The organism is Muriicola sp. SD30, from assembly GCF_041205185.1.
GTDB lineage: Bacteria > Bacteroidota > Bacteroidia > Flavobacteriales > Flavobacteriaceae > Muriicola.
In genome coordinates this window covers 1-41972 of the sequence record NZ_JBGEWB010000005.1, presented here as the reverse complement: position 1 = coordinate 41972, position 41972 = coordinate 1, and the positions used below count along the sequence as shown (strand labels likewise).

Sequence of the window (41972 nt, the reverse complement as noted above, 5' to 3'; positions counted from 1 at the left end):
AATGGGGATAGATCGTATTTGGAGACATCAATATCCTTCAATGAATTATTGATCATTTTAGCTCGGAAACGTCCAGTCTTACCCTCACAGTTAAGTATAAAACGGATAGTTAATAATCCAGTTTCTGGAAGCAATATATTTGAAAATTGATTTTGAAGTTTTTCTTTTATGGCCCGTTTGCCTCCTTCATAATGAGTATTTATTGAGTAGTATTGATAAATATTTTCGTCATTACAAAGTTTAAATTCAGTAGAATCCTGGTTTCTATCAAACGTTATATCCCCGACATGATGAGTGAGCTTTCCATGAATCCAAAACGTCAACAATGCAGCGCATATGAAACTACATATAAGCCAAAGATTCAATTTAGTTTTCAATGAAGATTAAGTTTTGATAATTGTGTACAACGGTCTTGGCTATGATCTCGGCGCGGCGTTAAGGGCGAAGCTCAGCGTTGGGTTTTCTGCATTGCAGGAAAAATTAGCGCCGGAAAAAGCGAGCCCTGACCGTTTCACATTTTAGCCAGTTCCTTGTTTTATTTAAATGTAGGAAATTTCAAATTATTGAGAAAGCAGCGCTGGATTATAGCCGTTGTTGGCAAACGTTAATTCTTTATAATGGGAGGCAATGGTGGTGGTGGAATATCCCAAACCCCTTTACTCTGAGATTTATTTTCCTTAACGACTTTTTGAGTTAAACGCCAATCGTCGATATGAATAATATTTGCTATTGTATCTTTTTCTGCAAATTCAACAAAAATACTTGAGTGAGGCGTATCGTCATTGTAAACAAATCGTATTGCATGCGTCCCTCCTTCAGTAAAAGAGGGTTGTAAGTAGTACTCCACAGAATCCTTTGATCTTTGAAGATCTAGTCGAAACGAATTCAATTTTTGGGATATGCTATCCTTGTCTTTCTTAACATACCAAGGAAGAATATCAGTAGCAAGATTAGAGATGCTTAACTCCTCTGCCAGTGTTTTTAATTTAGACAAATTGTCAATCAAAATTTCATTTTCAGTTGATTTAGTTTGAGCTGAAACGCTATGACTAATGAGGAGAAATAAAATAGAAAGAAGATGTTTTATCATAATGTTTGCCAACAATTGAATATAGTGCATTATGCACTATATATCACTTATAGCTAAGATAGCAAATCATCTATATCCTTGAAGGAATTTTCTGCAACATGTGTATAAATCTCGGTTGTTTTACTTGAGTTATGACCTAAAAGAACCTGGATCTTTCGCAAATCTGTTCCTTTATCTAACAAATGAGTTGCAAAGCTATGACGTAGCATATGGGGAGTCACTCTCCTTGTAATTCCTGCCCTTAAAGCCGCACGACTTACAATGTTGACCACACTTGTAGGAGAATACGCTTTTCCATTAGGGCTTTCAAAAAGAAAGGTCTTAGGTTGATATCTTTTGTAATAGATACGTAATTCTTTTAATAATGTAGCACTTAAAATGGTGTACCTATCTTTTTTGCCCTTTCCCTGGTTGACCCTAACAAGCATGCGCTTACTATCTATGTCCTCTGGTCTTAAAGCCAGTACTTCTGATCGTCGTAAACCTGAACTATAGAGTAAACCAACGATGCATCGGTGTTTTACATTACTGATTTCAGCCAGTAAGCTTTGAACCTCTATAATGGAAAGTACCTCTGGTAGCTTTTTGGATTTTCTCGGGCGTTCAATAGAATAAAACCGATTTGGCATACCACGAACAATCTCATAGTAGAATTTGATACTGTTTATGGCTTGATTGACATAGGAATCTGAGCAACCTTTTCGAATCAAAAATAGCAGGTATTTACGAATATCGTTTTCGTCTATGTTATCCAATGGAACATCTGGATAAAAGCGCATGAATGCCTCAAAACAAGAGATATAAATTCTTGCCGTATTAGGAGCATATTTCTTAAGCTCTAACTTTTCCAGATAATCATCAGGGCAAAGTCGAGCTTGGCTGCTAAATTTTGAATGGTCTTCTCGATTAAAATTGGTGTTGCCTGTTTTGTTAGCAAGTGGTTTATTATGAAAAAAGTAGTTCCCATTGATCCAAGCTACACCTTTGAACACTTTATATATCAATTGGATTTTCTCTTTTGTGTTGGGCACAAAATACATTTGATAATTCTCAGACCATTTAACGTTGGGCAATAGATTGACCTTTTCATGCAAATCACGATTCGCACGAAATTGAAGACCAATGCAAGGTTGATTATCAATAGATAAGTGTTTGAGGGTAATACTCTTTCCAAACATTTTGTGCAGAATTGCAGAAAGTTAGGTTTCAAATCTGCATTTTCCTTGCAGCTAAAATGACCTATTGAATTTTCAGATGCCATGAAAAAAGCAAGTTTTCAAAACGAAGAGGGAATAGCAAGAGGGCAACACGCTTGCGCGGTGTTGCAGTATTTCATTTACGTATAAAACGTTGTTTACCAGTATTTTAAAAGGTAGGGTGTTGAAATATTTATTTTTAGGGAAAACAATTTTTGCGGCAAATGGCTTCTAAACCCCTAGAAACAGGCAAAAATTTGCGGCAAATTTGTTTTTCCCCTCACAGAGTACTTTTCGAATTCAATGAGCAAAACAAACAAAACTTAAAAAGTATAATTTTCCCCATCAAAACACCCCATCCTTTTATGGGGGGTGATTTTGAGGGAAAAATAATGGCGAGTTGGGGGGATCAAAAATTGTAATAGCCCTACCTAATTCATCTTTGGAATCCCTACGTGCCAATTTATGTTATCCAAAAAATTGTGGAGTACCTAAATCATTTTTATGTTCCAATTTCTCCCGCAACATTTGCATATCGTCATATACTTTTCTTTCTACCACTTTGGCGTAAATTTGTGTGGTGGCTAACCTTGTATGCCCTAGCATCTTGGAAATGGTTTCAATGGGCACGCCATTCGTCAGGGTAACCGTGGTTGCAAAGGTATGTCTTGCCATATGAAAGGTAAGGTTCTTTTGAATCTCTGCCAGTGGTGCTATTTCTTTTAAATAGGCATTCATTTTTTGGTTGGAAATCCTGGGAAACAAGGTATTGTTGACCAAAGATCGTTTATCGGTCATGTAGCGTTTTATCAAATCCAGTGCTTTTTTTAGCAACGGAATTTTGACCGGATTTCCGTTCTTTTGTCTTTTGATAACGATCCAATACGTATCCATACCCAATACCAAACTTTCTTTGGTCAATAACATTATATCAGTATAGCTGATTCCTGTGTAGCAGCTAAATACGAACAAATCCCTCACTGTATTTAACCGCCTTGAATTAATAGCCAATTCTTCTAGTCTTTCCAGTTCTTTGGCCGTCAGATACCCTCTATGGGTTGGGATTAATTTTTGTTTGAATTTACGAAAGGGATCGTTGTTAATCCATTCCATATGGTAAGCAAGGGTGATCATCTTGCGCAATCGCTGTATATGTTTCATTACAGCATTGTTACCTATTTGCTTCTGATAGTGCCTGGGTTTAAGGCTCCGAAGAAAATTTTCAAAACTCAGGATAAAACGGTAGTCGAGTTCCACAAGTTCCATGTCCTCCCTCTTGTATTCTTTTTTTACAAATAGTAGGATATAGTTTTGACTGGTCAGGTACAGTCGGGATGTATTCCGGTGCAGTTTTTGGAATATTTTGGTGTTGTGGTACGCTATGATATCCCGTAAGGTGTAAATTCTCACATTGTCGTCCCCAAGGAATTTTGATTTTATAGCTTGTGGGGTGATACGTCTATCATCGGCCCTTAATTCATGGTAACATTGAAATAATTCGGAATGTACTTCATTGAGGTACTGATTAAGATCCCTGGCCGTTTGGCTGTTACCTTTTATTCTTTGCTTGTTGGCGTTCCAAAGTCTCGTATCGATTCTTCGCTTAAGGCTGATATTGAGTTTTTTTCCATCTACGGTTATCCTTGCGTAAAGGGGAGCTTGGTTGTTCTTAATTCTTTTGAGGTATACCCAAAAAAGGATAGAAAATGTGGAAGTAGTGCGCATGACATTCATCTTTAAGTTGAACTTAGTTAAGGACGAAAGTCAAATCACTAGTAAATCGTTTATCCTAAAGCTTGAAGTAAACAGCATTAAGATACAAAACATTAATAACAAAAATGTTGACGATTTGTGAACTCTTATAAACGATATTATATGAGTTCATTTTAAATCAAAAAAATATAAATCGCTGTAAATCAATTAGTTTTGTACTAATATAATTTCATTTGAACTTGAAAAAGTAGCCTCACCAGGAATCGAACCTGGATCTAAAGTTTAGGAAACTTCTATTCTATCCGTTGAACTATGAGGCCAAATTGGGAGGGCAAATTTAAGAATACTTTTCTAATGATATGGCATCTTTTTTAACGCAGGCTGTACACCAGCATAAGTCCGCCACGATACGGGATCCACTCCCCGCTTTTGTTGAAATTGCGGTCCTCATCCAAAGGGATGTCAATCCGCATCCGGGTCTCCTGGCTATAAGCCCTGTAGGTGGCCTGGGAAGTACCTCCGCCCAGGAAGAGCTCCAGGGCCCAACGGCCTGATAACCGCTTCTTATACCCTATGGATGCCCCGATATAGTAATTACGCCCACTCTGGTATACGTCTTCATCATAACCGTACTTGGTAAGGTTAAACATTCCAAAGCCCACATTACCCCCAAAGAAAAATCCGCTGGTGTCATTTTTTCCATAGTAGCGAACCTCCCCGAAAGCCTGGGTAAACTGCAGGGGCTTACCGTCAAAAGAGTCCCAGAATGATCCTGACAGGTCCATCTGAAAACTAAAGCGCTCCGAAATCGGAACTTCTATCCCTACATTAGGGATCAACAGCAAAGCCGAGGCGGCATTGAATTTTAGTTCAGTTTGTCCATAATTTGAATTACTTATGCCCAGTAAAAGCAGTAAGAATAAAAGAGCAGTATAAACTTTACCATTTTTCATCTCGTTCTCCTTTTCAGAAATTTAAATGTATCGATTTCCATCAAGAACAGCCTACAAAATCGATGTATTGTTTTCAATTTAAGTTCCTTTCACTTCAGTCTTTATTCTTCCTTTAAATCCTTCAGGAAAGTTCCATAATTGTTGTATTTTGTACATCCTCTTTAATAATAACTCAAACACTATATCCATGAAAAAAGGACTACTTATTACACTCGTATTTCTGCTCATCTCCTCCCTGGCCTATTCACAAAGGAATCGCGGCGGTTCGGCGGATGCGGATTCTAAAGAAGATAAACTTTCCCTGGCCGGACTCAAGCTCCGGAATGTTGGACCCGCTTTTCTCTCGGGTCGTATCGCCGATATTGCCCTCCATCCCGATGATCCCAGCATCTGGTACGTAGCTGTAGGCTCAGGTGGGGTATGGAAAACTGTTAATTCTGGTACTACCTGGACACCCATCTTCGACAAGGAAGTATCCTATTCTATAGGTTGCCTAACCATCGACCCTAATAACCCTTCCACCATCTGGGTAGGAACCGGAGAGAATGTTGGAGGTAGACACGTGGCCTATGGAGATGGAGTCTATAAAAGTGAAGACGGAGGGAGTAGCTGGAAAAACATGGGCCTGAAAGCCTCGGAGCATATTTCTGAAATCATTGTACACCCGGATAATCCGGATGTGATCTGGGTAGCTTCCCAGGGACCGTTATGGAGCAAAGGCGGAGAAAGAGGTCTTTTTAAATCCACAGATGGAGGTGAATCCTGGAAGAAGGTGTTAGGCGGAAATGAATGGACCGGAGTTACCGATATCATGATGGACCCCCGCAATCCCGACAGGCTTTACGCCGCCACATGGCAAAGGCACCGTACCGTGGCTGCCCTGATGGGTGGAGGGCCCGATTCAGGCCTGCACCGCTCTGAAGACGGAGGCGAAACCTGGGAAAAACTAAGCTCCGGATTGCCAAAATCAAATCTTGGAAAAATAGGGATCGCAATCTCCCCCCAGCAACCCGATGTGCTCTACGCGGCCATCGAACTGGATAGAACCCAGGGGGCAGTATACCGCTCTGAAGACAGGGGTTCTTCCTGGAAAAAAATGTCGAATACCGTTTCCGGAGGAACCGGACCGCATTACTACCAGGAACTATATGCCAGTCCGCATGCCTTTGACAGATTGTATTTAATGAATGTAAGAATCCTGACCTCCGATGATGGAGGTAAAACCTTTGTACAGTTGCAGGAAAGCGACAAGCATTCCGATAACCATTCAATCACCTTCAGGGCCGATGACCCCGATTACCTGCTCGTAGGTACGGATGCCGGGATCTATGAAAGTTTCGACCTGGCCAAAACATGGCGGTATATCAAAAACCTGCCACTTACACAGTTTTACAAAGTTGCCGTAAATAACCAGAAGCCTTTCTACCATATTTTTGGGGGTACACAGGACAACGGCTCCGCCGGAGGGCCATCGAGAACAGACGAGCCACAAGGGATCCGAAATGCTCATTGGTACAAGACCCTGGGTGCAGACGGGCACCAGTCGGCTACCGATCCCGAATACAACCACATCATCTACGCAGAAACCCAGCAGGGCGGATTGCACCGGATAGATCTTATTACGGGCGACCGCGTGTTTATCCAACCTCAACCCAGGGCTGGGGAACCACACGAACGCTTCAACTGGGATGCGCCAATACTGGTGAGTCCGCATAAACCTTCACGTCTTTATTTTGCCTCCTACCGGGTCTGGAAATCGGAAGACAGGGGAAACAGCTGGACGCCCATTTCAGGCGACCTTACCCGCAATGAAGAACGGATTACCTTACCCATCATGGGGAAACAGCAAAGCTGGGACAATGCATGGGATGTTGGGGCTATGTCTAATTACAATACTATCACCTCCCTCTCAGAATCTCCTGTAACTGCAGGGGTTATCTATGCGGGAACAGATGACGGGTTTATCCAGGTTACAACAGATGGAGGCGGCAATTGGAACGGTATTCCCGTAACCAGACTGGGACTTCCTTCGCGTTCATTTGTGAATGATATTAAGGCCGACCTGTTTGATGAAAGCACGGTATACGTGGCGCTTGATAATCACAAAGAAGGGGATTTCTCTACCTATCTATACAAGAGTACCGATAAAGGGGCAAGCTGGAGATCCATCAAAGGAGACCTCCCGCAGAATACCATGATATGGCGCCTAGTTCAGGATCATGTGAATAAGAACCTGCTGTTTATTGGAACGGAAAACGGGATCTACACCTCAATGAACGGGGGGGTGAACTGGCATAAAGTACCGGGATCCCCTACAATTTCCTTCCGCGATCTGGTGATACAGAAGGAAATGAATGACCTGGTAGGCGCGTCCTTCGGGCGTGGCTTTTTTGTGCTGGACGATTACAGTGCCTTGCGTGAAATAACCGACGCATCCCTCAAAAAGGAAGGGGCGCTTTATTCAACAAGAACGGCCCCCTGGTATGTGCCTAAAAATGTGATAGGGAACACAGGTGCCGACTATTACTTTGCAGAGAATCCCGATTTTGGGGCCTGGTTTACCTATTCTCTGGCAGAAGGATTTACTTCAAAATCTAAAGCGCGTAAGGACAAGGAAAAAGACCTGGAAAAAAGAAATGCTTCCATTCCCTTTCCGGGATGGGATGCATTGGAAGCGGAACGACGAGAGCAGGATCCAAAGATCTGGATCACGATTAAGGATGCCAATAACAACGTAATCAGAAATGTGGAAGGAAGCAGTAGTAAAGGCATAAATCGAGTTGCATGGGATCTAAGGCACCCCAGCTCCAGGGCGATCAGACCCGGGCAGTCTTCAGGCGGGGGCAGATCCTGGTGGAACTCAGGTCCGCTGGCTATGCCGGGAACCTACACCGCAACGCTGTCTAAGGAAGTAGATGGAGTCGTTACACAATTGGATGGTCCCATCACCTTTCAGGTTGAACCCTTGTTTGAAGGTACTTTGAAAGGCGTTTCTTATGAAGAATACAATGCATACATCTCTGCATACAACGAAGTTGCAACCCAGGAAAGTAAGATCTCCGATGTTTTAAACAGTAGCATGGACAAAGTGAAGGCCATGGAGCTGGCTTTGAGCAGGGCTCCGGCTGCACCGGGCAATACAGCGAAAAGGCTCCACGATTTGCAGCAGCAATTGTTTGCCTTTGAAGAAAAACTGGAAGGCAATAAGTCCAGGGACGAGATCGGGGAACGCAATCCGCCCAATGCAGGCGATCATCTGAACGTGGCCAGACGTGGTTTATCAACCACATACGGCCCCACTCCCCTGCATAAGCAGAATCTCGAGCTGGCCAAGACCATGATGGCCTCTTTATATACGGAGATCCGGACCATTGCCAACACCACAATTACACAATTGGAAAAAGAATTGCAGCGTATGGGTGCACCTTATATTTTAGGGCAGGGGATAGATGATTAATGGTATTGAACCAAAACAAAAAGCGCTGCCTTCTGGCAGCGCTTTTTTATTGAGTTAGCTTAATTTTAAAATATGGCCCCGGTATGGTAGTGGGTTATCCAGGCGATCCAGGCAATTCCGACACAAATCATAAACCTGGCAATTTCCAATGCATTAATCTTATTGTTCATTTTCAAAAATTTATTAAGATTTAGATTGCCAATATAAATTGGTAAATCACCTTTTGTGAAGAATTTGGATCAAGTCTATGTTTTACAAGTCAAAATGACCGCGCTACACAGTTAATAGAGGGAATTGATATTTCATCGAATTGCTGATAATAATATCTACTGGTTGAGTTCACTATTAACTCCGTTGATCTGATCTTTGAATTTCAGCCTCCTGAATATTGAAGAACTTTTTTAAATTATTGTATCTTCGCCTGAGAACAAAGTTCCATGGGCCTACTGCTCTTATACGCATTCTTAGCCATTTTTTTCTCTTTCCTCTGCTCCATTCTGGAAGCTGTGTTGCTAAGTGTTACACCTACTTTTGTCAACCTAAAAAAAAGGGCAAAGAAAAGCTATGCCCTCACTCTTGAGGAACTTAAAAAAGACATCGACAAGCCTCTTATAGCAATACTAACCTTAAATACGGTTGCCCACACAGTGGGGGCGATCCTGGTAGGGGTTCAGGCTAAAGTAGCTTATGCAGACCTTTACGGTGAACAGACACGTACGGTTTTTGGAATACAATTTACTGAAGACCTTATGGTAGGATTGGTCTCAACCCTCATGACTATCCTCGTCCTTGTCGCCTCGGAAATTATCCCTAAAACCATAGGCGCCAATTACTGGAAAGAACTCGCAGGTATTTCTACCCAAATCCTGAGGGGTATGGTTTGGATCATGCAGATTACAGGGCTGATGTGGGCTCTACAGCTGTTTACCCGACTCATTGGAAAAGAACATAAAGGCAGTGTTCTGAGCAGGGAGGATTTTACGGTAATGGCCGACCTTGCTGAAGAGGAAGGCGTATTTGAAAAATCGGAATCCAAAGTGATTAAAAATCTGCTTCAATTTGATGAGATCATGGCCAAGGATATCATGACACCCAGGGCAGTGATAAAAATAGCTCCTGAGACACAGACTATCGAGGAGTTTTTTGAGCAAAATCCACGTCTTCGTTTTTCAAGGATTCCCATTCACGGGGAAACTGTGGATACTATCACCGGATTTGTATTGAAGGACAACGTAATGGAGGAGATCATCAACGATAATGGCAAGCTCACGCTAGTTGATATCAGAAGGGACATTTTGGTGACTAAGAGAAATACGCCAATCCCACAATTATTTGAGAATTTTATCAGAAAAAGGGAACACATTGCTCTGGTTGTAGATGAATACGGTTCAGTAAGTGGCTTGGTGACCATGGAGGACGTCATCGAAACCCTGCTCGGGCTAGAGATTATGGATGAGAGCGACAACGTTGAAGACCTTCAGCTCATGGCCCGAAGAAATTGGGAAGAGAGGGCAAAAAAGACAGGGATCATTGAATAGCTTTCTGAATTAAGCAATCATACTCGGATTTTATCAATATAAAAGAGCTGTATTTCTACAGCTCTTTTATAATTTATATCGTTTGGATATTCTCTATTGAGTTAACTCTTAATCCACAGATTAAAAATCTGCGTCCATGTTGCCTTCACCTATAGGTTCTTTCCCTGTCCTGACATAACCAAGTTTCAGTTCAATATTATAGCTGAAGTAAATAGGTTTCTCATTCCTTAACAAATCGATCACATTAGGATACATAGAGATAGGATACCTCATATACACCAATTTGTTACGCTTGTCGTAGTGGTTTTCAGGTACCTTCCCATCGGGATAAAAATTCACCTGAACCACAAAGTCGTCATCGTGATAACACTTGACAAGGGCTCTGGGATATACTTTACTTTTATCACTTCCTCCTGACTGAAAGTGGACCCAATATTGGTTTACTTCGCTAGTGATCGTTTTCATGCTTCTTTCGGTTTAAATTATTTAGAAAGATACCAAGTTAAATAATATTTCCCAAGATAGAAATAGAATTGGGAAAAAGCACGGATTATTATCCCTTGTATCTATGAATAATTTGAAAATAGATGGCAAACCTTTACCGATAGGTTTCTGGCCCGGAACATTCTATTAAAAAACTACTCATTTTTTGTGTATGGCTGCAGTATTTCAAAAAAGAGGGCAAAACGATTATTACCTTTAAGTATGTAGTTGGACTATAGATTTCCCTTAGTCTCAAAGATTTTAACCTGACCAATTATTTTAATCTGTGAGCCACAGTATCATAATAATCCTGACTTAATACTTCAGTCCAGGTTGTTGGCTCAGTACCTCCGTAAATGGCCAAATATGTAACATCCTTTTCCTTTGAAGACGAATGCCAATGTTCGGTTTCTTTTTCACATCTGATAACATCCCCTTCCTTCATTCTAATTGGGTCCTTTCCTCTTTCCTGGTAGTACCCTTCTCCTTCTACAATTATCAAAACCTGTGGAGAGGAGTGTTTATGCCAGTCTAATGTTGAATTTGCTTTAAACATAGCCTTGGTGATGTTATAATTAAAACTTTCATCAGCACGTAGAAGACTGTTTAACCATGCCTCGCCAATATAATGCGTATTTGGGGCTTTATTTCCAGGCTCCAGATAAGAAGTTACACTGTAATCCATATTTTGAGAAAAAAGGAAAATGGGCAAAGTCACCAACAGAGCAAAACAAGTATTTTTCATAACGTTAGATTTAATATGCAATATAATAAACGCTTACCCTAGTTTGGCAATATCAGCTTCTTATTAATAACCAGGCACTTTTATACTTATTAATTTAACTCTGTAAACTTAGTCTGAAAGAATTTTCATCAGGGATATTCAATTAAGCTCTCTAGGTATATTGGATAAATAGCAGGTGATCAATTAGGGTTTCCTATTTCAATAAATGTTTTTCTGAGCATTAATTTCAACATCCTTTTCCCCTGAGTGGTCTTAAAGTACTTTTCTCTGCGATGTGATTTAATAGTTGTTTTTCCAGATTTGTAGTAAAACAAGGTTATAATAGTTGGTCTTTTTTAACTGATTTAATACCAACTATTCATGTTCAAATTTTTATCTATCTTTAAATTATACAGGCGAATTTAAGCCTGAGTATGGATACCTGAAGAAACCGAAAGAATAATTCAATACCTATTTTTATCCGGTTGAGTCACTTTCAAAAAAACACTTCTATCGTCATTGGCCAATCAGAAGAAAAAATATACTGGCCCAAAAGAAACTTCCTGGTTTGGAATTTTATATGGTAGAGTAGTATTCAAAAAAAACTATTTAAAACACAATAGATGGAAACTAAAAAAATAACAACATTATTACTCTGTTGTATCATTTTATTAACCTTTGGCTGTAAAGAAGAGCTTAAGTATTCCGAAGAAGCCAGAGGAGACTTTAGGCTGGTAAGAAATGAAGAGGGACCAACCTTAGGGTACAACCCGAATTCGGGCGTAACCCTTTTAACGGTCGACGGTTTGGCGTTCAAAGATCTGAACAAAAACAATACCCTTGATTCCTATGAAGATTGGCGTTTGTCTTCTGATGAGCGGGCAAAAGACCTGGCCTCGAAAATGACTGTTGAACAAATTGCAGGATTGATGCTTTATAGTGCACACCAATCCATTCCTGCAAGACCGGACGGCTATTTTGCAGGAACTTATAATGGGAAACGATATACCGAAGGAGAAACCGATGCCTCGGATCTGACCGACCAACAACAGAAATTTTTGGAAACAGACAACCTTCGACATGTTCTGCTTACCTCCGTGCAATCCCCAGAAATTGCTGCTAAATGGAACAATAAGTTACAGGCCTTCTGCGAAGGAACAGGATTGGGAATTCCTGCCAACAACAGTTCTGATCCACGACATGGCACAAGGGCCAAGGCAGAATATGATGCCGCTGCGGGCGGGGAAATTTCCATGTGGCCCAGTTCATTGGGTATGGCCGCTACTTTTAGTCCTGAATTGGTTAGACAGTTTAGTGCTATCGCCTCAACAGAGTATCGGGCCTTAGGCATTACCACGGCACTATCGCCACAGGTAGATATTGCCACCGAACCCAGATGGGCGCGGTTTAGCGGTACATTTGGAGAAAGCCCAAAACTATCGGCTGCCATGGCACAGGCCTATTGTGATGGTTTCCAGACTTCCGATGAGGATAGTGAAATCGCAAATGGTTGGGGCTTTCATAGCGTGAACGCCATGGTAAAGCATTGGCCTGGCGGTGGAAGCGGAGAGGCCGGAAGGGATGCCCACTACGGCGCGGGAAAATTTGCCGTATATCCCGGAAACAACTTTGATGCGCATCTGATTCCGTTTACCGAAGGTGCCTTTAAACTGGATGGCAAAACAAAAATGGCTGCTGCGGTAATGCCCTATTATACCATTTCCTGGAACCAGGACACAAAGAACGGAGAAAACGTGGGCAACGCTTATAACAAATATCTGATTACAGATCTGCTCCGCGAAAAATACAATTACGATGGCGTGGTCTGCACCGATTGGGGTGTCACGGGCGACCATAAAGTAATGGATGTCTTTGTAGATGGAAAATCTTGGGGCGTAGAAAATTTGAGCATTGCAGAACGTCATTATAAACTTTTGATGGCAGGCGTAGACCAATTTGGTGGAAACAACGATGCCAAGCCCGTATTGGAAGCCTATGCAATGGGCGTAAAGGAACATGGTGAAGACAAAATGCGGGCCAGGATGGAGAAATCCGCCGTACGCCTTTTGAAGAATATTTTTAGGGTCGGGGCTTTTGAAAATCCATATCAAGATCCTTCTGAAACCAAGACCATCGTCGGCAAGCCGGAATTTATGAAGGTGGGTTACGAGACGCAATTGAAATCCATCGTTTTATTGAAGAATGCTGATAATGTAATGCCGCTAGCGGAAAAGAAAACGGTATATATTCCGAAACGTTTTGTTCCAGCCAGCCGTAATTTTTTGGGGATGGAAAGTCCGGCCTCTACCGATTATCCCATAAATATCGAACTGGCAAAAAAATATTTTAATGTCACCGACAACCCCGGGGAAGCTGATATGGCCCTGGTATTTATCCAAAACCCGGCCGCCACTATCGGGTATGACAAGGCTGATGTTGAAAAAGGTGGCAACGGATACATTCCCATAAGTCTGCAATATGGAGATTACAAAGCGACGCAGGCCAGGGAACAAAGCATTGCGGGCGGAGACCCTTTGGAAAATTTTACGGACAGGGGTTACAAGAACAAATCGACCTCAACGGCCAATAAAACGGATGCCCAATTGGTTTGGGAAACCAAAATGAAAATGAAAGGGAAGCCCGTTCTGGTTTCAATAACAACAAGCAACCCTATGGTATTCTCGGAAATCGAAAAAGATGCCTCGGCAATACTTTTGAATTTTGGGGTGCAAGATCAGGCACTATTTGATATCATTTCCGGTAAGGCCGAACCTTCGGCGCTTTTGCCCATGCAGATGCCCGAAAATATGGGAGAGGTAGAGAAACAGGCCGAAGATGTACCCTTTGATATGAAACCCTATAAAGATTCAGAAGGGAATATTTACGATTTTGCCTTTGGTATGGATTGGAAGGGTGTTATTGATGATAGCCGAGTAAACAAGTACAAATAAAAACAAGTCCAGTGGTAAAGCGAACTTTCCATAATAAACTTACAATTCACTTGGAAATGGACCTTATAATCTGTAAAATCAAGAGTTTCTAAGTTTTATAAACAAAAAAGCCACCCACTGTGTGGATGGCTTAAGTGTAGCGATGAAGCGAGCTCTGCTCTGCTTCTTGGCTCCCCCTCTTGGGCTCGAACCAAGGACCCTCTGATTAACAGCCTCAAAAGTGGTGTTTTCATGTAGCATCATTTGTCTTCTTATAGTCTGATTATCAATATTTTATGATTTTTTATTTTGCATTTGGTTTTACAATTTTTACATTTAATAGCCTATTTGTTGTCCCTATGTTGTCCCCAAAACGAACTATATGCCATAGCAAAATAAAGGTTTTTTAAAATTTAATCCCCCAAAATCTGCCACATATGATTAATCTTAAGATTGTACTAAAAAAGAAACAACTTTCTGATGGAACATATCCTGTCTGTTTACGTGTTACAAAAGAGAGACAATGTAGACATTATAAAACTCCGTTCAGCGCAAAATTGAGTGAGTGGATAGAACCCACCGGAAATTTCAACAAAAGAAATTCAAACCACATCCAATACAATAGGCTGCTTGTAAAGATCAAGGAAAGAGCCTACAAAATCATAACAGATTTAGAAATTGAAAATCCTGATTATTCTTTACAGGATTTCGACAGAAACTACAGAATCACCTTCAACCCTGTCAAGAACGATGTATTTGCCTTTTTTGATGAGATCATTGAAGAAATGACCTATGCAGGACGTATTGGAAATGCGAAGTCTTATAAGGATGCAAAAACTTCAATTCAAATTTTTCATAAAATCAAGAAATTATATTTTAGAGAGATAAACTCTGCTTTTTTAAGTAAGTATGATGCCTTTCTCCGCTCACGTGGAGGCACGGATGGTGGCGTTGGTGTAAAAATGCGGGCGATACGGGCGCTGTTTAATAAAGCTATAGAGCGTGGTGTAATCAAGGAAAATCTATATCCATTTAAAACCTATAAAATATCAAGGCTAAGAGGTAAAGGTTTTAAACGTGCATTGGATTATGAAGAAATAATCCGCATCATCAATTTAGATTTGTCTGACCACCCACATTTAATCAACACCAGAAATTACTTCGTTTTCAGCTTCTATACCAGGGGTATGAATTTTGCGGATATGATGTGCTTGGAATGGAAAGATGTTGAAGCTAATGTCATTTACTACACTCGAGCAAAAACCAAAGGAAATTTCTCTATTGCTATAATGCCTCCGGTTCAAAAAATACTGAACTATTATCGCATCCATGGTTACAGAAACAAATATGTTTTTCCGTTGCTGTTTCGCGAAGACTATACCCCTACCCAACTAGCCGATCGGAAACATAAAATGTTGGGTATTTATAATAAAGAACTTAAGGAAGTAGCCAAACTTTGCAGGATTACCAAGAACATTAGTAGCTATGTTGCCCGGCATAGTTTTGCCAATTGCCTCAAACAAAAAGGTGTCGCTACGGATGTGATCAGTGAATCTTTGGGCCACCAGAATCTGGGTGTTACCCAAGCCTATCTTAAAGAATTGGATACTGAAATTGTAAATAAAGCGCTCGAAGTGCTGCTACAGCCATCAAGGCAAATAATCAGAATAGTTTCCTAAAATTGGATCATCATGTGCTATTAAAGGGTCAACCCAATCGGCCTTTTTCTATTTGATAGGTATCTTTTTGATAACTCATTTCATTAATTTTTTTTAGAAGGTTGCAGATAGCTTTTTTGTACTAAAAAAGATTACTCGGACATTGGCCTAATCATACTTTCTATAAACGCAATTTCCTCTTCACTTAGCTTGTACTTTTTGTAAAGCTGCTGGTCAATCTCGGGGATGGATTTATTCCAATCAATATCTGAATTAGCGGTGAAGTTTTGAAGTGGTATATTTTTCCAAACTGCTTTTTTATTATCCTGAGTTACTTTAAGAGTTCCTAGCAACAACCTTAGAAATTTTGAATTTATATACTTCAATAGATTTTCTGCTTCCAATTCATTTGAGAATGAGCCGATACTAATGAAGGTCTGATTATGTCCAATTTTAGGATTTGCAGTAAGTGGAGTTGATAACCTTTCTCCCAAGCTACCTGTGCCATTGGACTTAGGCAGAATTACCTTAAAGCTGTCTAAATTGTCATGTGGATCTACATAATCTCTCCTAATCCATTTGTAGGCACGTTCATTATTTATCCTTCCTAGAATTTGAATGTACTCATTCTTGTCATCCGGTTTATCGTGATAGAAAAGGTCATCTAGTTTTTCAAAAATATTTGTCGTAAAATCATATAAGTGTCCCTTACTAAGTCTACTTTTTACCTCTTCATTTTCTAAGTGAAGCTTTTTGCTTACACGGTAACTTTCTGGCGCAAAAACGTATTTGCTCAATGAGTCGAACTTGCCACTTTTGACTTTCCTCAAAATTGACGAAACTTCTTGGTGCGGAGAGAAATCACCAATTACTCCAAAGTCTTTGTTAGCATCCCGAAATGTCACCGCAACCCCACCTTTTATATCGACGTTTGGGAACACATTTGTACTATCACTTTCATACCAAATTACCTTAAAGTGCTTATCATTAAGCATCTTTTTATTCCAATCTTTTGGTGTTTTACCCGCATTAAATAGAAATCTACCTGGGGTAATGAAGGTTACTTTATCAGAAATACGGCATGAAATATCATAAAAGTGATTGTAGATAGGTGTATCACTGGTTTTCTCATTTGTATCTTGATAAGGAGGGTTTCCTACAATTGCGTTGAATTTCATATTGTTATTTTTATTAGTCTTCCAATAAGACTGTCCTTTTCTGATTTTTGCGATGAATTTATCGGGGCGTTGGGTAATTTGGCGCACCATGTCCTCAAAATAGTGGGTGTTCACCTTAGCATCACGAAAACCAACCAAGGTACGTTTAGTAATGCTCTTTGCCATTGGTGTTTTGCAAAGCACAAATACATTTTCGGCCACGGATTTATCCCATAATTTTTGCTGCTGCTCAATGCTCAGTGTATTCGGTTCTTTGCTTGGGTATTTTTCTTTGATGCGGTTGCGGAAAATAGAATAGGTAACATAAAGCGGATACAAACCCGATTTGGAGTTGATTTCTAGAATGTACGAATCCGTTTCGAAAACTTCTTCGGTTACTTTCCCTTGTGAGACAAAATGAGGTTGGGAGATGGTTTTTTCTCGCTTTTCATCCAAAAAACAGTAACCTCCAAGGCAATCGCCCAAGTGCATATTCACCACCCGCCAAGGCGTTAAGACGGTTTCCTTATCGGGATTTCTAAAGGTGCCAAAAATATGGGTAATGCGCTCAATACGTTCTTCAACGGTTTGATGATCGGCAGCTCTGGCTAATGCTCGGATGCGCTTGCTAGCTGCTCTAAATACATCACGCTCATAATACTTCTTGAATTTCTGAAAAGTCTTCTTCGTAACGCCCTTTGGCATAAATTCCTCCCACGATTGGTTGTCTACCAATTCGGTAAAATTGTCTAGCGTCAGTTCTTTTTCTTCATTGGAAACATCCGCTCCATAAATCAGAAGTGGCATACGAATGGAAATACCACGCAAAATAGAAATTGCGGTGTTGCGCATTTTCTTTTGCTCCTTGTATTTGTCAAGAAGCTCTTTTTCTTCATGTGATAGTTCTTTTTTCTTCTTCTTTTGCGCTTGTTCTATCTTTTCGTAATCTTCTTCGGTAAAGCCTTGTTTATTGACTTCAATTTCCTTGCTTTTGGGCATGGCTTTGGTACTGCCAATCACCTTTTTTAGACCATTGAATTCTTCGACCTCCACATCGTCCAATTGCATCAATTGGTCGCGATTATACAAATACCCGTCCTCAAAGCCATTGTTAACCACACGCTCGATGTAGACCTTTTTTAGCTGTTCGAGCATGCCGTTTACGTCATAATCCTTCATGCGCGAGCCATCAAAAGCAATAATGGGGCAGAAGTTCAGAAACTCGCCCATAACATTTCGGTCAGAGTCGCTCGTTTTACCTGCCTTTGCTGAAACCTTGGCCGTTTCGGCTATGACCTTCAAAGTGCGATCTGGAGCAAAGTCAAAAACAAAACACTCTTCTTTTACCTTTCCGTTAATGGTTGCGGGAGTTTGTACCCTGAAAATGGTTTGCATATAAGCAGAAGCTGAAGTGTTATGAGAGCCTGAAAGCATAAATACAGCAGTCCATGCTTTAACGGAAACACCTGTAGTCAATCGACCGCAGGAAAGAGTTATGGTGTACGTTTCATGAGGTTTATCACTAATTGCTTTCTCTACCTTTTTGAGAGCTTCTTCATTGGCTTCTTCTTCGTCTCCATCACCTGCAACATTTACAATTTTAAACTGGCCGAAAACAGAGTGCGATTGCAACAAAGTGCTTAACGCCCGCGCTTCTCTTACACCTGGCACCATCCAAAGAGAGTGACGGAAGTTGTCTCGGTATTCTTCAGTAGAATAGGGATAATTACTTTTATCGTCAGATTTACAGATTAGATTCAAAAAGGACAGCACATCCTTTTTGTGCAGGAATTCACCCGATTCATCCACCCTAAAAAATTCACGAAAATTGAAAGCTACTTCTTCATCGATATATCCATGAAGCAGTTTGCCCAAGTCGTACGTGAAGATATTGAGTTTTGGAAGGGATGCATAAGGGTTTGGATCTCCAAAGTGAATTTTATCCCATTCTGCTTTGGCTTTTTGCTCCATGACATAATCCCAAGTGAAAATTTCATCCTCTTTGTAGTTATCCAAAAGGTTGAATGGTGTACCTGAAAGAAGTAGAACCTTTGTTTCCTCTTTTCTAAGCTCTGCAAGTACGTTTTTCCCTAATTCTGTCTGCGTTCCTTCATGGGCTTCATCAATGATGATAAAGTCCCAATCGGTGCTGAAAATCTCATCGTTTTTGTCAAAGTTACCACCTACTAATTCAGAACCACGCAAATCCTGTATGGAAGCGAAATAGATGTATTTAAAATTTCCATTTGTGCATTCTCGTTCAAGTGTTGCAAATTGATTTCCTTGATTTTTTGAGCCATAAGAGAATTTTGGGGCATCGTAAAAAATCTTCCCAAAATCCTCAAACCATCCCTTGTCGACTACAGGGCGGTGCGTTAAAATAAGTGTACGGGTAAAATCATGTTCTTTTACTACTTGAAGTGCTGACAGTGTTTTCCCGAAACGCATTTTGGCGAACCACAGCATTTCATTTCCTTTCTTGAAATGCTTGGCCGTTTTTTCAATAGCCTCTTTTTGTTCGGGTCGGAATACGATAGGCGACTGTGATTCAGTTACTTCACTTGCATGTAGTGAATCCCTGCCTTCCTTTACTGCGGTTATGGCTTTCTTTACCGTTTCAAGGTCGGTAATGAACCATTCGTTGGCTTTGTTCTTTGTATCAAATGTTTTCCGCTTTACACCTGATCGCTCAAGCACTTTATGAACTTCTGTATCTGAAAAGCCATGAAAAGTTTTATTCTTAGTATAAATAGAAAGCTCTGTGTGGAGTAAATCGTAAGCTATTCCTGCGGTTTGAGTGTACTGATTTATTCTGGTTTTTGCAGCTTTGTTTAAAGCCGAGCTATTTGGTTTTAACCCAAATAAATCTGCATCTTCAGATGTAGCTTCTCCAATTTTCAAGCAGCCTCTATGGCTATCTTCATTGATGCGAAATACATAGATCAGTTTTAATTTTAGTGATGATGTGAATTTCATTTTCCTTTTCTATTAAGGTCAACGAACCTGATTTTCCTTCCCGTTTTAGCTGTTTTCAAATCGTTGTTCGACCAATTTTTTACTAAGCAATAAATCCCATTGTGTTTCTTGATGTTTCCTTTTTCACAACCTTCACAAAAGTTGTGTGTGGTTTCAGTTTCACCAAAGAGATTTACAAACACCTCTGTTTTGTGTCCGCATGTATTGGGAATTACGCCCTTTAATCCATCCATTTGCCAAACATTCCACGAAATGATATAGGCGATGTATTGAATAGATTTAAGAAGTGGTTCTTTTCCAAATTTGTGTGTATAGTTTTCAATGAAGGTGGCCAGCATAGCTTCTCTAGCTAATAGCAAGCTGTCACCTTGCCATTCAAATGCGTATGTATTTTTATAGGCCGTTTGTGCTGCCTTTAGCCAATTACCTGTGGAGTCAACATTTTCATTAATAACTCTAAGTTTTCGGTCTAAAATTCCAATTCTTTCATCAACTGGGATAAATTCACCTGTGGTACTGTCGTAGCGGCTGGTAATATAGGGTGCCTCTCCACAAGCAACTTCAAGTCGTGTATCTCGTATGTAGTGCTTCCAACTTTTACTTCTCGGAAATATAACTTTGTCTGGATTGACTTCCCAACTTTTAGTTCTATCCGAAGTTGTGATTTCTCGGTTAAATACTTCTTTCTCTCCGAACCAAGCATCATCTATCAAATTGTTCTGGGCATTACAAACCCAAGAAGGTGTGAATACCTCTGCCATTTCCTTTGACCTTGCTTTCTGTAAAACATGGTCTTTGTGGACTCTAGGCATAATGATATCACCGTTCTCACCGGTAATTAAATCAGGAGTGATTGGTGCGTTGTATTTGTAAGACTCACCGAGATGTTCATAATTGTCCGTTGCCCAAAAGATGTTTTTCTGAGAAGTATGGTCTCGAATAAGAATATCGAGTACATCAGGGTACTGCTGTACAATTTCATTTTCGAGTATGTCTATTCCTGTTTTCACTAATTCAATTGCATCAAATAAGATAGTATTTTAAAAGTTTTTTTTTGTCGAATAAAGTAATAAACTGTCCGAAATAGCAAGTCGTGCATAATCCGTTATTAAATTTTGTATAAGCTTTACATTCGATACATTCCGGCATAGACTATATAAGAAATAATGGATAAAAATAATATTGTACCAAAATAGAAAATAGCCATCTCTTTAACAATTGTTAGCGCCATTGAATTCAGAATTTTCCTATTAATTGTATAAAGAATCCATATTTTAAATAAGTTCCACCCAAATCTTACCAGAACTTAACTGCGCATGGATCCTCTCCGATTTTTGTAGTGTTCGGGAAGATAATCGTAAAGCAAAAATCGGATAGGGCGCACCTGCTTACCTAAATTTAGAACGAAATTTCTTTTTTCAAGGGTAGTGACCGAGCGTTGGCAAGGATAAAGGCATGGGGCGTTATTTCTACGCTCCATGCTTTTAGGAGCGGTTCCGAGGAGGTTGATAAATCCGGAGGATTTCCGACTTCCGCAGGGACAGGATTTATTAAGCGGAATCGTCCTGCCGATTCCAACAAAACAAAGGTGGGAGTTTTTGCGTAAAAACTTGACCTGCCGGTAAATGGTCTTCAATATCCATTTCCAAGGAATTAGTTTTTGCCGCAAATTTGAGCCTGTTTATAGGGGTTTCAAAGCCATTTGACGCAAAAATCAGTTTGGTGAAAAGTAACTATTTGAACAACTTGCGCTTTAAGGAACTGTTAAACAATGCTTTATGCGTGAATGAAATACTGCAACACCGCGCAAGCGTGTTGCCCTCTTGCTATTCCTCTTTTTTGTTTCTCTCTGTTCAACAATTCTTTTTTGGAACTTTGCTATTGAATCTAGGGTATTTTAGGTTTTTCTTTCATCTGCTATCTTCTCCGACTTGGGCCGTCCAATTTTAAGCGGTTGAACATTCTTATGAACCGATCCGAGATCTGTCTTCCGTACCGGCCCTCTATTTGGGAAAGGTCCAGATTGGTCGTGATATGGGTCTTTGTCCCTAGGCTCTCAAAATTCCGGTACCGGTTGAGCAGGATCCGTACGAATATTTCCTCATTTCCATATTGGTAGACATTGTTTCCCACGGTTTCCGATCCCAGGTCATCGAATAGGAACGTCCCCTTGGAATAGTATTCGATGATCTCTTCCTTGTTCCTGTTTTCATTGTATTTGGCCACTACCTCTTGGGCGCTGATGCAGGGAAACCACAGTTCCTTGAGCCCGTATTGTTTGGACATGTCCTGGATGATCCTGAAGCTCGATGTCTTTCCGGTACCATAGGACCCGAAGACCAACAAACCTTTTCGGAGCGAGATATTTTCCAGAAGCTCGAATTCTGGGTGCCGGTTCCAATACCTGCAAAAATGGCCCAGGAAATTCTTGTTGTCTCCGTCCACCTCGAAGTCCATATCCGCCCGGGCGTAAAATTCCTGTGCCGCCCTAAAAAAAACCTTTTTAAAAAGCCCTGGGTCGCACAACGGCCTTGGCTCCGTTTGCTTGTTTGAAAACCGGTCTAAACTTCCATTTTCCATATCGCCTATTCCAAGATTGGACTTCTGTTTTTTTCTTTTTCTTTTAAAAAAGTAAATTGTTTTGTTCCTTGTTTTATCTCTTGTTTAGTATGGTAGACACTTTTGTCAATGCTGCCTGGACAATTTTGTCTAGGCTGCCCCGAAACTTTTGACAGGGCTGATCCGCCCGTTTCAGGACCAAAATGTAACAGACTTTTGAGATAGCGCTTTCTTCCATTAAAGGATGTTTCCGTTATCCAGCCCAAGGACTTCAGTTCGGAAATGTACCGGGTGACCTGTCTTTCGGAAATATGGAGAAAGGAAGCGATGTACTTGTTGGACATATAGAACTCCCTGCCGTTTTCGGTAAAGCTGTGGATCTCTAGGAACAGGATCTTCGCGTGCCAGTTGACTTCCGGATTCAGATAGATGACTCTTGGTATCCAGATGCCCTGAAAATTCCGTTCCGACAGTTTCATAATAATGGTAAGTTATTTCCTATTCTTCAACAGGGACTCATTGAAAAGGCGTTCCAGGCTTTCGTCCGATAGATCCGGATTTCCCATCAACCAGGCATCGATTGTGTCCTTGTAAAAGAATTTCTGACGGATATGCGGGTTGTTTCCCATTGGGATAAGCTTCAACTGTGTCAGCTTATAGATTTTGCTTTTGGAGAGTCCGGTGTAGGCGGCCAGATCTTCCACGTTCATCACTTTTTTGGTGTGGGACAGCAGACCCTTGATATCGGATAGCAGCCCCACGATGTTTTCGTTTTCTTCCATGGTATTTCCTTTATGATTTTGTTCAAATTAGAACGGAGTGGATTACCAAAAGAAAGCCAAAGAAATTTTAACGTTCGGAAATGGTGTTATTTGAAGAATTGTTGGAAGATGCAACGTTTTACTGAAAATAATTGAATAAGTGGTTTCGGGCAATATTACAAAGTGCTATAAAACGTTAGTTTACGAGACTATTGAATATTTGTTCTTAACTGTTGAAAATAGGAGATTTTAACTCAGTTCTTTGTTATCAGTTAGGCTTAATTTAGATAATGCATGCCTTGACTTAAACTAATCGATTCCAAGTCTTTTATGCATTTCATGCCATTCTTTACCAAACTCAATTAGATCCAGTGCAGCTTTTCGTTTTTCATCTGGCAAACATTGGATACAAGTTGGATATTGAATGCCTTTGTAGTGTTCTTTACATTTTGGGCATAATTCCATTTTATGTAAGTCAAAGTTAGATGCACATTTTTTGCAAGCAGTTATGGTATCTTCAAAGGAAAGATATTTAATGTTGTCGTTTAGATAAAGTAAAAACGCCTCTTTTTCAATCGTTACAGCGTCTTTATTCTTTGCACGTTCTCTTTGCAACCAATATCTTACATTTGATAGATTATGCTTGTTTTTATATTTATCCTTTGACACAAAACACTTATCTCGAACTTCGTATGCATCCTCATCTTCATAAAAAATTGATATGAGTTCGAATGCCGATCTATAAATCGCTTCATCAAATTCGTGCTTACAATCCGCGCAACGGTATTTTGGAATTTTTCTCACTCTTTGACTTGGATTTTTACCCTTACAATTTGGGCACAAAGCAATGGGAACATAATCGTAATTTTTTAGTATGTAATTAATAAATTCATACTTATCAATTTCGGGATTAGTATTCATGTAGTCTTTAGCATATTCCCTTGTTATTTCTCTTAGATATTCTGAATATTTTCTTGGGTGAGAAAGATGCTGTATAGTTAATGTCTCTTTACTACTGCATATTTCACATTTGTCTTTAATAATTTTTGCCCTTCTTTCCTTCCAGTCCTTTGTATGCCAAGAACGTTGTCCTTCTTTGAGGTCATTCCAATATTGTGCTTTTGCAAATTCCAATCCAACCTCGTCGTTTGCCAATTTGTCCCTTAGCGCTATGAGTTCCTTATATGTTAACATGTCAATTCTTGATTTATTTTTATATACACTTCTGTCGATTAAACTTGCAGCTAGCGGTTCCGGCTATGATTTCGCTGTGGACATTTCTAACGGAAATTGTCCTTACGGAATCCTGTTGTTTGATTTATACTTTTATTTTGGTGAGTCTCAAAACCACAATGAATTATATCCAATGTTAGCGGTTTGGCATTTTATTTTTTTAACAATAATCATCGATTGAGTCACCACCTGTGCATTCCTGCCCTTGCTTTAGCGTAATACTGTTGCAACTTTCCTATCAATACGAACTGATGCAATTTCTAAATAACCTGTCTTGATGTTTGGTTTACCAAAAGTCCATTTATTGTCTGTCGGTCGAGTTCGTCTATTGTTAAGAGGATGTCTTAATACAGCACCATTATCACGAACAGAGTAATGCTCATTTTTATAATAGCATTCTTGAATGGCATTATAAGTTTCAAGTAAATTTTCCATTTTGATTACATTTGATTGGGTACAATGTCAATATGGTATCCTAAAGCAGATGCTAGCTTTGAAAGAATATCAAGACCAACGGAATATTTACCTTGTTCAATTCTACTAAGATTTGCAGCATCTATATTTGCTAACCTTGCCAAGTCTTTTGCTTCAATTCTCTTTTCTTTCCGAATTTGACGAATTTTATTTCCGATTCGAGTTCTTTCTCCTTGTTTGTCTCCAGAACTCATACCCATAAATGACACACCATTTAGCAATAAATCTTTCCAAATATTCTGGGTCATTAATTCCTTGTCATCAGAGAAATTTTTGTCAAAAACATATTCTATTATATGTAGTTGATTATGACGAGTTTCTTCATTAGTGTAAATCCCTATCGAAGCCAATACGGAAAAAACTTCTCCATCTGGTGCAATAACCTCGACCATTTTGTCATCAATTATTCTTGATTTTGACTTAAACTCATGTGCTAAAAAATCCTTTTCACTTGCGAAATACTCTTTGTGTTCTTTTTTCATATCATTCTGTACCGTATTTAATGTGTTGTCGCCACTTTTGAAGTTATAAAGCAAAAATAAAGAAAAATAATATAATTGGCAAATATACCAATTATAAATGGTAGATAGACCAATTGCAAAATTACATATTCGGATTTTAGTGTTATGCGTTTTGTTTAGTACAGGGGAGTTATCTGCTGACCGCTAACGGTTTAGCTATTAACAGTACGGGAGCAAACAGGCGTTGACTTTTCGCCAGGCACATAGCGAAATCTTTCGGTTATGTTTTTTCTCGACAAAGCAAAATCCATAAGATTTTGCGGACTTCATAAAAATACGCGAACCTTTCGATTGAGCCCAAAGCCCGTATTGTTTATTGGCGTTGTTGGGCTTAGTGCTTTATCCTACCTTTCTTAAAAGTTTTCTAGAAAAGTCATCCTCGGCGTCCAAAGAAGCAATCATCTCTCCGCCAGCGTTAGATAATCTAGCTAAGTCTTGCTTTGGAATTGTAGATTGGTCTGAGAAAATTAATAGACTATCAAAGTCCACTTTTGCTCTTAATAATCTCTCCAAAGTTATGGTAGTAAGTCTAGCTTTGTCTCTATTTGGAATCCCAAACAAGAACAACGGAGCGTGCTTACCCTCAATGTAGTAGTCTATTGGATAATCTTGAGCATTATCCATTTGTGAATAAGTGTAATCTTTAATTATATTATCTGCTCCAATTATTCTAAATAATTGTTCGTTTAAATCTTCATAAAAAGTGGATTCGGCACGGGCTCTGTTAAGGAATGTCAAGTCACTAATTTTAGTTAGAGCTTGACCTAATCTAAAAATATTGATGCTTAAATTTTCTATTTGGTCATCAATATAAAACTCTCCGTTATTTTCATTAACAAAGCATTCAGCCTTTATTTGTTCAAACAATTTACCTCTTGTCCCATCTCTAAACTTATCTATGTCATTTTCATAGCTTAAATGCATTAAAGTGTGGCCCATGTCGGTTAGTCTAATTATCCCAGCCGGCATTTCTTTTATATAAAGTTGATAAGGATCTCCATCTGAAAAATAAAAGGGAGTGTCAACCATAAGCAAATCTTCACTCTTTTGGTGAATTTTTACATTAGCACACATAAGTGTACACAATGTTTCTTGTAATATTTGCTTATTTAAATTCATTAGTCAAATATCGTTGTTTGATTTGTTATATCGGATGTTGTAGACAAACCTTTTATATTACAATCGTTCATTAAGCAATAAAGTGCTCCTTCCAAGGTGCTATACCTATTGGTTTCCTCCGCATAACCTTCCGCTTTTCTATTAGCCTGAATATATTTTTCAGTTGCGATATGAATGTGACATTTATAACCTAATCGATTTTTTTCCAGGTGATTAGGATGGGCGTGACTTGAACCATTGTATCGTTTTAGAGTTAAAGTTTCTCCATTTGCAGCTACCCATGAAATTCCACAAGAAAAATCATCTTCCATTCCAGGTCTAAGATTTTGTCTTTTATAAATTTCAAATTTGTGGTCAGAACCATCTAAGGAAACAACGTTGTAATTTACTTGTTCGCGACCTTCTTTACTTTTATTTCTTGCTTGAGGATTAGTCAAGCGTTTAGGGCATTCTAATAGCTCCTTAATTTTATCATCTGTTATACTTTCGAACGCCATAATTAACTTCTAATTATTGTAGTAAAACTAATCATTCTTGAAAAATTAACTTAAATTCTTCGGCATTACGCCCAATAAACGAATATAGTTATTGGTTAATTTATGGAGATAAAGTTAATAATTATATCTAGCCTATATGAGCCATAGTTTACCATTTTTGGAGTTCCACAAAACGGCAGTTTTATGGTGCTTATTTACAAACTTGTCTGGTCTTATCCCAGAGAGTCCCAAACGCGGTCTCTTTTAGTAGTTTCGTTCATTGACCTTTTATGGGTCAACTATTTAAAAAGGAAAGGCCTAAAAGGAGTTATTCAACAAAGAAAATATTCGTAAATAAAAAATGAAGATTTGTTGTCCCTATGTTGTCCCCATGAAAATAAAAAAGCCTCTCGATTTCTCGAAAGGCTTACTCTCACTGGGCTCCTCCTCTTGGGCTCGAACCAAGGACCCTCTGATTAACAGCCTCGGCCAGTGGGGTCTTAATGAACAAAAAATCCTTCATATGATTCTCATTTTCTGATATTTACATAATTTTTGATATTAATTGAATTCAATTGACATCACCAAATTGTTTGCAAATTGTTTGCAAATTTTTTTCACTACCTTCTGGTTTGTGAAGACATTTTTAAGCCTTTTACAAGATACGAGAAGGAAGAAAAAGGACGGGTCCTATCCCATAGTTTTTCGCCTCACTCACCACCGAAAAACCACTTCGATCACCACGGGATTTTCAGTACATCCTGCCTATTGGGATGTTCGAAAATCAGAGATCAAACCCTCCTGGCCTGGTGCTCGCCACGTGAGCCGGATAAATAATTTATTCCTCAAGGAGAAAACACGAATGGTGGATATTTTAAACAAGCTATTCGACCGGGGAGAGTTGGATTATATGTCTATCAATCAGGTACGCGAACGGATCTCTCGCAAAAAGAATTTTGACTCCTTCCTGGCATTTGGTGAAGAGAAAGTTGCAGAGCTCAATGCCTCGCAACGATACGGTACTGCCCGGTCCTATGCAGGACTGATTGGGATACTTCGTGTATTTAACAAAGGAAGGGACATTCGATTTAACGAAATCAATTACGATTTCCTCAAGAAGTTCGAGCAATTCCATCTTTCCAAGGAAGGGAATACACCAAACGGGGTGGCTTCTTATATGAGAGTACTGAAAGCAATCTACAACAAAGGCATCAAGGAAGGGTACATCGAAAGAGAGGCCTATCCATTTTTTCATTACAAGATCCGAATGACTCCAACTGCAAAGCGGGCTTTAGATGCAGAAAGTCTTAGTATGATCATGGCACTCAAAGTAAAAACGGGAACAAAACTTTTCCATTACAGGAATTATTTTTTGATCTCCTATATGCTCTATGGGATGTCCTTTGTGGATATGTGTTTTTTGAAAATAGAAAACATAGTACAAGGTCGTATTCTGGTCAGGCGCAAAAAGACCTCGAAACACTACAATATTAAAATAACAGACTCCTTATGGGAGCTGCTCGAATACTATATCAATGGAAAATCGGAGAAGGAATTCATCCTTCCTGTAATTAATAGGGTTTCACTGGAAGATCAGTACAAGGATATCGACTGGGAGCGTCACCGCTACAACAGAGGTTTGAAAGAAATAGCCGCATTGTGTGGAATACGGCATAGACTGACCACCTATGTCTCACGACACAGCTTCGCGACCCATGCCATGCTTCAAAACATCCCCTTGCAGGCTATTTCAGCGATGCTTGGTCATAGCAAGCTTAATACGACACAAATCTATTTGAAATCACTTCCAACGGACGTTCTGGATGCGTATAATGAGAGGCTAGTGGAAGCCATTTAGGATTAGCGAAAAATATTTCAATTGGTAACGGCCCTGGCTATAAGCCGGCGCTTCATTGCGCAGACCCTTCGAGGGCTAATTATCAAAAACTAAGATAGCGCTTTTGGGAAAGCCATCGACAGCGATGGCTTATAGGCGTTGTTAGCACCTGTTCATTTTTCTAGCCACTGGAACCCATGAAGTCGGAACTCATTTCTTCCCTTAAGGTCTAGAATCAGGGGAGTTGAATAAGGGAACGAACGGAAATCAGTTTTCTTAATAGTAATTAATTTCGAATTCACCTCCTCTCCAAGATGAATCTCCTTGAAGCTGTTACCAGTTAAGTCCTGAATCAGGATCATGGATGAATTTAATGGTTCATTGAATTCATAATTCTCCTCTAAAGGATGGTTCATTATGATGATAATTTTATTGGAGCTAAGATTTGCTGTGGAGTCAAGTCTATTACCGAAAATGAATTTGATTTCAGCACCTGGAGTATCTTCCATTAAATCAAAATCAAACTTTGGGTAATCAGTTGAAATCATTTTCGATTCCGAAACTCTAAAAAACTTATCAGTCCAAAAGGTTCCATTAATATTTTGTTCAAGGATTTTTGAAGCTTCTACTTCAGATAATCCAAATTTGGTTAGGTCTTTAATGCTTGATTGTATAGTATCTGTTGGTCTATGGACAAGACATATTAAATCATAGTTCTGTTGTTTTGCTAGAGCATCTTTCCCTTGGTGATACAGTTGAATGCTTAATGCCAATAGCGCAGCTATTCCCATGACAATCAGTAGATGGCGGAAATGAAATTTGCTTTCTGAAGTTGTTAACAAGTAAAGGTTAGCAAGTCCAATGCCAACAAGCCAACATAATTGAAATGGAAAGCTTATCGCTCCGATCCATGGTCCGAATACAAACCATAGGATAAGTATAAAAATTATTGTTTGAACAACTGAAAAAACAATGGACAAAACAAATCCAATTATGTAGTGTACTCTTTTAAATGACTTATTATACAGTCCTATCAACAATAGCGAGAGGGATGAAAGAATCAAAGTATATACCAGAAAAGGAATAACATCACCTATACCAAATCCATCGTTCGAGAGAGTATATAGATATGCTACTAGGGTAGAACTAGCCGTAAGGATTAGTATGTAGGTGATTTTCTTCAGCTGGAGAAATAGGTGCTAACGGCCCTGGCTATGATACGGCGCTTGGATGCGCCGCCCAAACCTGGGCGAGATTATTATAAAACAAGTTAGCAAATATTCGCAAACCTAGGGGAGCGATGGATTATAGGCGTTGTTGGCAATAGTTATTTAGTTATATGTTCTTTATAGCCACTTCTTTCATAGAATTCCCTTGGCGATAATTTATAAGCATCTTTCCATGAATCTTTTCCATTCGTAAGTTCATACCGTTCAACTATTCTATGTCCAAGAAAATAACCAAGGTTGACTTTTACTATTTTAGTTGGAGTATTAAAAATTAGAGGTTCACATTCTGAATTCCGGTCAAAGTGATAAAGGAGTGGACAAGCCTCATCAAGTTCTTTGAAAAAGAATGGTTCCAATTTTTCAAAAATTACCCTTTCATGCTCGATTAACCAACTCGTCTCTTCCTCTGAGTTTAAGATTATTGATTCGGGCTTATTCAAGTATCGATGCTCAAAAAAACTTGCAAGGCCTTCGTCAATCGTCACCCCAATTCCAGTTGAGTAATAAGGGTCATTTCCCATTTGGCTTTCATAAACCGTGTGTTCGATTTCATGGGGAATCACGCTTTGAATATAATCTTTGTCCTCAATTTTATACATTAAGTCAAAAGCCATTGATTGAGGGTCGCAACCACCTGAAATTCCATAATTCTTGGGAGGGAAATAAGCCAAAAATTTTGCATTTCCTTTTATTCCAGTTATATCTTGAACTCCCCTAAGATGCTCTCTGAATAAACTATCTATATTTTGCTCGATAAGAAATTTTGTTTGTTTCCAAACGATAGTATCATAGTCCTTGAGATACGTTGAGTTCCATTTTTTTACCTCTTTTAGTGAATAGATAGGTGTCGGGAAGAAATTGAAACAAGAATCGAATAAATATTGATTTGGTTTGTAAAACCTTTTCTCGATATAAATTGAATCAAAAACTTCATTTTTGTGTGCCAAAATTTGATTTTTGAACCCATACATAAATGTTATTCCACCCACTTGTATGCTGTCAGGTAATTCCTCTAAAGTCTCATAAATGGACTTTTCCGTTCTTTTTTCCTTTTTACAGCCCCATATAAAGAGCAAGAACGAAATAGCCAATATTGTATATCTAAATCTTATTCTCATAATTATTGCCAACGGTCCCGGCTATGACACGGCGCTTGGTTGCGCCGTCCTTTCCGAACCAGATTTGTTTTAACTAAGATAGGAAATAAGCGCCAACCTTGGCGAGCGATGTGTTATAGCCGTTGTTGTAGCTAGTACTTTATTTTTCAATTTGATAAGTCAAAATTTTTAATCCTTCCTCAAATGATTCAGTTTCAATCAGATTCCATTTAGCTTTAGTTGTGGAGTTCCCAAATATTCGAATTCCGTTTCCAAGAATTATTGGATTTAATTTCAATTTCAATCGGTCAATGAGACCATTGTCCAATAGCCATCCAGCAAATTCTCCACCACCGCACAAATAAATATCAGTTTGAGCCGACTGTTTGATTTCTTTTACTCGGTCGATGGATAATTTCTCAATACGTACTGTTTCAGCCAAATTTTCCAATTGCAATGAATTTGAAAAAATGAAATGTTCCATATGCGGGTATGCAGGTTGACCGGGCACAAGTCCATATTGATAACCAAATTCATAGGTTCTTCGACCCATTATCACAGTTTTAAAATCTTGAAGGTCGGCTAGGTATTTGTCAACACCTTTTCCACCGGTTGTGAAGAGACTTATGTCGTCATTGTGTCCTGCTATGAAACCATCAAGTGAAGTAGCCACATAATAAATGATATTTGTCATCAGCTCATTTTTTTGTATTAGCTACAACGGCCCTGGCTATGATACGGCGCTTCATCGCAAAGACCATTCCAAGGCGAATTAATCAAAATTAAGATAGGAAATAAGCGCAAGCCTAGGAGAGCGATGGATTATAGGCGTTGTTGGCAAACGTTAATTAGTTTATTTTGAAAACTTTATTAATAAAGATCTTGTCAGAAGGCATTCCATTTTCATAAAATTGTTGAACTGGTGTAATCTTCAATTGAATAGTACTATTATCTAACCAAATCAATTCCCGCGGAACCCATTCTTTTTGATCAAGTTCTTCAATTTTGGTCAATGTCCTATTGGCAGATAATTTCCAAACTTGAAATCCGTTCGGTATTCCCTCTAGACCATATTCCTGAGATAGGCAGGCAATTAAACTATCGTTAGGAGAATATGTAGGAAAATTCCAAATCGTGGTAGTTTTTGCCGTTTTATTATCAATTAAGTATACTTCGGTCTCTTCCCAAAAAGATGCCGACACCGCATGAAATTCAATTCGCGGATTATATCCAAGATATTTGAATTCTGTAATACCTTCTTCTAAACTTGGTGTGCCCTCAAACTTGACCTCCTTAGATTCGGTATTTATGGTTATAACACTGTCTTGAATCAATACTAGGTCATTTGGTATATCAATTATCTTTTTGTCTTGATTTTTGCAACCAATAATCAAATTGAAAATGATAAATGAAGCGAGCGTAAGTTTCATTGAAAATGTTTGCCAACGGTCTTGTGTATGGTTAGTTGCGTGTTTCAGTAACTAATTTAGCAAACAAATCACAAATAGAAAATTCCAGCGGAATTTTCGTAAGTAGGCTAGAACTAGCAATTAATTATACACGTTGTTGTGCTTTCGTTATTTATTGTTATAGTGATTTTATCATCCTACTTCTTGTCAAGTTCTGAGTCGATATCCTTAATTAAATTTTCAATACTCAAAGCGGCTTTATCGTATAATGAGTGAGCCCATAGAAATAACCAGTATCTTGACATGTAAAGATGTACAAGCTTATCCGTTGGTTGTTGAATCAAAATTTGTAAATCCCATAGTTCATTTATCGAATTGTAATCATCGCTTTCACTTTTAATTATAGAGACGTCCACTATATAGGGTTTCAATTCCTCAGCATCAAACTCTATAATTCTTCGTTCTACTTCCGTTACTCGCGTAAGTTGTAGTTGATATAAATCAGTAATATCCCTTCTTAAACTATCATTAGAAATGTTATTGATACCATAATTTTGTAATGCTTCATAGGCACCGAGTTTGGGATAAAGAATTGGGTTTAAAAGTTGACCTGTCTTAAGTGGAAAAGGCTCAGTACTTTTATTCTTTTTGTGAATCATCATCTTTTTAAAAAGAGAATCTGTAATTTTTAGAGTCCCTTTTACCAACTTAATATCGGTCTCCAAATCATCCAATGTTTCAATTAGATCCTCTTTTAATTCTATAAGCAATCCAATTTCTGTATTTCTCAGTTTTCTGTTTTCGTTCCAATTGTTAACTTGTAGTGCTATTAAAATTCCGATAACAACTAGAAGAATTTCACCTATTGCATATTTAAAATACTTTCCAGTTTTGTTTTCCATTAGTAAGTTTTGACGAATTTTTCGGAAGAATTTTATCATTGGTTAGTTATTTCTCTAAAGTTAGAATAATTTTTTATTCCGTAAGAGTGAGGAATAATGAAGCACAACGGTCTTGGCTATGACTTCGTGGCAAGCGTCAGACGTTTTTTTGTTACTTTAAAAATAGGAAAAAACGGCCAAGCGATAAGCCATGAGTTATAGCCGTTGTTGTAAGCAGTTCTTCAAAAACTCCACATTATGATTGAAGTGGTAGATAAAACCAATATTAGACCTCCTGTCATTAAATAATGCAATAGGCCAAAATTTTGGTGTTCATTCCTCAGTTTATTTACACCAATAAATATCAAAATGGGTATAACTATCCAGACAAAAAGCTTAAATATTGAATCTATTATGGAATACGTATTTATTTCCTGTTCACTAGAGAAGGAAAATAAAGATATTTCTAAATTAATAATAGCGATTAAAAATGAGAAGGGAATGGTATATCCGCAAATTATCCCGATTGATTTTCTTTTTTTAAGTCCAATAGCTGCCATTAAGGAAATAATGAAAAAAAGAAGAGGACTTTTATTAATCCATACTAATTCCCAATTCGTCATATCTCCTCCTGACCATCCTATTGCAAATGCTGTCATGAAAAACATATAACCAAATGACCCTAAACTTATAATTGAAATTAGAACAAAAATCAAAATGAGAAATCGTCTTATGGAATCATTGGAGGTTTTTGTCATTCGGAATTGCTTACAACGGTCTTGGCTATGATTGCGGCGCGGTGTTGGGGGCGAAGCTAGCGGAGGATCTAACGGCTTTGTCGTTAGAAATTCGCGCTGGCAAAGCGAGCCCTGGCCGTTTAACCATTTAAGCCAGATTTAGTTTTATTTAAATGTAGGAAATTTCAAGGAAGTTCTAAAGTAGCGATGAATTATAGCCGTTGTTGTGTAACGTTTTATTTTTCATTTTTAGGTAGTAATTATTTTATTCCCGTAGTATAGAATACTTAGGGCCACAGTAAGACAAATAAATAAGCCTGATCCAAATCCTACTACAAATCCATGCAACACAAGGATTAGAATGATGTAAAGAATAAAACCGCTACCAAACTTTAGCATTCGTTCAAGCCCATTCATTTGTTTTGTATTCAAGACAATAAAAAGAGGCAGGAAAAAACTCAACAGAATCCCTCCTAGTCTACTGTTAAGATTGGCTTCAGAGTCTAAAGTTAGATATCCAAATATTCCCATTAAGACAAAATTTAATACCAGTAAAAAGAAACCATTGACTATTAAAGCGCCTAATTCTTTTTGTTTGGAATTAGAATCTAAACTTTTTACTTTTTCTATCTCAAGGTTTAATACCTCGCAAATTAACTGCAGGGTTTTTCCACGTGGTTCGTTTTCATTGTTTTCCAAACGCTGAATTGTCCGAAGATTTACCTTGGATAGTTCAGCAAGTTCTTCTTGAGTTAAACCTTTTGATTTACGTGATTCGTGAATAATTTGTCCAATGGTATTCATTTCTTTTTTTCTCAAATTTATCTTCTACAAATCAATTTGATAACGGTATTGGGGAGACATTTCTGTGACAAATGATTATGTCTTAAATGTCATATGTGATTTGAGTTTTTTTAAATGTTACACAACGTTCAGTGTATGGTGTCGTAGCATCCCGCAGGGTGCTATGCACTATACACATTGTTGTATGCCGTTTTTATTTTATTCATTTCGTTTTTAGCGTTGGCGTGAAAGCTCTTTGCAACCGCACGAAGGAGGATTGCAATGTGCTTGAGCACTGTGCTAGCTTATATCATAATGTGAATATTACAAAATTTAAGAATGGAGAAACATACTTTTTCAAAATAGCTTTGTGATCTTGTTCGTATTCTAGCCTGTTATCTAAAGCTAAAAGCTGATTTAGTTTATTGACCTTATCTGGTATCAAACAAATTGTTTGATTTTCTATTATGATAAAATCTGAAAAAACAGACAAATGATTTCTGAAATAACCATACTGATTATACAAAGTGGTTCTTTTTGTCCAAATATCAGTTAATGAATACTCAGAGCCGAATAGGTTGTTTAATTCATTTAATATAGATTCTCTATTGGCTTCATTTACTAACAAAAGGTTTGGGTATTTTTCCCTTAAAACAAAAATCGATTTGATAGCCTCTTGTATGGATTCATTTGAAGAATCATAAAGTGTATTTACACCAAATGCAAATTCGAAAAAATTCAAAGATTTAGTTTGCTCAATAATTTTCAAACAGGCTCTATAAGGAAACAATAGTCTCGCTTCATTAGAATCTTCTAAATATGTGGAATAACGAAGCATTTGTCGTTTGAAAAGAGTTGTGTTGTCAATGCTTCCTTCTAAATACTTTTTTCCTAAAGGAGTGATGTTATAGTTCTTTTGATCCTTGACAATTAAACCTAATCTTAAGGTATGTGATACATTATTGTTGTTGATTTTAGCTTCTTTATTTGTAATAGAAGGTTTAGATGGTTTGTATTTTTCAATAGTTGGTATAACTAAACTGTTGAAATATGAATCTACTGAATAGTCACCAAGTGTTTTGAATATTCTTTTATAGCCACTTTTTCTTTGTTTCTTACCATATTTCACTGCTGGTTCATAAAGTATATTCGATGGGTTTGCATTTACAGTAGCAATTTTTAAGTAAAGTTTATCGGCAAAATCATCAATGTTTATACTGTTTGGTAAAAAGAATTTCAATGGATTTTTACTGCTTTTTTTATATTTCGCAAATTTGCCTTTAACCGCTCCTTGATTTATTTCGTTAATCCATTCATCTAATCTGTCATCTTGATCTCTTAAGGCTTGCAATACAGAATATACCATTTCAAAAGATTCCATATTCACAATATCGGAAGAGGTTGAGTCGTCAGGTATTAAGATAGGGATTATAAAAAAGGCGGTCTTATCAGTGATATTTGCAGGTTTTCTTAACGCTCTTCCACAAGCTTGAACAATATCAATGATAGAATTTTTATTTTCAACAAAGTAAATTGAATCAATTATTGGCACATCAATCCCTTCTGTTAAACATCTGGAATTAGAAATCAGCCCATATTTAGAGTTTTTGAATTCATCTAATTTTTCTTGACGAGTACCTGCTGACATACTACCATTTATGTGGTCTATGTATAAATCTTCAGAAACTATAGATTTGTTTACTTTAGTAATTAAAGTATCTAAGTTGTTACCATTACCTATAGCCCCAGAAAACACTTTGGCATTATTGACAGATGAGTGAAATGAAATAACTTTATTGATAGGATATGACTCTATAGCTTTAGCTAATATTATTTGACTAAATAATGTTTGCGCTGTTGTAAAAGTAGTTTCCTCAGCTTCATTTAAAACTTCTATTTCTTTATTAGTTGCTATCCAACTTTTTAATTCTGACTCTTGAATACCTGCAACAATTATCTCATAATCTGATATAACCTTGTCATTAATTGCTTTTCCAAAATTGTAGCTATGGAAGAGTTTGCCATAAATATTCTCATCATCCATTGAGAAAACTAATCTTTCGTTGTCTGCAGCTATTTTCTTTAAATTTGGTCTTAACATTCGTTGAGTTGCAGTCATGAATAACCTTTTACGACTTGGTATATTATTATCATCTAATGCTAATGAAAATAGGCTAGACTCTTTTGCGCCTGCTGTTCTATGAGCTTCATCAAATATTGTTAAATCAAATTCAAAATCATCAATCCCCATAAAAGCTTCTGCTATAACTGGTAATGATTGATAAGTAGAAAAAATATACTTAGTGTCAATATTTTTTGAATGTAAAAAGTTTGAAATTTCTGTAACATCAGTAGTTACAGGTACATTTAGTTCAGAAATAGCTATATCACCATCATCATCTTCATTTAAAGAAACTGACTTATCACTACAAACTGCTAAATATGAAAAAGGTGTGTTGCTTTGATTGGCCCAAGCTTCCAATGTTTGTTTAACAAGAGCTATACTTGGTGCCAAAAAAAGTACCGTTCTTGCGTTTATTTTTTCTGTTATCCACAGTGACGTTAAAGTTTTACCAGTACCACAAGCAGCAATTACTTTACCTCTGTTAGAATTTTTAAATCCATTAACAGTGTCCCGAATTATATCTTTTTGAAACTCATATGGCTGATATTTTACTCTTTTCCCTATTTTTTGCTTGTTAGTAAGAGTGAAAAGAGATTCAAAAAAATGTTTATCTAAAATATCAAAGTCTTCAACTAATATTTGTAAATGCTTTTCTTGCTTTTTAGATAAATCAGTAACGGTATAACAATTTGCGATTGTATAGTTAATATCTGTATGCTGAGCTTCTACCCAGAATTTAGCCAATTCATCGTAGCTGGGTTTTTTTCTATTTGACCTAAATTTCACTTGATAACCAGCACCTTTACTGTTTTCTAAAATGATTAGACCATCAACACCACTGTCTTTTTTTTCTAATTTATATTTTTCAAGATATTTTTTTGGAATTTCAGTTGAGCGATAGAGTTCTTTAATTTGATAGAGTTGAGAGTTTAAAGTTAAATAAGCATATATAAATTGCTCGAAAACTTCTCCTTTTTCGTAAGTAGTATCTAATTGCTCTATTTCTTTTTCAAGGCTACTCCAATCGGAGTATTTTCTCTTTAGTATTTCGCTATATCTCATATCAATTCTAATTCTATAATAGATTCACGCATTACTTTATCGTAATTTAAATGCAAGTCTGTGTTTTGTTGGCCTGAAGCTCTTATTTTACGAGCGTAGTAAATGTTATTTACTTTGTAACCAACCTTTTCAGCGATTTCACAAATTAAAAGATCAGTAGGGACCATAATACCTTTATAACCGGAGTTAGCAACAACTATAAAACATTTACCATTTTTAACTAATAAGGTTGCTTGTCTTTTTAATATTTCGAACATATCATCAAAATAGCCTCTTAACATATCAGGTATGTTTTTATTCCAAATATTATATGTTGAAATTAACTTTGCGATGGTATCAACATCAGGTAGATGATTCTGAATAGTATGATCAAATTTTGAATTGACATGTGATCGCATTGCTATCGATCTATATTTAGAAAATCCCTTATAACTATCTACGAAACCTCCTAACCAAAATTCAAGTTTATAGACTTCACAATAATCAAAACAATTAGCATAAGGAGGTGAAAAGATTGATATTCCAACTTTTTTATCTTTTAAAGAATCAAGAGTTGAATCAATTAGAATAGAACTATTATAGAATAAATGTTTTGTTTCTTTTGAATAAGAGGTGTTTTCGATATCATTGAGCATTTGCTTGCACCTAAAAATGAAATACTCATAAATATCATCTATTTGTTTTTTGTTCTTTTTAAGTTTTAGACCATTTCCATCTTTTACTCGGATTGATGCATCTTCAATGATTGATAAGTATGCAATCATCAGCAGGTTATTTGCTTTAACGTGTCTTATTGTATCAATATATCCTTTTATTCTTTGTAGGCTTTCTAACTTGTCTTCAATAAATGAAGACTCAACTACCTTGGGCTTTTCATTAAATTCCCATTTCTTAGATTTGTCAAAATTGTTTAATAAGGTTTTGATTTCAGTTATATCATTACCAGAGTAGTCATCTAACTTTACTTTAGACGTAAAGTAGGCCATAGGATTAATGTCAGTTCCAATAGAGTTGAAACCTAATTCTTTAGCAACTAAATTAGTGGTCCCTACCCCACAAAATGGGTCTAGAACATATAAGTTTTTATCTGGTTTAACATCATTTAAAATTGAAGCGATCAATTCACGAGCGTATCCATGTTTGTAATCATACCAGTTATGGATTGGTATTTCTTTATTAGTACTGAAATTGACTAGATTTTTATATTCTTCTCTAGTAACAAATTCATATTTTTCAATTAATCTGGTAAGGATCTCTTCGTACTTTTTTATTAAACTAGAATGATTATCGGTGTCTAATACAATTTTGTTTTCACTTATTCGACTCATTCTTAGTACACTTTTTTTAAATATGATTTATTAAATCTAGAAAATAAACTATGCTTGTTGTTTTGTAAATAGGACTTTGAAAAGCCTTCTATTAGTGGTAATGAACTATTAAAAAACTCCATTAACCAGTCATATTTACTAACCTCTTCAATGTTTGAAAACTTATGGTATAATTCATCCAATTCATTTGAAAATGATTCTTCACTTTCATAATGTCTCAAACCTTCGGCTGTGCTTTTTTTGAACACGTAGATGAAATCTCCATAGGGTGAACCATCAAATCTGGTATGAGCAGTTTGTTTATAATTATCTACACCATCTTGAAAATAAATTCCATTTTCAGCAAGAGTAAACCCTGAACGAAAAATTGAAAAAAGAAGAGATAGCCAAGCACTAATATCTTTGTTGTTGAATGTTAATATCATATGTTTATTTGGTTTTAAGACCTCATAACATTTACTAAATACACTATAAAGATTGTCTTCATAAGTATACATTGACTTAGCCCCTTTAAAGCCCTTTTTTCTGTTAGAAATAGCTTCTAAGGTAAAATCCGGTTGACTATCGTATATATCTTTGTTCCATACATACCAGAAATGTGATAATTCTAGGTATTGTACATTACTACCATAGGGGGGGTCAGTTATTATTGAATCAATGCTATTTTCTGGCAAATCACTTAAAGCGATACTATTATTGATCAAAAGAAAATTTGATGAATCACTTAAATCATTAAAGTCATTTGTCTTTTTTAATTGATAATCAAATTTGTTGTTATATGATAATGAGTCTTTAACACGCTTTAGAGATTTAATAAATGCTGATAAAATATTCACTTCACAGAATTGAGAAGGTATCCAATAAGCGTGTTTACTCCATGTAGTTGGTTTTCCACCTTGCCAAGTATCATTTGTAAATGACATTATGTTTGTCTCTTTTACAGTGTTACTAAAAGCAATCCTTAATAATTCGTAATCACTTTTTGGAAGATTTTTCTTCTCTTCATTAATATAAAAAAGTAGAATATTATTAATTAGTAAATTTCTTTGAGTAAATAAATCTTGGAAATGTACAATACCTTTTTCCTCAAGAGTATCTTCTTTTTGTCTATCCCAGTTTTTAGGAATCAAATCTTTTGATACATCTATTTTGTTTTGAGTAATTATTGATTCTAAAAATAAAATATGTTGATTTAATCTTTTTAAGTCTTTTTTTAATGGTTTATAAACAATCTTTTGATTATTAGAATCAAAACCTACTAGGTACAAATAGACATGCCCAATTCTTTTTGATCGTCTTTGAGCAAAACCTTTTTCTTGTTTTGAATTATTTTCGCAAGATGGGTTTAAACATGAATAAAAACCGGGTTTATTTCTAAGTTCATTCGAGAGTAAAGTTTCTTTTTTGCATTCAGGGCAAATAACTTTAAAGGTTGTTTCTATCCAATCAATAAAAATCCTTTGACCATCATTCTCAAAGAAATAATAGTCTTCATATAGATGTCCGACTTTTTCAATTATTGAACTGAATCTCTCAAATAACAACTTAATATTTTCTCCTTTACTTACCATGTTGTTTATGATAAATACGGACAATGGATTTAGGTCGAATCCTAAAACTTTTCTATTTAATTTCAACCCTTCATATAACGTTACACCACCGCCACAAAATGGATCTAAAACAATTTCATTTTCATTGCTGAATGATTTAATTATTTCAGAGAAAACATTCCATGGTCTTCTGGCAAAATATTTATGAATTTTATATGGAGGGGTATGTCCTAAAGCTTTTATTGGCCTATAGACATTGTCATTTATTTGAATTGATTTACCATTTCTATCCTTTTTGTTAATGTTAAAAAGGTGTAATTGATTAGCTACAGAAACTGAATCGTTATTAATTAGTGATTTTATTTCTTTTGAATAAAGTTTCATTTGCTTGCTTTAGTCATTAACCCATTTTCTGCAATCTTTAATGCTTGTAATGCTTGTTTTTCATTTTTCACCAACTTATATACTTGGTCTGCTAACCAAAGTGAAAACAGTTCGTTATAGTCTAGTTTGAAAAGTTTTGCTAAATATTTTATATGTTCTCGTTTAGCGATTTTCTCTCCTCTCTCTATTTTACTAAGCATTGCGGTATCAATGTCTAGCTCTGAGGATAAGTGTCTGAGTAGCATTTCTTGTTCTTCTCTCTTGGACCGTATTAATTCTCCAAATTTATTCATTGCTTATCTGTTTGCATTAAATACATTTGACAAATGTAGACAAAATTAAAATTAACAAGTCTAAATAGTGCAAATTAATTCAATTATTCTATTGGGTGGGTAAAAACAATGTGTGCGATAGCACTCTTTGTTTTGTGCGGTTGGCTTTTTTTAAATGGCATACAACGGTCTAGCTATGAACAGTACGGGAGCAAACTGGCGTTTGCTTTCCGCCACGCACATAGCGAAATCTTTTGGTT

Annotated in this window: 32 protein-coding genes, 1 tRNA gene and 1 pseudogene; 6 read left to right on the top strand and 28 right to left on the bottom strand. The window is 37.3% G+C overall.

Annotation, left to right across the window (positions count from 1 at the left end; genetic code table 11):
• From AB8P51_RS14945 to AB8P51_RS14920, 6 genes and pseudogenes are all read right to left on the bottom strand, one after another.
• Positions 1 to 377, bottom strand: a pseudogene (locus tag AB8P51_RS14945) (hypothetical protein); the annotation flags it as partial.
• Positions 378 to 604: 227 nt separating this feature from the next.
• Positions 605 to 1090: a hypothetical protein gene (locus AB8P51_RS14940; protein ID WP_369749681.1), complete on the bottom strand. Its 486-nt coding sequence runs from the start codon at positions 1088 to 1090 to the stop codon at positions 605 to 607.
• A gap of 53 nt (positions 1091 to 1143) precedes the next feature.
• The gene (xerA, locus tag AB8P51_RS14935) at positions 1144 to 2268 is read right to left on the bottom strand and encodes a site-specific tyrosine recombinase/integron integrase (protein WP_369749680.1); all 1125 of its coding nucleotides are present in this window, start codon (positions 2266 to 2268) and stop codon (positions 1144 to 1146) included.
• Positions 2269 to 2754: 486 nt separating this feature from the next.
• A complete protein-coding gene (locus tag AB8P51_RS14930; protein ID WP_369749679.1) occupies positions 2755 to 4011 on the bottom strand; it encodes a site-specific integrase in 1257 nt (418 codons plus the stop codon).
• A 236-nt stretch (positions 4012 to 4247) separates the two neighbouring features.
• Positions 4248 to 4319: transfer RNA gene (locus AB8P51_RS14925), tRNA-Arg, on the bottom strand.
• A 51-nt stretch (positions 4320 to 4370) separates the two neighbouring features.
• On the bottom strand, positions 4371 to 4952 hold the full coding sequence (locus AB8P51_RS14920; RefSeq protein ID WP_369749678.1) for a DUF3575 domain-containing protein: 582 nt from the start codon (positions 4950 to 4952) through the stop codon (positions 4371 to 4373).
• A 187-nt stretch (positions 4953 to 5139) separates the two neighbouring features.
• On the opposite strand from AB8P51_RS14920, the gene AB8P51_RS14915 reads away from it, so the two are divergent.
• Together AB8P51_RS14915 and AB8P51_RS14910 are read left to right on the top strand one after the other, a co-directional pair.
• On the top strand, positions 5140 to 8409 hold the full coding sequence (locus AB8P51_RS14915; RefSeq protein WP_369749677.1) for a glycosyl hydrolase: 3270 nt from the start codon (positions 5140 to 5142) through the stop codon (positions 8407 to 8409).
• 437 nt (positions 8410 to 8846) lie between these two features.
• Positions 8847 to 9947: a CNNM domain-containing protein gene (locus tag AB8P51_RS14910; RefSeq protein WP_369749676.1), complete on the top strand. Its 1101-nt coding sequence runs from the start codon at positions 8847 to 8849 to the stop codon at positions 9945 to 9947.
• A 120-nt stretch (positions 9948 to 10067) separates the two neighbouring features.
• Here AB8P51_RS14910 and AB8P51_RS14905 read toward each other — a convergent pair whose 3' ends face one another.
• Both AB8P51_RS14905 and AB8P51_RS14900 read right to left on the bottom strand, forming a co-directional pair.
• Positions 10068 to 10412 (bottom strand): hypothetical protein, encoded by a 345-nt coding sequence (locus tag AB8P51_RS14905; protein WP_369749675.1) that lies wholly within the window; start codon positions 10410 to 10412, stop codon positions 10068 to 10070.
• Positions 10413 to 10704: 292 nt separating this feature from the next.
• Positions 10705 to 11175, bottom strand: a complete 471-nt coding sequence (locus tag AB8P51_RS14900; protein WP_369749674.1) for a cupin domain-containing protein — start codon at positions 11173 to 11175, stop codon at positions 10705 to 10707.
• Between the two features lie 602 nt (positions 11176 to 11777).
• Here AB8P51_RS14900 and AB8P51_RS14895 point away from each other — a divergent pair.
• The gene (locus tag AB8P51_RS14895) at positions 11778 to 14105 is read left to right on the top strand and encodes a glycoside hydrolase family 3 N-terminal domain-containing protein (RefSeq protein WP_369749673.1); all 2328 of its coding nucleotides are present in this window, start codon (positions 11778 to 11780) and stop codon (positions 14103 to 14105) included.
• A gap of 416 nt (positions 14106 to 14521) precedes the next feature.
• Positions 14522 to 15763: a phage integrase SAM-like domain-containing protein gene (locus AB8P51_RS14890; protein WP_369749672.1), complete on the top strand. Its 1242-nt coding sequence runs from the start codon at positions 14522 to 14524 to the stop codon at positions 15761 to 15763.
• Positions 15764 to 15894: 131 nt separating this feature from the next.
• Here the strand turns inward: AB8P51_RS14890 and AB8P51_RS14885 are convergent, their stop codons facing one another.
• The 10 genes from AB8P51_RS14885 to AB8P51_RS14840 form a co-directional block, all read right to left on the bottom strand.
• Positions 15895 to 19875 (bottom strand): Eco57I restriction-modification methylase domain-containing protein, encoded by a 3981-nt coding sequence (locus AB8P51_RS14885; protein ID WP_369749671.1) that lies wholly within the window; start codon positions 19873 to 19875, stop codon positions 15895 to 15897.
• Positions 19872 to 20885: a restriction endonuclease subunit M gene (locus AB8P51_RS14880; protein ID WP_369749670.1), complete on the bottom strand. Its 1014-nt coding sequence runs from the start codon at positions 20883 to 20885 to the stop codon at positions 19872 to 19874. Before AB8P51_RS14880 ends, AB8P51_RS14885 begins: the two co-directional genes overlap by 4 nt.
• 907 nt (positions 20886 to 21792) lie before the next feature.
• Positions 21793 to 22332, bottom strand: a complete 540-nt coding sequence (locus AB8P51_RS14875) for a hypothetical protein (RefSeq protein WP_369749669.1) — start codon at positions 22330 to 22332, stop codon at positions 21793 to 21795.
• Between the two features lie 128 nt (positions 22333 to 22460).
• Complete coding sequence (locus AB8P51_RS14870; protein ID WP_369749668.1) at positions 22461 to 22913, bottom strand: helix-turn-helix domain-containing protein; 453 nt, start codon at positions 22911 to 22913, stop codon at positions 22461 to 22463.
• 12 nt (positions 22914 to 22925) lie between these two features.
• A complete protein-coding gene (locus AB8P51_RS14865) occupies positions 22926 to 23216 on the bottom strand; it encodes a helix-turn-helix transcriptional regulator (protein ID WP_369749667.1) in 291 nt (96 codons plus the stop codon).
• Positions 23217 to 23504: 288 nt separating this feature from the next.
• Positions 23505 to 24389 (bottom strand): hypothetical protein, encoded by an 885-nt coding sequence (locus AB8P51_RS14860; RefSeq protein WP_369749666.1) that lies wholly within the window; start codon positions 24387 to 24389, stop codon positions 23505 to 23507.
• Between the two features lie 249 nt (positions 24390 to 24638).
• Positions 24639 to 24863 (bottom strand): hypothetical protein, encoded by a 225-nt coding sequence (locus tag AB8P51_RS14855; protein ID WP_369749665.1) that lies wholly within the window; start codon positions 24861 to 24863, stop codon positions 24639 to 24641.
• 5 nt (positions 24864 to 24868) lie between these two features.
• Positions 24869 to 25384, bottom strand: coding sequence for a helix-turn-helix domain-containing protein (locus tag AB8P51_RS14850; protein WP_369749664.1), 516 nt, complete (start codon positions 25382 to 25384; stop codon positions 24869 to 24871).
• Positions 25385 to 25762: 378 nt separating this feature from the next.
• Positions 25763 to 26542 (bottom strand): DUF1828 domain-containing protein, encoded by a 780-nt coding sequence (locus AB8P51_RS14845; protein WP_369749663.1) that lies wholly within the window; start codon positions 26540 to 26542, stop codon positions 25763 to 25765.
• On the bottom strand, positions 26542 to 27039 hold the full coding sequence (locus tag AB8P51_RS14840) for a hypothetical protein (protein WP_369749662.1): 498 nt from the start codon (positions 27037 to 27039) through the stop codon (positions 26542 to 26544). The genes AB8P51_RS14845 and AB8P51_RS14840 overlap by 1 nt, the downstream gene beginning before the upstream one ends.
• Before the next feature lie 613 nt (positions 27040 to 27652).
• On the opposite strand from AB8P51_RS14840, the gene AB8P51_RS14835 reads away from it, so the two are divergent.
• Complete coding sequence (locus AB8P51_RS14835) at positions 27653 to 28876, top strand: site-specific integrase (protein WP_369749661.1); 1224 nt, start codon at positions 27653 to 27655, stop codon at positions 28874 to 28876.
• Positions 28877 to 29028: 152 nt separating this feature from the next.
• Here the strand turns inward: AB8P51_RS14835 and AB8P51_RS14830 are convergent, their stop codons facing one another.
• The 5 genes from AB8P51_RS14830 to AB8P51_RS14810 all read right to left on the bottom strand — a co-directional run bounded on the left by AB8P51_RS14830 (position 29029) and on the right by AB8P51_RS14810 (position 33492).
• Entirely contained in the window at positions 29029 to 29646 is a 618-nt protein-coding gene (locus AB8P51_RS14830) for a hypothetical protein (RefSeq protein WP_369749660.1), read from the bottom strand.
• A 536-nt stretch (positions 29647 to 30182) separates the two neighbouring features.
• Positions 30183 to 31202: a DUF2268 domain-containing putative Zn-dependent protease gene (locus AB8P51_RS14825; protein WP_369749659.1), complete on the bottom strand. Its 1020-nt coding sequence runs from the start codon at positions 31200 to 31202 to the stop codon at positions 30183 to 30185.
• A gap of 139 nt (positions 31203 to 31341) precedes the next feature.
• Positions 31342 to 31875: a dihydrofolate reductase family protein gene (locus AB8P51_RS14820; protein WP_369749658.1), complete on the bottom strand. Its 534-nt coding sequence runs from the start codon at positions 31873 to 31875 to the stop codon at positions 31342 to 31344.
• Positions 31876 to 32029: 154 nt separating this feature from the next.
• Complete coding sequence (locus AB8P51_RS14815; RefSeq protein WP_369749657.1) at positions 32030 to 32611, bottom strand: hypothetical protein; 582 nt, start codon at positions 32609 to 32611, stop codon at positions 32030 to 32032.
• A gap of 176 nt (positions 32612 to 32787) precedes the next feature.
• Positions 32788 to 33492: a DUF6090 family protein gene (locus AB8P51_RS14810; RefSeq protein ID WP_369749656.1), complete on the bottom strand. Its 705-nt coding sequence runs from the start codon at positions 33490 to 33492 to the stop codon at positions 32788 to 32790.
• Between the two features lie 348 nt (positions 33493 to 33840).
• Here AB8P51_RS14810 and AB8P51_RS14805 point away from each other — a divergent pair, with 348 nt between their 5' ends.
• Complete coding sequence (locus AB8P51_RS14805; protein ID WP_369749655.1) at positions 33841 to 34143, top strand: hypothetical protein; 303 nt, start codon at positions 33841 to 33843, stop codon at positions 34141 to 34143.
• Positions 34144 to 34457: 314 nt separating this feature from the next.
• Here the strand turns inward: AB8P51_RS14805 and AB8P51_RS14800 are convergent, their stop codons facing one another.
• The 5 genes from AB8P51_RS14800 to AB8P51_RS14780 form a co-directional block, all read right to left on the bottom strand.
• Positions 34458 to 35012: a helix-turn-helix domain-containing protein gene (locus AB8P51_RS14800; RefSeq protein ID WP_369749654.1), complete on the bottom strand. Its 555-nt coding sequence runs from the start codon at positions 35010 to 35012 to the stop codon at positions 34458 to 34460.
• 289 nt (positions 35013 to 35301) lie between these two features.
• Positions 35302 to 38178: a DEAD/DEAH box helicase family protein gene (locus AB8P51_RS14795; RefSeq protein WP_369749653.1), complete on the bottom strand. Its 2877-nt coding sequence runs from the start codon at positions 38176 to 38178 to the stop codon at positions 35302 to 35304.
• Positions 38175 to 39506 carry a DNA methyltransferase gene (locus tag AB8P51_RS14790; protein ID WP_369749651.1) on the bottom strand — a complete coding sequence of 444 codons (1332 nt, stop codon included), beginning with the start codon at positions 39504 to 39506 and terminating at the stop codon, positions 38175 to 38177. Before AB8P51_RS14790 ends, AB8P51_RS14795 begins: the two co-directional genes overlap by 4 nt.
• A 2-nt stretch (positions 39507 to 39508) precedes the next feature.
• The gene (locus AB8P51_RS14785) at positions 39509 to 41440 is read right to left on the bottom strand and encodes a DNA methyltransferase (RefSeq protein ID WP_369749650.1); all 1932 of its coding nucleotides are present in this window, start codon (positions 41438 to 41440) and stop codon (positions 39509 to 39511) included.
• Positions 41437 to 41733 (bottom strand): helix-turn-helix domain-containing protein, encoded by a 297-nt coding sequence (locus AB8P51_RS14780; RefSeq protein WP_369749649.1) that lies wholly within the window; start codon positions 41731 to 41733, stop codon positions 41437 to 41439. Before AB8P51_RS14780 ends, AB8P51_RS14785 begins: the two co-directional genes overlap by 4 nt.
• Between the last annotated feature and the right edge of the window lie 239 nt (positions 41734 to 41972).

Excerpts from the sequence above, each read along its gene's own strand:
- AB8P51_RS14900 (WP_369749674.1), bottom strand. The coding sequence starts at position 11,175 with ATGAAAAATACTTGTTTTGCTCTGTTGGTGACTTTGCCCATTTTCCTT.
- AB8P51_RS14830 (WP_369749660.1), bottom strand. The coding sequence starts at position 29,646 with ATGGGAATAGCTGCGCTATTGGCATTAAGCATTCAACTGTATCACCAA.
- AB8P51_RS14810 (WP_369749656.1), bottom strand. The coding sequence starts at position 33,492 with ATGGAAAACAAAACTGGAAAGTATTTTAAATATGCAATAGGTGAAATT.
- AB8P51_RS14915 (WP_369749677.1), top strand. The coding sequence starts at position 5,140 with ATGAAAAAAGGACTACTTATTACACTCGTATTTCTGCTCATCTCCTCC.
- AB8P51_RS14795 (WP_369749653.1), bottom strand. The coding sequence starts at position 38,178 with ATGAGATATAGCGAAATACTAAAGAGAAAATACTCCGATTGGAGTAGC.
- AB8P51_RS14815 (WP_369749657.1), bottom strand. The coding sequence starts at position 32,611 with ATGAAACTTACGCTCGCTTCATTTATCATTTTCAATTTGATTATTGGT.
- AB8P51_RS14885 (WP_369749671.1), bottom strand. The coding sequence starts at position 19,875 with ATGAAATTCACATCATCACTAAAATTAAAACTGATCTATGTATTTCGC.
- AB8P51_RS14855 (WP_369749665.1), bottom strand. The coding sequence starts at position 24,863 with ATGGAAAATTTACTTGAAACTTATAATGCCATTCAAGAATGCTATTAT.
- xerA (WP_369749680.1), bottom strand. The coding sequence starts at position 2,268 with ATGTTTGGAAAGAGTATTACCCTCAAACACTTATCTATTGATAATCAA.
- AB8P51_RS14870 (WP_369749668.1), bottom strand. The coding sequence starts at position 22,913 with ATGAAACTGTCGGAACGGAATTTTCAGGGCATCTGGATACCAAGAGTC.
- AB8P51_RS14940 (WP_369749681.1), bottom strand. The coding sequence starts at position 1,090 with ATGATAAAACATCTTCTTTCTATTTTATTTCTCCTCATTAGTCATAGC.
- AB8P51_RS14895 (WP_369749673.1), top strand. The coding sequence starts at position 11,778 with ATGGAAACTAAAAAAATAACAACATTATTACTCTGTTGTATCATTTTA.
- AB8P51_RS14820 (WP_369749658.1), bottom strand. The coding sequence starts at position 31,875 with ATGACAAATATCATTTATTATGTGGCTACTTCACTTGATGGTTTCATA.
- AB8P51_RS14785 (WP_369749650.1), bottom strand. The coding sequence starts at position 41,440 with ATGAAACTTTATTCAAAAGAAATAAAATCACTAATTAATAACGATTCA.
- AB8P51_RS14875 (WP_369749669.1), bottom strand. The coding sequence starts at position 22,332 with ATGGACTTCGAGGTGGACGGAGACAACAAGAATTTCCTGGGCCATTTT.
- AB8P51_RS14780 (WP_369749649.1), bottom strand. The coding sequence starts at position 41,733 with ATGAATAAATTTGGAGAATTAATACGGTCCAAGAGAGAAGAACAAGAA.
- AB8P51_RS14860 (WP_369749666.1), bottom strand. The coding sequence starts at position 24,389 with ATGTTAACATATAAGGAACTCATAGCGCTAAGGGACAAATTGGCAAAC.
- AB8P51_RS14920 (WP_369749678.1), bottom strand. The coding sequence starts at position 4,952 with ATGAAAAATGGTAAAGTTTATACTGCTCTTTTATTCTTACTGCTTTTA.
- AB8P51_RS14865 (WP_369749667.1), bottom strand. The coding sequence starts at position 23,216 with ATGGAAGAAAACGAAAACATCGTGGGGCTGCTATCCGATATCAAGGGT.
- AB8P51_RS14805 (WP_369749655.1), top strand. The coding sequence starts at position 33,841 with ATGGGTATAACTATCCAGACAAAAAGCTTAAATATTGAATCTATTATG.
- AB8P51_RS14910 (WP_369749676.1), top strand. The coding sequence starts at position 8,847 with ATGGGCCTACTGCTCTTATACGCATTCTTAGCCATTTTTTTCTCTTTC.
- AB8P51_RS14930 (WP_369749679.1), bottom strand. The coding sequence starts at position 4,011 with ATGCGCACTACTTCCACATTTTCTATCCTTTTTTGGGTATACCTCAAA.
- AB8P51_RS14790 (WP_369749651.1), bottom strand. The coding sequence starts at position 39,506 with ATGAGTCGAATAAGTGAAAACAAAATTGTATTAGACACCGATAATCAT.
- AB8P51_RS14890 (WP_369749672.1), top strand. The coding sequence starts at position 14,522 with ATGATTAATCTTAAGATTGTACTAAAAAAGAAACAACTTTCTGATGGA.
- AB8P51_RS14840 (WP_369749662.1), bottom strand. The coding sequence starts at position 27,039 with ATGGCGTTCGAAAGTATAACAGATGATAAAATTAAGGAGCTATTAGAA.
- AB8P51_RS14845 (WP_369749663.1), bottom strand. The coding sequence starts at position 26,542 with ATGAATTTAAATAAGCAAATATTACAAGAAACATTGTGTACACTTATG.
- AB8P51_RS14825 (WP_369749659.1), bottom strand. The coding sequence starts at position 31,202 with ATGAGAATAAGATTTAGATATACAATATTGGCTATTTCGTTCTTGCTC.
- AB8P51_RS14850 (WP_369749664.1), bottom strand. The coding sequence starts at position 25,384 with ATGAAAAAAGAACACAAAGAGTATTTCGCAAGTGAAAAGGATTTTTTA.
- AB8P51_RS14905 (WP_369749675.1), bottom strand. The coding sequence starts at position 10,412 with ATGAAAACGATCACTAGCGAAGTAAACCAATATTGGGTCCACTTTCAG.
- AB8P51_RS14800 (WP_369749654.1), bottom strand. The coding sequence starts at position 35,012 with ATGAATACCATTGGACAAATTATTCACGAATCACGTAAATCAAAAGGT.